This is a genomic window from Bradyrhizobium sp. SRS-191 (genome assembly GCF_024586915.1).
In the GTDB taxonomy this organism is placed as follows: Bacteria; Pseudomonadota; Alphaproteobacteria; order Rhizobiales; family Xanthobacteraceae; genus Bradyrhizobium.
Genome location: NZ_JANBVS010000026.1, coordinates 1 through 56,382, shown reverse-complemented (window position 1 = coordinate 56,382; position 56,382 = coordinate 1). Strand labels below are relative to the sequence as shown.

Sequence of the window (56,382 nt, the reverse complement as noted above, 5' to 3'; positions counted from 1 at the left end):
CGCTCGTCATGAACGCAGCCGGCTTGACACCAGCTTCGGGGCGCCAGGACCACACGACTTCGCCGTCCGCAAACCGCCGGTCGTCCACCGGCGCCTCACGGCCATCGCTCCCCGCACTCCACGTATCGTGACGACGCGTACGCCCCTCTTCGATGAGGCGGGATGGCGCATACAATCATGACTTCTGAAAAAAGGAAAGAAAAATTTCGCCGAATACGAAGATCGAGGGTGTGATAACATGAACTCATGACCAACCGCATCTTCCTCCACGGCGTGCCCGATACACCGGCGATTTGGGGCCCGCTAATCGCGGCGCTTGGAGAGACCGTCGCAGTGCCTGCCCTGCCCGGCTTCGACGGCGATGCGCCTTCCGGCTTCGCCTGCACCAAGGACGCCTACGCCGACTGGCTGGTCGCCTTGATGGAAGCACAGCATGCGGCGTTCGGGCCGCTCGATCTGGTCGGGCATGATTGGGGCGCGCTGCTGGTGTTGCGCGCGGCATCGCTGCGGCCGGAGTTGGTGCGCTCCTGGGCGGTTGCCGGCGGTGCGCTCGATCCGGATTATCGCGGCCATCCCATCGCGCGGATCTGGAAGACGCCTATGCTCGGCGAGATCGTCATGGCGGTGTCGTCGCAGCGGGCCATGGCGCGCATGTTCCGGCAGAGCGGGCTGCCGCCGGAGCTGGCGGCGCACGAAGCCGCGGCGTGGCAGGCGCCGATGCGGCGCGCAATCCTCGCGCTGTATCGCTCTGCGGACGGGCTTCGCTTCGGCGGCGACTGGATCGCACGTCTCACGCAATTGCCGAAACGTGGCCTCGTGATCTCGGGCACGCAGGATCCGTTCGTGCCGCTCGACACGCTCAGCCGCTTCGCGCAAGCGCACGCCGCGCGGCTGCATGTCGAGCAGAACGCGGGTCATTGGAGCATCGTCGAGCGGCCCCAGAGCATCGTGGCGGCACTGCGGGCCCATTGGGCAGATTGATCACCAGGTCCTCGTGAGAACGGAGAGAGGATTGACGCTCCTCTTCCGTTCACCCACAATCCGCGTGAATCTCAGAGCAGCCCCATGACCACCTTCACCGTCCACGTTTCGGAAGCAACGGCCGCGAAGCTCGATGAGCTGGCGGAGAGGCTCGACCGCCCCCGCGCCGACGTCGCCGCGCGAGCGATCGAGGATTTCGTCGAGCGGGAAGCCTGGCAACTTGCCGAGATCGAGGCAGGGCTAGCGGAAGCTGAACGCGGTGACTTCGCCAGCAGCGCAGAAGTGGCGCATGTGATCGCCAAGTACGTGAAGCCTGCTATTCAAGGATGAGCCGACTCGCCATTCGTTGGACCATACGGGCGCTAAGTCGCCTCGACCAGATCGGCGCATACATCGCCGAGAACAACCCCACCGCAGCCGCGCGTGTCGTGGCGCGCATCGTTGTTGGCGTCGACACCCTTGCCGAGCATCCTGCTAAGGGACGGCCAGGGCGCATTAGCGGCACGCGCGAACTCGTGCTCACAGACTTTCCATACATCGTTGCCTATCGCGAGATGCCCGGAAGCATCGAGGTTCTGGCCGTCATGCACGCCGCACAGAGATGGCCAGACAGACTATAAAGCATCCGGCGAATGAGCGCTGTTTCGAAGGAAGCAACACTCCGCTTTTGCGGCGTGCGCATCGGCCATCACACAATCTTTGATGGATCGCGGTCTTGCGATACCCTATCCTGAATGTCGCTCATCGGAGACATTCGACATGGCGCGTCTCAAGACTGGCCTCTGGTTGTTCTCGGCGCTGCTGGTGGCGCGGCTGCTCACCGGCGCTGCCTCGGCCGAAGACGCCAACCTCGCCCGCTTCCCCCAGCCCGACTGGGCAACCGCCACGCCCGAGGACGAAGGCATGGACTCGGCGGCGCTGGCAAAGCTCGTCGCCTCCGGCAAGGCGATGCGGTTCGACAGCCTGCTGATCGCGCGCCATGGCAAGATCGTGCTCGATGCGTCCTACGCGCCTTACAATGCCGACGAGCCGCACATCATCAATTCGTCGACCAAGGCTGTGGTGTCGACCCTGATCGCGATCCTGCTCAAGGACGGCGTGCTCGACAGCCTCGATCATCCGGTGCTCGACTTCTTCAAAGATCGCAAGATCGACAATGTCGACGCACGCAAGCAGGCGCTCACCGTGCAGCATCTGCTCAACATGACCTCCGGGTTCGACTGGGACGAAGGTTATGATGGCGGCGCCGAGACATCCCTCTACGATATGGGCCGGAGCCCCGACTGGGTTCAGTACATTCTGGACCGGCCGATGGCGCATGCGCCCGGCGAGACGTTCTATTACAACAGCGGCAACTCGCATCTGCTCTCGGCAATCGTCACCAAGCTGACCGGCAAGAGCGCTGAGGACTTCGCGAAGGAGAGGCTTTTCGGACCGCTCGGGATCACCGAGCATGCGTGGTTCAAGGATTCCAAGGGAATTTCCGCCGGCGCTTTCGGGCTGGCGCTGAAGCCGCGCGACATGGCGAAGATCGGCTACCTCTATCTGCGTCGCGGCCGCTGGGGCGAGCAGCAATTGCTGCCGTCCGACTGGATCGAGGCCGTCAACCACGCCACGGTGAGCATGAATGCGAAGTTCGATCCGGGGCTCTCCTACGCCGATCAGTTCTGGGCCCTGCCGGACAAACACGTGTTCATGACGGTGGGCTATCACTGCCAGGTCATCATGATCATGCCCGACCGCGACATCGTGGCGGTGATGACCGCGCGCGAGTTCTGTCCGTTCCGCAAGCTCGCCAATGCCATCGCGGCGACCGCGACGTCCGACAGCGCCCTGCCGGCAGCGCCCGAGGCGGCGGCCGCGCTGGCCACCGATATCCGCGAGGCCGCAACGGAAACACGAGGCCCGGTCGGGGCGGTGCCGGAGATCGCGGCGTCCATCTCGGGCAAGACCTATAGCTTCCCACGGGGGCCGCTCGGCATCAACACGATCAAGCTCGATATCACGGGAGCGGAACCGCAGGTCACCTGGGATATTCCCTCGCGGGACAGCGCCGGGGGCGCGGTGCATCTGCAGAGCCCGATCGGCCTCGACGGCCTCTATCGCAAGACCGCGCCGCCGCATCCCTGGGAGCCTTTCACCTACCGGGCCATGAAGGGCAACTGGGTCGATGCCACGACATTCGCGATCGACGTGCAGTTCATCGGCCAGGGCGAGGAGCGCAATTGGCGGCTCAGCTTCGACGGCGACGGCGACAAGGTGACGTTCCGAACGAAGGGCCGCTACGGCAAGGACGTCGCGGTCGAGGGCCACGCGCAGCCTTGAAGCTCTCGATCGGTTTCGCTCGCGGAATTGCTGAAGACCTCACTCTGCTGATGTCGCGACGGGAACCCCCGTCGTGCTCACGAACCAGCGATCACGTGACCTGATTAGAACCTCGCTTCGGCCAGCACGTTGGTCCAGCTCCTGTCACAACAAGGAGCAGGCCATGACGAAGTCGCCCCCCGTTCTTCCTGAGAACCAGAGCCCGATGGGCACCGGCGATGCGAAAAGCGGCAACGCTCACGAGGCGTCGAAGCCGCGCAGCGCCGTGACTGGCAATGCCGATCAGCAGGGCCGCACCGGCAACATCAAGCAGAACACCACCAACCAGGGTTATCAGCAGGATCGCTGAGCGGAGGATTGGATGTCCACCTCGACCAAGACCAAAGCGAGCATTCGCCAGGGCGGCCCCGGCGCGTCGCATGAGAATGCCAAGGAACCCCTGCATATCGACAAACCGCGGGCGGATGATCCGCAACGGCACCACAGCCGCGTCTCGGGCGGCGGCGGCGAGCAGGACTCGCATCATGCGCACGAGTCCGAGGCCAAGGGCGGGAACACCCATCCGGCGCATGGAAAGGCCAGCCGATGAGCAACAAGCATCCGAAGATGCCGCGCCCGACCAATGTCGACCTCGTGCGCAATCCACTGATCGGCGGATCCAAGGGCGTGACGATGGCGCAGGCGAGCCTGGAGGATCTCGAGGAGCTCGCAGGTGCCAACACGATCCAAGGCGACGTCGAGAACGACACCAATGCGCAGGGCGGCATCGACAAGGCCGAGGTGATGGACCGCCGCCGCGGGCCGCCGCAACATGACCGCGACCAGCCGCCGCGGCACAAGGAGTTGCAGGGCCGCAGGACGCATGAGCAGCAGCTGCGCATGCTCGAGCGCAAGCCTGATCATCCCGACTCCGGCCAGCTCGCGCGCGAGATCGAGCGGGATCAGAACCGCACCCGCGTGGTCGAGGCCAAGCCGAGCAATGCCGACGGCGCGCCCGCGCCCCGCATCAAGGCCAAGGGAGACGGCTCCGGCGCGATGACCGATCTGCAGGAGGATCTGGTCGGCGACAACATGGTGCTGTCGAACCGCGACAAGACAGAGAGCTCGCGCGAGCGCGGCCAGGACGGCCGCTGGGTCGAGACCGAGCAGTTCCAGGATCACAACGACAACAGAGGCCGCGGCTGAGCAGGCCGCTGCGACCAACTGAGACGGCGCTACGCGCGAGCGGATGGGAACGGCGGCAACGCGGTCTTGTTAGCTCCGCTCCGAAGCAGAGAAAGGACCGACCATGAAGACCACGACCACCGTCGCGCTCGCCGCCGCATTTGCACTCACGAGCTCGCTCGCCCTCGCCCAGAGCAGCAGCGGCGCGGGCGCCAACACCGGCACCGGCGGCTCGGGCACCGCGACCAGCCCCGGCATGGGGCATTCGACCGACACCGGCACCACCGGGGCCAATATGGGCCGCACGCCTGCGGGTACCGACACCAGTGCGACCGGCGGCCGCACCGGTGGCGGCACTGGTATGAGTGACGGCACCGACAACGGCAGCATGGGCACGATGAGCCCGCATTCCGGCACGATCACGCCGAAGCGTTGAGCTCAACGCAATTAGTTCCAAAAAATGAAACGAACAGCGCTTCATCCGCAAGCCGGATGGAGCGTTGTTGTTTGCGCGTCGACCGGGCAGCGTGCTCGATCCTGCAGCGCGCCCTGATCACGCTCCGCGCGATGCCGCAAAGGCGCCGCGAGCGGCACAGGTTCGAACCAATTCCAACAACGAAACACCCGGCGACTTAGAGCTATTCAAGCCTGCGCGCCGTGTTCTTTGCTGCATCGCATTGCTAGACCTCACCTCAAGCGACCCGTTCCCGCGAACGGCGTGACTTGAAAGTGAAGTGAACGATGACGAAGTGTGACGGCCGGCGCGAGGCTCGCTCTCGTACCGGCATGCGCCGCGCGATTGCGATTGCGAGCGCGCTGACCGCAGAGCTGGCCTGCTCCTCCTCTCCTGGACATGCCCAGGCCTCGCTGCCGCCAGTGACGGTGGATGCGCCGGCGCAAAAGCGCAAGCCCGCGAGTGCCGTGAGCGCGCCGCAGCGCCAGGCTCGGGCGACGCCGTCACGGCGTCAGGTGCAGCCGCCCCCGATGCCGACACGTGCGGAGCGCGCGGCCGCGGAAGCGGTGGTGCTCAATGCCGCGAAGCTCAACTATCGGGCGATGCCGAGCGCAACCACGCTGCGCACCGGCGCCTCGCCGCTCAACACGGCGCAATCCGTCAACATCGTGCCCGAGCAGGTGATCAAGGACCAGCTGCCGCGCAACATCGACGATGCGCTGGCCAATATCAGCGGCGTCACCCAGGCGAACACGCTTGCCGGCACGCAGGATGCGGTGATGCGCCGTGGCTTCGGCGACAATCGTGACGGCTCGATCATGCGCAACGGCCTGCCGCTGGTGCAGGGCCGCAGCCTGAATGCCGCGGTGGAGAGCGTCGAGGTGCTGAAGGGCCCGGCCTCGCTGATGTACGGCATCATGGATCCCGGCGGCATCGTCAACACCATCAGCAAGCGGCCCGAACTGTATCAGCACGGCTCGGTGACGCTGCTCGGCTCGGCCTATGCCAACACGAGGACCGGCGCGGACGGCACGCTCGACATCACCGGCCCGATCGGTGACGGCGGCCTCGCCTATCGCTTCATCGGCTACGGCGTCAGCGAGGATTACTGGCGCAATTTCGGCCGGCATCGCGAGATGCTGGTGGCGCCGTCGCTCGCCTGGTACGGCGACACGACGACGGTGCAGCTCAACTACGAGCACCGCGAATTCATCACCCCATTCGATCGCGGCACCGCCTTCGTCAACGGCGCGCCGCTGGCGATCCCCGCGACGCGGCGGCTCGACGAGCCTTTCAACAACATGTGGGGTCAGTCGGACCTGGTGCAGGCCTCGGTCGAGCAGAAGCTCAACGAGGACTGGAAGCTCACCGCGGCCTACAGCTACAACACCGAGAGCTTCAACGCCTACCAGCTGCGCATCACGTCTTTCGATCCGAAGACCGGCCTCGAGGGTCGCAGCAATGACGGCACGTTCGGCTCGCTCAGCCGCGTCAGCTACGGCACCTCCTATATGCAAGGCGGATTCTGGATCGGCGGCCTGCGCAACGAGGTGCTGTTCGGCGGCGACGCGCAATATCGGACGATTTATCGCCAGGATCTCCTGCGCAAGACCGTGCCGGCCTCGACCCCGTTCAACGTCTACAATCCGGTCTACGGCCTGCTGCAGCCGGGCTCGACGATCTCGGCCAGCGACAGCGACCAGACCGACAAGCTCGGCCAATATTCGCTGTTCCTGCAGGACACGCTGCACCTCACCGACAAGCTCGCGCTGGTCGGTGGCGTGCGCTACATGGATTATGAGCAGATCGCCGGCCGCGGCCGGCCGTTCAAGGCGAATACCAACGTCGCGGCCGACACCGTGCTGCCGCTCGGGGGCGCGATTCTCAAGCTCAACGAGCAATTCTCGCTCTACGCCAGCTACACGAAAAGCCTGAAGCCCAATTCGACCATCGCCCCGCTCACCGGCGGCGTCGTGCTCGGCTCGAACATCGCGCCGGAGCAAGGCACGTCCTGGGAGACCGGCTTCAAGTTCGACCTCGACAAGCGGCTGTCCGGCACCGTCGCGGTCTACGACATCGACAAGCAGAACGTGCTGGTATCGCAGCTCAACGGCAACGGCGTGCTGGAATACACCACCGCCGGCAGGGTTCGCTCGCGCGGCGCCGAGGTCGACGTCACCGGCAGCATTGCCGAGCATTGGACCATGATCGGCAGCTACGGCTACACCGACGCCAGGGTCACCGATGACCCGGTCTATCGCGGCAACCGGCTGCAGAACGTCGCGCTCAACACCGCCTCGCTCTATCTCGTCTATGATTTCGGCACGGCGCTACCCGGCCAGCTCAGGCTCGGCGGCGGCGCGCGTTATGTCGGCGACCGCGCCGGCGACGCCGCCAACAGCTTCGTGCTGCCGTCCTACGTCGTAGCCGACATGTTCGCGAGCTACGAGACCAAGCACCAAAGCCTGCCGGTGATCTACCAGCTCAACGTCAAGAACCTGTTCGACAGCGTCTACTACCCCTCGGCCAACAGCGTGCTGAACGTCGCCGTCGGCGATGCGAGGCGGGTGTCGCTGTCGGCGACGGTGAAGTTCTAGGCTAAAGAGAGGACCCCGCGTGACGCCCATCCGCATCAAGCCAGCGCTGCTGCAGATCCACTCCATCCTCGGACTCGTGGCCGCGCTGATCCTCTCCCTGATGGGCCTCACCGGCGCCATCATGGGCTTCGAGGACGAGATCCAGGCTGCTCTCAACAGCTCGCTCGCGCATGTCGCTCCGCGCACCGAAGCGCCGCTGACGCCGGCCGAGCTCGTCGCACGGCTGCAGGCGGATCCGGAGCTCGGCAAGGTCGCCGCGATCACGCTGTCGCGCGATCCCTCGGCCGCCGCGCGCATCCGCTTCGCGCGCAACGGCGACGGCGGCCGCCCCTCCTCGCTGCTGGTCGATCCCTATGACGGCCGCGTGCTCGGCGAGCCCAGCGGCGAGAGCTTCTTCACCACCGTGCGTCATTTGCATCGCTGGCTGCTGCTGCCGGGCGACGGCAACGGCGCGGGCCGGCAGATCACCGGAGCCGCCGTGCTCGGCCTGGTCGTGCTGCTGATCACCGGGATCGTGCTGCGCTGGCCGAAGCGCGCGAGCAGCGCGAACGCCTGGCTGAAGCCTCAGCTCGGCCTCAGCGGCCGCGGCCTGCATCGCTCGCTGCACAGCGTCGTCGGCACCTGGGTGCTGCCGGTCTATCTGGTGATCGCGCTGACCGGACTGACCTATTCCTATGCCTGGTACAAGGACGGGCTGACATGGCTGCTTGCGCCGGCCTCCCAGACACAGATGCCCGGCAAGGCCGCGCGCGGCGGGGCGAGCCCCGCAGCCGAGGCCAAGCCCCTCGCGCTCGACCTCGTCTGGGCGACGCTGCGCGAGCAGGTTGGCGATCGGTTCGCGGTGATGCAGCTGACCCTGCCCGCAGGCGGCGGGACGGGGTTGCGCGTGCGCACCTGGCCGAGCGAGCAGAATGACGGCCGTCGCGACGAATTCCGCATCGACGGCGCGACCGGCCGGCTGATCTCCGCCGAACGCTATGCCGACAAGACGACGGGCGAGCGCGTGCTGGCGCGCATCCTCGACATCCATCGCGGCAGCATCCTGGGCTGGCCGGGGCAGTTGCTGTTCATGCTCGCCGCCGCGCTGATGCCGCTGTTCGCGGTGACCGGCGTGCTGCTCTATGTCTCCCGGCGCAAATTGCGGCGGCCGATGCCGCCGCTGACAACCGTCCACCTCGTGCCGGGCGAATAGACCGCGCGCTTCACGCCACCGCGGCGTGCGAGGCGCGCCGGATGGCATTGGCCGCGATGATGATGTGGAGCAGCAGCGACAGGCCGAAGCCGAGCAAGTGCTGCGCCATCGTGGCGGGTATGACCAGCACGGTCACGAGGCCGAGCGGAATGAACAGGATGATCCCGGTGACGAGGCCGGGATTGTAGCTGCGGAAGCGCAGGGCCGGACCGATATGGCCGAGCGAGTTGACCAGCATCAGGTAGGGCGCGACCAGCGCCCAGGCGGGCCCCGCGATCCACGCCACGTACAGCGCGGCCAGATCGATGCCCCAGACGGCGCCGCAATTGACCCAGAGCACGTCGCCGGTGGTCAGCGCCTCGCGGCCGCCGAACATGACGTTGTTGACGAAGCGGCGGAAGCGGTCGCCGGTGTGCTCCTCGACCTGGTGGATCATATAGCCCGGCGAATGCAGGAAGATCAGCAGCAGCGCCAGCGGCCAGTCGGCCGCGAGCAGCGGCACCAGGGCCAGCAGCGCGGCGGCCATGAACACGGCGCCGGCAACCCAGTGACGGGTGAGAAGGTCGAGCATCCCCTAGTGATGCGCGACTCGGGAGGACTTGCCAAGCCGGGTTCCTCCGGGGGACACGGCGACGCCGGCCACCGGGACTAGCTGGGATCGGGGTCGCCGAGCCGCTGGGCCAGCTTCTTCAAGCTTGCCTCCGAGGGCGGCAGGCTCTGGAATTCGCGGATCGCGCGCGACAGCTCCTGATCGGACATCGGATGCGCGGGCTGCTTCAGCCGCCCGTCGCTCAGCGCGGCGGCGATCGTCTCGAGGTGCGGCTCGTTGCCGCCGAACAATCGGCGAAGCCGGTAGAGGAACGCGATGTGGGGCACGGCTGTTCTCCCGATGCGGCGACCGGCAACTCCATCCGCATCCCCTGATACCATACCGACTTTAATAGGAACTATCGAGTGCGTCGTCTCATTTGATACGTCCAGAGATCAACGGGCGCGACTTCCCATGGCTTCCGACAAGACCGATGCCGACAAGATCGAGGCCGACAAGATCGTCGTGAACAAGCTCAAGGAGCATTCCCGGCTGTCAGCCGACGACATCGCCGAGATCAGGGATTTCAGCTTCGCACCACGCGAGCTGGCCGACCAGGAGGACCTCATCCGCCAGGGCGACGAGCCGGACCGGTCCGTGGTCGTGATCTCGGGATGGGTGGCGCGCTATCATTTGCTCCGGGGCGGCGGCCGCCAGTATCTCTCGTTTCACATGGCCGGCGACTGGCCCGATGCGCAGGCGCTGTTCCTCGACCGCATGGATCATGCGGTTTGCGCGATCGGTCCGGCGGTGATCGCGGGCATCCTGCATAAGGAGCTGACGCGCGCCATCACCCGGCGGCCGGCGCTCGGCTTCGCGATCTGGCGCGAGACCCTGATCGATGCCTCGATCTTCCGCGAGGCTATCACCAACAACAGCGCGCGGTCCAAGCCGGCACGCATGGCGCATCTGTTCTGCGAGCTGTTCTATCGCGCCCGTGCGCTGGGCCATGTGCATGATGATCAGCTGCGCCTGCCGCTCAGCCTCGTCCAACTCGGCGAAGCCCTGGGCATGGCGATCGCAACCGTCAACCGCACCCTCGTCGAACTCCGCGCCAGCCGCGCCGTGGACTTCCGCAGCGGCACGCTGACGATGCACAACTGGCCGCGGCTCTGCGTGGTCGGCGAGTTCGACCCCGGCTACCTGCACCTGAAGAAGCAGCCGCGCTGAGGCCTCGCGCAGGACGAGGATGCGGGCGACGCCGCCCGCATCCCATCCCGCAGCGATCAGCTGAGCTTGGTGATGAGCTTGACGACGTAGGTGTAGGGCCCGTTCGGGCTCTTCTCGGCGATCCAGGCGCAGTGCCAGTCGGAGCCGTAGCGCAGGCCGGTGTCCCAGCCGGAGCCGCCACCGTGCTCGTTGTCCCACGACCAGGCCTTGCGCTCCTTCTGCGGATCGGCGGGGAAGCCGCTGTTATAGACGGCGATCTGCCCCTGCTGGGCGCGGAATGGAGCACCCGTGCTCCACTTCAGCCACAGATTGCCCTGCTCCTCATAGGAAGTGAGCGTCCACGGATAGGACGCCGACGCGGTCTGCGGATTGGTGCTGACGGCGGAATCCTTATCGATGACTGACATGACTATCTCCATTGGAAATGAGTTGAAAAAATTGACGAGAACGGCTGCCACAACGGCAACCTGAAATTGCATACACAACCAATCTCGCGCGATCAACGGCGCGGCTGCGCACAAGAGCGTGATGGTTGCAAACAGGGCGGGCGTTGCGACTCAGGGCCGCGCGCCTCAGATGCAGAGCCCGATCACCTTGATGGCGAGATGGCAGTCCTTGGCGGCCGGCGGCTTGGCGCCCCAGCGCGTCGTCTGCGGCTTCGCTTCGGCTTTCGCCTGCGCCACGGCCGGCTTGCCCTTGGTCTTCGGACTGCCCTTCGGCTTGTCGGTGTCGTAGTCGCCCGCGATCACCATCGCCCAATAAGTGCGCTTGCCGCTCGCGTTCCTGGCGCTGGCGATGCCGACCTTGGTGGCCTTCGGCAGCAGCAGATTCTTGCGATGGCCGGCCGAGTTGATCCACTGCCCGAGCGTCTTGTCGAAATTGTCGTAGCCATAGGCGATGTTCTCGGCGGCGCGGCCGGCCTTCGACGGCGCGACGCGGCGCGTGAACGGGCCGAGCACCTCGTGGCTGAGATCGTCCTTCTCGGCCATCGCCCGCGCCTGCTCCATGGCGATCCGGTCGAGCACGGCGTCGCGCGTGACGCGGCCCTCGCCATGCTGGAGGCGGAACGCCGAGATCTTGTCGGCCGGCGCCGCGTCCTGCGCCATGGCGGCCGGAGAGGAGAGCGCGATGATGGCGGCCGCGAGCCCTGCGCGAACGGATCCAAATGCCCGCATGCTAATCCACCATTTCGATCGGATAGACGTCGATCGCCGGCTCCTCATAAGGATGCGCGGCCCGGATCGCTTTCAGCACGGGTTTCAGCCGGTCCTCCGCGCACACGGTCTCGATGCGATCCTCCGCGACCGTCTCCAATCGGCCGACGGCGCCGATGGCCGGATGGGGGCCGGCGAGCGGCCGGAAGCGGCCGGTGCCCGTCATGGTAAACGAGCAGTAATCGTAGTTGCCGATCCGCCCGGCCCCGGCCTCGCCCATGGCATTGCGCACGGCCTCAGCGTCGGCGGTGGGGACATAGACGACGATCTTGTAGGTCTTCATGCGCGCCGAACCCCGCGAGAGGATCACACGCGCGTTACCATCGCCGCCGGACCGGCGCAATTTTCACCGGCTCACACCCGGTCACAATCGCGCCAGCGCGGCCGCAAAAGGCCGATGACCAGCCATTCCGAAACACGCCTTGTGCGCCGCAGCAAGTCCGGTACAGATGAGCATCACCCCCGCTGCCCCAGATATACGACGGAAGGCCTGCGCCTTGGCTGATACCAGTGCCGACACCATCGAGATCGTCCGCCACCGGCCGATGGCCTTCACCGAGTTCGTGATCGTCATCGCCGCGATCATGGCGCTGAATCCGCTGGCCATGGACATGATGCTGCCGGCGCTGCCGGAGATCGGCTCGGCCTTCCACATCGGCTCCGCCAACCGGGTGCAGATGGTGCTGTCGGCCTTCATCATCGGATTCGGCTTCGGCCAGTTCGCCATCGGTCCGCTGTCCGACAGTTTCGGCCGCCGCCCGGTGCTGCTCGGCGGCATGGTGCTGTACGTCATCGCCAGTCTGCTCGCGATCGCCGCGCCGTCGTTCGAGACGCTGCTGCTGGCGCGCGCCCTGGAAGGCCTCGGCACCGCCGCGACTCGCGTGATCGCGACCTCGATCGTGCGCGACTGCTATGCGGGCCGCCGCATGGCCAGCGTCGTCTCGCTCGCCATGATGGTGTTCATCGCCATTCCCGTGATCGCGCCCGCCTTCGGCCAGGCCGTGATGCTGCTGACGCAATGGCGCGGCATCTTCGTGGTGCTGACCGTCTACGGCATCGTCGCGCTGCTGTGGACCGTCTTCCGCCTGCCCGAGACGCTGCCGGACAATGAGCGCAAGCCGTTCTCCGTCGCCGCCATCAGCGGCGCCTTCCGCGCCACGCTGACCAATCGCCAGACGCTGGGCTACGCGCTGGCCGCGAGCGGCATCTTCGGCGCCGTGCTCGGCTACGTGCTGTCGTCGCAGCAGCTGTTCACCGGCTTCTACGGGCTCGGTCGCTACTTCCCTCTCGCCTTCGCAGCGATCGCGGTGACCATCGCGGTCGCCGGCTTTCTGAATGCCCGCCTCGTCGGCCGGCTCGGCATGCGCATGATCTCGCATGGCGCCTTGGTCGGCGCCGTCCTCATTGCGCTGGTCTGCTTCAGCACCGCGATGCTGGGCATGCTGCCGCTGTGGCTGTTCATGATCCTGTCGGCCGGGATGATGTTCTCGTTCGGCCTGATGTTCGCGAACTTCACTGCGCTGGCGATGGAGCCGCAGCGCGCCAATGCCGGCACTGCCTCCTCGCTGTACGGCTCGATCACCACGCTGCTCGGCATGGCCGCCGGAGCCCTGGTCGGCCAGGCCTTCGACGGCACGCCGCTGCCCTTCGCCACCGGCTTCCTCGCCTGCACCGCGACAGCGCTGGTCATCGTGCTGATCACGGAGAAGGGCCGGCTGTTCCACGGCTCGGGCAAGCCGGTCTAGGTCCGATCCAGAAGACCGACCCGAGCGCCGGGCGCGGTCTCGTTTATCTCAAGCGGCGAAGAGGCCGGTGCGCGGCGCCGTGCGAGGGTCTCGCCGCATCTGCTGTCAACCGCAGGACGACTAGCGAACACGATGCCGGGCACCGTGGATGTCCGCATTCGGGCTTCAACCGGAAGCAGGTCACCGCACTGCCGGAAGGCAGCTTTTGACCCGAAGCCGACATCGGAACTGACTGGCGCGATGTCTAAGCAAAGGGGGCACCTTTTGACCGCTCGTGAAGTGAGCGCGGTCGTGTCTGGCCTGGGCTCAACTGTCCCAGCGGCTTGCCCACAAAACCATTAGTCCCGATATCAGTGCTACGCTTGCGAGAATGGCCAAAAGGATCAAACCAACCTTCCAGTATTCTGCGAAAATGAAAACGCAAAACCACACGGAAGGATCGCAGGCAGCCCAAAGAGCCGCTCCGGACCACGACGTCTTGCTTTCGCGAGGCACCTTCATTACCTGCTGCGCTTGCGGTGGACTTTCACCAGTCAAATATGCCAGTGAACAACGAACTCGACGAGAGTAGGATGCCACACTAAGCTTCAGTCGCGATTTACCGACGCATAGCTCACACGTCTTTGTCTACGTGGGTCACGCAGTCACCGCCAAAGGTTCGCAAATCGAGCGCGCGCTCACTGGGGCTTGATCTGTGTTCGCGCCAGGTTCGATGTTTGCGTTAAAGCGGGCCGTTGAACGGTCACATCGCAATGTGGCTTAGTGGCCCATCTCTGACCTCTCGGCCGGCGTCGGCAACGCTCGCTAGTTGGGTGCAACCGGGCGTTGGCGAGCGCGGAAGGTCGGGACCGCTTTTGACCCATTGCAGACGTCGCAATGAATTGGCACCATTGTGCAATGATGAAGACATCGCTTGCCGACCTGCGAAGATGGGCCGTCCTGTGGGCCGTTTACTCGACTGCTTGCACAGGCGCGGTTGCCGCCACAGCTCCTTGCATGCCAGAGGCTCTGCGGGCCATCACATTCGAACAAGTCCCGACCGATATTGATGCCCCGGTCATCGTCGAAGCGACAATCCAGGACGAGACGGTCCTAAGCAACGACGGAGTCAGCCAGATGGTCGTTATGAGGGCGCGGATCGATCGCGTGATCAAGGGCGATATCGATGTTAGGACCTTGAAGATTGTTGTCGACGCCAAAAGATGCACCCGCACCGGCGTTGGCCACGGCATCGTCCTCGGCCGGCTGCAAGACGATCCTGTGCACGGTACGAAGTTGGAAGCGGTTCAAGACGCAAAGGTGCTCGCATGGTCCAAGGATTTTGCGCAGAAGCAAATGGACCTTCTGAACAGCGCAGTTTGCGTGAAGAATGAGTACGGCTTTAGGGAGTGCCGCCTAACCTGGCCCATTCCGTACCTTGCCGCCCGCGCTGGGTATGTCCGCTCATGGGGCATGACCGGAAGTCAGCAATCAAAGGGCCGATAGGCCGCTTCTGGCCCATACCGGACCTCTGATCGCCCCCCGGCGAGGTCCGCTCCCGAGGCTCAACCGGAAGCAAGCCATCGGCTACCAGAAGGCAGCTATAGACAGCAGACCTTTTCACGCCGCCCGCCGCCCGCCGACCGCCAGCTTTTGTCCCAGCCTGACTCAGATTTTTTTCCGGAGCCGCGAACCGTTTCTCGGCTTTCAAGCCTCTATGTCTCCGGAGCGTCAGAAACGACGCGACTAAGGCAGGAGGTGACGATGCTTTACAGGAAGAATGTGGCTGGATGGGAAAGTTGGGTCCGGCTGTTAGCCGGGGCAATGATGATCGCTTGTGGGCTGCTCGGACTTAAAGGTATGCCCGTCGGATACCTGATCGTCGGTGTCGGAGTCATGACTGCGCTGACGGGCGTTTTCGGATACTGCCCGGCTTGCGCAGTCGCGGGCCGAAAGCTGCGCGCCGAACCATGAGCACTCGTCTCTTATCGCCGAGCACGATGGAAGCGGCAATCGGCGGGGACGCTGACGCCATCCTGACCCTGCTCAAACTGTCGCAGCCCGACATACGCCGGTACGCGCGGAGAACCTGCCGCACGACAAGCGATGTGGAAGACGCGGTTCAGGAAACGTTATGGATCGTGTACCGCCGCATCGGCCGTCTCCAACGAGCCGGAGCCTTTTCGATCTGGCTTTTTCAGATCGTTCATCGAACCTGCTTGAGATTGGCAAAGCAGCATATTGGCATTCCCGATGACGTCTCTTCCCTGGAAAACGACCTGCAGCTTGCGAACAGGCCAGAATCGGAACTTCGCATCGATATAGCTGCCGCGATCCAATCGCTGCCGAGCCACTACCGGCAGGTGCTCATCTTGCGGGATGTGGACGAAATGACGATTGGCGAAATCGCGCAATCGCTGGAGCTGACCCGGGAAACCGTGAAGGCCCGACTGCATCGCGGCCGGGCGCTCGTGCGTGAATATATGACGCGCTGAGGATTAAAAATGTTCGCCAGCAGTTCACTCACCGAGCACCTTGTCCGAGGTCTTGTCGGAATTGCATCTCTCTCAACGGCGGTGTGGGTCGGGACAGGTGCAGGTTGGCCTGCAGTCCTAGGCTCCGTCGCTCTGGGGCTCGTATCCTTGATCGCCTTTCGAGGATGCCCGGTCTGCTGGTCGATGGGCCTGCTTTCGATGGCGCGGAGGTCGCTGACCTCCCTGTAATCGGGTTCACTTCTGATTTTGAGGTCCGCGACTTCCCAAAGAGCGGACGGTCTTCTTCAAGCTGGCCATGATCGCTGAGGCAGCGCCACCCCGGCGATCTGCATGAGGCCAAGCTGGTCGACGCGATCTCTGCGCAAATTCGGCAAACGGCTATCCACGCCTGAAACGCCCCCATCCAATTGGCAGCAATCTTGACACAACTAAAGATTGCGACGATGTTGCATTCTGGTCACAGACTCTACGGCTGGCCACAGATAACGTCGAGCTAATTAGAAACGCATCTATAAACTGATCTTGTTTCCCGGCTTGAGCCACCTCTTTGTTCGATCAATCGCCAATCGGAGTTTTTTCGATGAGGCCTTTGCGTTTGTTCGTCGTGTCGCTCTGCGTCCTGGTGACGGGCTGCGGCACTTTCATCCCCAGTCAGCGGGACTGGCCCAATGACGGGACTGGCGATGTCGCCAATATGAATACGGTTCTCGTTCGCAGCATCGTTTGCGAGCTGAGCTACGCCGTCACGACCGTGATCGAAACAGATGTCGCGCAGTCCAAGCTTCGACCGAATCGCAGACAATACGCTGACTTCTTGTATGGTTGGGGCGTCGAGGTTGCGGCGGACCTGACAGTTACCGCAAACACGGGTCTCGCCTCATCGGGGCTCTGGGCGCCGGTATCTCCGGCATCCGCGGTCTTCACGCTCGGCGGCGGCATCGGCGGCGGCTTTACCGCGACCAACGCGAACAAGTTCAACATTTTTTACACGGTTGCCGATCTGTACAAGCCAGCCGCCTTCAAGCTCGGTTCGACTGAGCGACCATGCCGATACCCGGAAGGCGGAAAAGAGGGCTCGCTTCTCGTCGACATCGACCTCCGGGTTGTGGAATTGCTGTGGTCGCGTAGTCAAATCGTCCAGCTTCGTTTGGCGGACTCGCCAGGAACTGTCCCCGTAGCGGGAGCAAAAAACGTTCTCACGCAGACCGTGTCGATCAAAGAGAGCGTTTCCGGGGACATCACGCCAGCGTGGAAATTCACCACCGGTTCGGTCAATCAATCCAGCAAGCTGTTCAATACGGGTCGCGACCGCACCCATCAGCTCGTCATTACCTTTGGACCGCTAGGACCCGGCCAGAAGTCCTTGAACCCACTCGCCGAGCAGTTTCATCTGAACGAACAGCTGAAAGCTGGTTTGCGTGACAATCTGATAGGCCGATAAGCAAGAGGAGGAAGCCTTGGCACCGTCAAAGAAAGCTCGATCCAAGCCCACTCGTCTTAAGCCCAAGAAGCTCAAAGAACTGCTTGAGAACCTGGACATTGCCTCTCTCCACGATGACGACCTCGCCGACATCATGTTGCGTTGCGCGTCGACGCTGAACTTCAGAAAGACCCTGACTGGCAGTGCCAAAACCGCTGCAGTCTATTGCTACACGCAGGCTCCTGGAGAGAGCTGGGTGACCGTTTGGCAGGACGGCCATCCCGTCGAGTATCGGGTGCCGTTGGCGGTTGCCCAACAGCGCCACATTCCCGTCTGTGGCGGATGAACGTCCTGCGTCGAAGCAAGCGATTTCGAGTGCGCGGCCGAGTCACATGTCTTCCGAGATCATGATGCGTTTCGGCGAAACGCATCATGACCCGACTCCTTGTTTGAGCATGCCCTTTCGGAACGCCGGTTTCCACTTTTCCGGATCATGCTCCAATGGCCCGGCAGCGCACGGAAACGCGGGATCACAAGGACTGACGGCTAGCCGAATAAGCCGCCATAGCGAATCTCGCCGGGAATTTCGCCGTCGGCATCGAAACTGCCGTCCTTGAAACCATAGGGCCCCAGGCCGAGTGTCACAGAGGGAAGGTCGGGCACGCTGACCTTTCCGCCGTAGAGCGGAATGGTATCGGCTTCAACCACCTCTCCGTCCCCGTTGAAGATTTCATAGCTGGCGACAACACCACCCCCGTAGGAGAGCTCGCTCTTTCCTGTCGAAACCTTGGCGTGCGACATGCCGCCAGCCGCAACGGGCTTGACCCACAGGATGTAGGCGCCTTTGTCCAGCCAAGCTCTCAAATTCTCCGCGGAAAGTATCCGTGACAATCTGCTGCTTGCCGATTTGTCGTCGACCTTGGTCAATCCCTCCTTGAAGGCGTCGAATGCCTCCAGGGTTTTCGTGATGCGGGCAATCAATTGAGTGCGGGTAACGGCTGGATCTATTCTGCCGTCATCAGCAGCGCCGGCTTGATCCGAAGCACTCTTGTCGTGTTCAAGACGTCGTTGCGCCCGCGCTAATGTCTGCTGCAGAATTGCCGAGGCCTCGAGTTGGGCTTTCAAGTCATTCGAGTCTGTCGAGGGCGTCGTCTTGGCAGTCCCGCGGGTGAGTGTTTCGAGGGCTTCAGCGACCTCTCTTCGCTTTTCATCCAGACGTAGAAGGCTGTTTAATACGCCCGACCCCGTCGCCAGGCTGGGTACAGTCGCCGAATGAAAAACCTTGAACTTTCCTTCGGACAGCAGCTTGAGTTGGCCCGCGACCGTGACGGCAAAGACCTGATCTTCAATGTCGATTTTGAAGCTCTTGATATCCTGATCCGTTCGAAACAGTGAGAACAATTGAAGTCCGGTATTCAGCAGACCGCTGAAGAGCGCGGTCGCCGCCGCGATTTCTCCGACTAAGGTTTTTAGATGCGGCTCCTCTTGCTTCGGCAGAAGATCTTTCGCTTTGAGGAGTGCATCGAATAGCGCCGCGAAGTCGTCTCTTATGGCTAGAAAGGCGCGCAATTCCCCGAGAGACGCGAATTCTGTCGCGTTATGAAGGAGGACCGCTTCTTGCGGCGCCAATTTGTTTATCCTCACCACGCGCTTGGCGATATGATGAGCAAGATTGCGCGCAGCCCTGTATGTGATGATGATGCTCTCTATGGGAGCATTGTCGTTGACTGTGATCGTACCCTTGTGTCCGGCACTATCCGGAATTTCGACACTGAAGGTTTTCGCGTTTATTTCGGCCTTGTCAGGTTGTTTTTCTGGATCATGCGCGGCGCCAGTGCTTGGTGCCCGATCACTGCCCTTCGCTGGTGCTGCTTCGGTCATTTTCGCCTCTTGAATGCGGCGTCGCAATGAACTGCAGCTTAAGGTAGCAGAACGATTGAGATTTGTCATCGGCACAAATCAGCCCGGAGCCCTCCAGCCGTTTGCCATAACTCACCATGGCGTGACGTTGCGCTTTTTGCATGCGGCGTGGTCGAACGGTACAGGCGGCCCTCGTCGGACCAGATCCCCTTATGATCAATGCCGGCCCCGGCCGGCAGATGTCCGCTTTCGAAATTCACAACCGAACGAAAGCCGGCGGACGCCCGAAGGATTACTGAGGCAGCGCCACCCCGGCGATCTGCATGACACCAAGCTGGTCGAACAGTTCGATCCGATCACCGTTCAGCACTGGAAAGTAGCAGCGACGTCTGGCATCCGAGACCAGGAGACAGAGCTTGTCGTTCGCGACCGTCCATGTCCCGGCTTCGGGTCCAAGGGACGCGTCCCAGTGCGGATAGGTCATCCGGCCGTCGGGCTCGAAGCGCATCGTGAACGGACCATTCCTGAGCTTGGCACCGAAGCTGATCGTCATGCCCTTGAAAGTTGCGGCCAGGGTCTCACCTGCCGGGCGTTCGCCTGTCGCTGCGCGGAGCGAGGCGTCGGGCCCGGGATCGTAGCCGCCAGCCTTGAGGATCAGCCAGAACAGTCTGCCCATGCTCCGCATGGATGGCTCGGTATAGGGCGTGTCGCGGTCGACGCGATGCACCACGATCAGGTCGAGTGCGGGCACGACCAGGGCGAATTGACCGCCTGCACCTTGGGCCAAAAAGCTGCCCTCGGGCAAAGTCACCGTCGGCGCCATGGCGCCGCCCATAAAGCCGATCCACCACAGATAGCCATAGCCAAACCCGAACGTCGCCGTCGAATAGCTGCGCGTGCTCTCTTCCACCCACTCCTGCGGCACGATCTGCCGTCCGGCCCAATCTCCCTTGTGAAGATAGAGAAGCGCAAAGCGCGCCAAATCCCGTGCGCTCATGCGGATCGCATAAGCGGGGTGGATCGATGCTTCGCCGCTGATGTAGCTGCCATCCCGTGGCCGGTAGTCCTGCATGCCGATCGGCTTTGCGAGTTTCTGGTCGAGCGCCTCGAAGATGCCGGTGCCGGTTGCGTGCTCGTAGATCGTGCCGAGCGCGTTGAAGTCCCAATTGTTGTAGTACCAGAAGGTGCCGGGCGGGTGGCTCCCGCGCGGCGGTCTCATCTTGGCCATGTCCGGGGTTTCATACAGCGCCGCGTGGTAGACTCCGGAACGCGCTTCGAGGAGTTCGCGCACCGTCGCGCCCTTCTCGATCTCGCTCAGGCCAGGCGGATGATCATCGATGCCGAGCTCGCCGAGCGTGCTGTCGAGCTTGACCCGGTGATCCGACACCGCGATGCCGATCAGGGCGCTGAGCAGGCTCTTGCGGATGGACGCGAGCTCCATCGGCTTCGTCGTATCGCCCCACTCGGCCACCACCTTTCCGTGCTCAACGATCACGACCGCGCTCGAGCGGAGCTGATCCGAAAACGAGCGCGCCTCGGCCAATCCGGCCTCCGACCAGCCCGACTCCGCCGGGCTGACGCGCTGCCACTCCGCTGCTGGGAAGCCGTCTTCGGCAGTGGCTGGCCCGAGCCGAAGGAGGGCGCCGAGCAGCATGACGGTGAAAATAATCATTCTCATAGCGGCGTCTCTCGTTGTCCCAAGCCGGCATCGAAAGCGACGGCGATTCCGACTGGCCTTCAGCCTTCCCAAGCCAGAACGAGAAAGCCGACCCCAGCGGCGATGCAGCCAGGGCTGTAGAAGCGAGTGTCATTGCGGGCGAAGTTCGTCGTGCGGACCGCCTTGAATAGTCCGATGTAGGGGTGCCAACTCAATCCACGCCCTAAGAATATTACCCCGAACAAAGCCATGACCGATCGAAGCAGGCTACGTGGTAGCTGCACATTGACGCGCATGACATAGACGACCAGCGCAACGAGTACGACAGAAAGGGCGGCTGCCACCGCCAGCGTAGCGGTAGCCGTTGGCTCAAATAGCGGGGTCTCGTCCTCACGCTGCGGCACAGCGACATTCCAACCGTACTGGCCCCCAATCCCCCAGTAAAAATGAAATGCAATTGCGACCGCAAGAAACGCCCCCACGAGCAATGCGATCAGCTGCGTCACGGGTGCTCCGCCGCAAAATGCGCAGGCGTCAACCGAACGATTTGGGTATTTAGTCGTCCTGTGAGCTCAAGCGCAAGCATTCGAAAAAAACTTACGACACTCCAAATTGGTCTTGTCGCATAGGGCTTGTTACTGTTGCCCTCAACGAACTCATGACTGAAATAAGCAATCATGTAGCTCAACGGGCAAACGACAAGCGCCAGCCACCAAGCAATGTAAAATGACAACAAGAGGCCAAGCAGCTGCCCGAAAAACAGCCCGTAATAATGGAAAACTCGAGTGAGTTGACGGGCATGGCCAGCAAGATAGCCGAGCCAATATTCATCAAAAGTGAGCGTGTTCATAACGGCGGCCTCACGTTCTGCGATAGCTTGCCAGATATTGCTTCCGTGTACAAATCAAAGGCCGTCTATGGAAGAAACGGATCCTTGCTGCCGCCGCCGCCCCTCTCTCAGATGCACGGCCCCTGCCCGCGTTGCGGGCACAGCTTGAGCACGCTCGACAGCGACAGCAGGAAGCGCGCGCTGCGCTGCGTGTTGTCGGGGGCGCGGTAGCCGAGCGGGACGGCGACGCCGAGATCCGCTCGCCAGTCGTTCGGGAAGGTGAAACGGACGCCGCCGCCGGCCGAGGTCAGCGCCACGCCGTCCGAGGGGCGGAAGCCATAGTTCCAGGCCAGCCCGGCATCGAAGAAGCCGTAGAGCTGATAGCTCTTCAGGTAGGTCCAGTCCGGCTTCTGCTCGAAGCGGACCTCGAACGTGCCGGCGACGGCATTGTCGCCGCTGAGCTCGGCGCTGCCATAGCCGCGGCCATAGGACAGGCCGCCGAGATAGAATTGCTGCGAATTGTACAGTGGCCCCGATGCGAGCTGGCCGGCGGCGGCGATCTTCAGCGACCAAGCATCCGACAACGTCTGGTAGCGCGTGAACCAGCCGTTGACGACGGAGAAGCTCGGCGATGCGTCGGGGCGCGAGGCCAGGATATCGCCGGCCGGTGTCGCCCCGAAGCCGTTGAGCCCCTGCCGGTAGGCCAGGGTCAGATAGCTGTCGCCGCCGAGCTCATCCTTCCAGCGATAATCGCCGGTGAAGGTCAGCGTCCGGATGCGGTCGCGATACCAGATGCCGAACACGTCGCGCTCGGTGACATCGCTGAAGGCCGCGGCGACCGTCAGGTTCAACGAGGCGGACTGCGACTGGATCGGCGCGAAGCCGCCGCGAAGCTCGACCGTCTCGGTGACGGTGTTGTCGTTGAAGCGCCGCCTGATGTCGCCCGGCCGCACCTCGCTATACAGCGCCGACGCGCCGACATGGACACCATCGGTGCCGACCGGCACGTCGTAGGACAGGCGTCCGAACACCAGCTGGCGCGGATCGCCGGGGGTGGTCGACAGATTGGCGGTGAGCGTGTCGCCCGGCAACAGATAGGAGTTGAACGCCGCCGTGGCGTAGCTTTGCCAGGGACCGACGGTCGACGAGCCCAGATTGTCCAGCCCCGTAAAGCCGTAGACGTGCCAGGTCTTGAGCTCGAGCACGAGGCGGAAGCGGCCGGTGGCTCCGCCGATCTCCTCCAGCGCGGAATCGACCAGGCGCACGCCGCCGCGGCTGTTGATCAGCAGCAGCTGACGCTCGAGCGTCGCAAGCCGCGACGGCTGCTCGGCGAGCACCGGGCCGAGCATCGGCCGGATGCCGAACTCCTCCGCGCCCTCGCCCTTCAGCGTCACCTCGGTGATGCTGCCTTCGATGACCTGGATCCGCACCCGGCCGTTGCTGATGTCCTGCGGCGGAATGATCGCCCGGCTGAGATGGAACCCGGCGGCGCGGTACTGATCGCTGATCGCTGATGCGATCGCGGCGAGGTCGGCCTGCGAGACCGGCTTGCCGATATACGGCTGATAGGTCGCGGCGAGCTGCTCGGCTGGGAGTGCCGAGGTTCCCGTCAGGATGACGCCGCGCATGGTGAACAAAGGCTTATGATCGCCCCCACCCTGCGTGCTGAACTGAGGCGCGCGCGGGCGCGACGGCGCCGGCTGCGGCGAACGCGACTGCTCGTCGAAATACTTCTCGGTCTGACGCGGATCGAAGCCCGGCTGGCTGACCTGCTGCGCATGGACGCCGCTCGTGACCAGGGCCGCCGCCAGGGAGACACCGGCCGCAGCGATGACGCGGTGACGCAGGCGCACGCCATGCGGCGCGATCGCCTCGGCGCGCCGCTCCGCAGACCTCCCAACGCTTCCGACACAACGGCGACCCATGGTTCGTTCTTAATTTGTTAAGGTCAATGAAGCGTAAACGCGTGAAGGAAACACCGCTGCAACTCCTAAGGGTCTCTTGAAACATTTGGATTAGTTTCAAAGGCTGCCAACGACGCGAGTTCGTGCCATGTCATCCAAGCGCCTCCTGAGATCGGGACTGATCGCCGCGTGCCTCTTCGGCGCGACGCCGGTTGCTTTCGCCGCGGACGGTGAGCCGTGGCTGGTGAGCAAATCATCCGGTGAGGTCTGGGTCGCCACGCAGGGGGCGGCGCAGGTTTCGCTCGGCCGCGAGGACGCCCTCAAGCCGGGCGACACCATCCGCACCGGTCCGAACGGACGCGTGCGCCTGACGCGCGGCGCCGAGACGATGATGATCGCGCCGAACTCGGAGGTCGGCCTCCCCGCCGCCGCCAAGGACGGCATGGCGACCACGATCCTGCAGCGCGCCGGCTCGATCCTGCTCGATGTCGAGAAGCGCAACGTGCAGCATTTCGAGGTCGAGACGCCTTATCTCGCCGCCGTCGTGAAGGGCACGCAGTTCAGCGTCACGATCTCGGGCCGCACCGCCAAGGTCGAGGTCAGCCGCGGCCAGGTGCAGGTCTCCGACTTCAAGAGTGGACAGATCGCCCAGGTGCTGCCCGGCCAGGCAGCGACCGCATTCGCCAACGGCCGGTCGGGCCTCAACCTCTCCGGCAGCGGCACCTTCATGCCGATCGAGCAGGGCCGTCCGCGCACCCCGACGCTCGACCGGGTTCCGGTGCCGCGCGATGGCCTGCATGCGCCGCGCGAGGCCAAGGGCAGCGTGATCCACGCGCTCAACGGCAATGCCGGCTCGATGCGGTCCGTCGCCTTGGCACCGCAACGCTCCGCGACGACGTCCGTCGCGGCGCGGCCGAACGTGGTCCGGATCTCCAGTTCGATCGGCGAGGTCAATCTCAACATCAACAAGGCGACGCGCGGCCTCGCGCATGGCGCAAACGCCGCGGCCAACGGCGCAGGACGAAGCACCGCCTGGACCGACGCGAGAGGCAATAGCGGCAACGCGGCAGGCAACTCGCCGACCACGGGCGGCACCGCGGGAGATTCCTCGTTTGCCGCCGCCTTGACCGCGGCGGTCGGCTCGCCAAGCGGCTCCGCCAGCGCCAACGCGACGAACAGTGGGAACGGCAACAGCGCTGGCGACAGTGGCGGCAACGGCGGCGGACGAGGAAACGGAAGCAGCCACGGCAGCAACGATAGCGGGAACGGCAACAGCGGCAATGGCAACGGTCGTGGAAATAGCGACAACAGCAACGGTCGCGGGAACAGTGGGAACGGCAGCAGCGGCCACGGCAACAACGGCAATGGCAATAGCGGTAACGGCAATGCCTACGCTTACGGTCACAACAAGAACTGAAGCGATGCGTCCGCTGCCGGGGATGCCATCGTCGTGATGCAAGCAGAACTCCCAGGACGAATGCACGCCCTGGAGGTGGGGAGACAACAATGAATCCGGGATCGCGGACACGGGACGACAAGCCCGTCCGCGAACAGGCGGGAGGGGGCATGTTCAGGCGGTTCATGCCGCATATTCTGGTCGTCGTTGCGCTGCTCACGGTGGGCCTGTCCGGCTGCAACGAGCTGCTCGGCAACGCGCTCGTCGATCTGCGCTTTCGGCTGAACAAGCATCCTGCGAGCGGCGAGATCGCGGTCGTGACGATCGACCCCGGCTCGATCGAGGCCCTCGGCATCTGGCCGTGGCCACGCACCACCCATGCCCGCCTCCTCGACCAGCTGCAGCGCGCCGGCGTTCGCGATGTCGCCTTCGATGTCGACTTCAGCTCGCCCTCGGACGCGGCGGGCGACCGGGCCTTCCAGGACGCGCTACAGAATGCCAAGGGCGCGGTCGTCCTGCCCGCCTTCAGGCAGCTCAACGGGACGCAGCAGGGAACGGCCATTCACGTCAACCGGCCGCTGCCGCAATTCGAGCAGCTGGCGTGGTCCGCACTCGTAAACGTGGAGGTCGCCCGTGACGGCCGCGTCAGGAGCTACGCCTTCGGCGAATATTGCGAATACGGCCATGACAGGACGTTCGTGCAGTCCTTCGGAGCCTTCCTCGCCGGCAGCAGCGCGGTCAAGGACAGCTCATTCCTGATCGACTACGGCATCGATCCGTCGTCGCTGCCGAAAGTCTCGTATGTCGACGTCCTCCGCGGCAACCCGGACGCGCTGGCCGCGATCAAGAACAAGCGCGTGATCGTCGGCGCGACCGCGATCGAGCTCGGCGACTACTACAGCGTGCCGAACGGGCGCGTCCTGCCCGGCGTCGTGCTGCAGGCGCTGGCGGCGGAATCGATCCTGCAGCATCGCACCTTGCTCAAGACCACGACGGTTGCGACCGTCGCCGCCCTGCTGCTGATCGTGGTGGTCATGCTGGCCAGCTGGCGGCGGCTTTCCGCGGCGAGGCGCGGCCTGCTGATCGTGCTGATCGGCGTCGGCATCGAGACGATCGCGCTGGTGCTGCACGACCGCTACGCGCTGGTGCTCGACACGTCGTTGCTGCAGATCGCGCTGGTCGCCTATCTCACCGCCACCGCGCTCGACGAGATCGACTTCCGCGGCCTGCTGCGGCATGTCGCCGAAAGCCGCTTCGAGCGGATCGCGATGTCGATCGGCGACGGCCTGGTGTGCACCGACCAGCACCAGCGGATCACGGTGTGGAATCCCGGTGCGGTCGCAATCTTCGGCTACGGCGCCGACGAGATCATCGGCCAGCCCTTCGCGCGCCTGCGCGCGGATTGCGCGGCCGACGACCTCTTCCCGCGGGAAGAGGCGGCGCTGCCGGCCACCCTGCTGCCCGGCGGAGCCAGCGTCGAGTTCGACGGCCGCCGCAAGGACGGCGAGGTGTTTCCGGTCGAGGCGAGCTTCTCGGCCTGGCACGGCGCCGACGGCCTGCAATATGGCGTGATCCTGCGCGATATCTCGCTGCGCAAGCGCGAGGCCGAACGTATTCGTTATCTCGCCGAGCATGACACGCTGACCGCGCTGATCAACCGCAACACGCTGCAGACCGAGCTCGCGGCCATGATCGAGACGGCGGATGGCGCCGCCGATCGGGTCGTACTGCTGGTGATCGGCCTCGATGCCTTCCAGCACATCAACGACATGCTCGGCCACAGCTTCGGCGACAGCGTGTTGCGCGCGGCGGCCGAGCGGCTCCGCGCCGAGATCGGCAGGATGGGCCGCGTCGCCCGTCTCAGCGGCGACGAATTCGCCGTCGCCATTCCCTGCTCCGCGATCGGCGGCACCGTGGCCGAGCTCGCCGAACATCTCGGGCGGCTGTTCGATGCGCCGCTGGAAGCCGCGGGCCGCCAGCAACGCGTCAAGGTCAGCCTCGGCGTTGCGGTTCATCCCGAGGGCGGGCACACGGCGGACGAGCTGCTCAGCAACGCCCATCTCGCTTTGTGCCGCGCCAAGACCGACGGACGCAGCAGCCACGTGATTTTCGAGAGCGCGATCCGCCAGCAGCTCGAGCAGCGGCTGACGCTCGAGGCCGAGCTTGCGCTTGCGGTGGAGCGGCACGAATTCGAGCTGTTCTACCAGCCCCAGGTCGATCTGCTGAGCGGGCGCGTGATCGGCGCCGAGGCCTTGATCCGCTGGCGGCATCCGACGCGCGGACTCGTGCCGCCAGGCGATTTCATTCCGGTCGTCAACACCTCGCCGCTGTCGGAGGCTGTTGCGACCTGGGTGATGGCGACGGCGTGCCGGCAGGCGCGGGAGTGGCAGCTGGCCGGCCAGGAGGTCCGCGTCGGCGTCAATCTCTCGCCGTCACAATTCCAGTCGGGCGACCTCGCGGCCTTCGTCAGCAAGCTGCTCACCGTGACCGGGCTGTCGCCCGGCCTGCTCGAGCTCGAAGTCACCGAGGACATCCTGCTGCATGACGAGCCCGGCGTGCTGCAGACCTTCAACCGCCTGCAGGCGCTCGGCGTGAGCCTGGTGTTCGATGATTTCGGCACCGGCTATGCGAGCCTCAGCTATCTCAAGAAGTTTCCGCTCGACGGCCTCAAGATCGATCGTTCCTTCGTCCGCGACGTGCTGACGCAGACCGACGACGCCGCGATCGTCGGCTCGACGGTGAGCCTCAGCAAGCAGCTCGGCCTCTCCGTGATCGCCGAGGGCATCGAGAACCAGGCCACCGCCGAGTTCCTGCTCCGGCTCGGCTGCGAGCAGGGCCAGGGCTATCATTTCGGCAAGCCAATGCCGGCAGCGGAATTCGAGCAGCGCTTCCTGCAGATGGAAGAGACACGGCAAGCCGGCGCGGCGTGAGGTGAGACGGCCAGTCGGCGCGTCCGGACTGGCCGTCAATTCTCCCTCTTGTTCGATGATGAGAGCAAGCGAGCACCCAGCTCAATGCTCCGTCATGGCCGGGCTTGACCCGGCCATCCAGCTTCTTGAATGGCTTCATGAGCGGATGGATGCCCGGGTCAAGCCCGGGCATGACGAGTTAAGCAGCGCTGCCGAATGGTGAGAGATGCGGCTGGTGCTGAGCGCCCTCAGTCCTTCTTCCCGCTTTTGCCCTCGTTCTCCAGCGCCTTGCGCACCGCCTTGAACTCGGCCAGCGAGGCCGGGTCGACGCGTGGGAAATGCAGGTCGAGGCTTTCGAGCGCGGCGACGATGGTCGAGCCGATGACGACGCGGGCGAACCATTTGTGGTCGGCCGGCACCACGTGCCATGGCGCATAGGGCGTCGAGGTGTGGCGCACGATGTCCTGATAGACGGCCTGGTAGCGCTGCCACTTGGCGCGCTCGGTGACGTCGCCCATCGAGAACTTCCAGTTCTTCGCCGGCTGCTCGAGCCGGTCGAGGAAGCGCTCGCGCTGCTCCTCCTTGGAGATGTTGAGGAAGAACTTCAGGATCACCGTGCCGTTGCGCGTAAGGTAGCGCTCGAAGGCGGAGATGTCCTCGAAGCGCTCGCGCCAGATGTTCTTGGTGACGAGCTTTGGCGGCAGCTTCTCGGCTTTCAGGACTTCCGGATGCACGCGCGTGACCAGGCATTCCTCATAGTAGGAACGGTCGAAGATGCCGATGCGGCCGCGCTCGGGCAGCGCAAGCACCGTGCGCCACATGAAGTCGTGATCGAGCTCCTTGGAGGTCGGCTGCTTGAACGAGGTCACCTCGCAGCCCTGCGGATTGACGCCCTCGAAGATGCTCTTGATCGCGCTATCCTTGCCCGAGGCGTCCATGCCCTGCAGCAGCACCAGCACCGACCAGCGGTCCTGCGCGTACAACTTCTCCTGGAAGTCGGAGAGCCGCTTGCGGTTCTCCTCGATGATCGCCTCGCCCTGCTCCTTGTCGAGCCCGCCCTTCACCTTGGTCTTGTGCGACTTGAGATGAAACTTGTGCCCGCCGTCGATCCGGAACGGCGAGATGTAGGCGTCGAGCTCGGTGGCAAGCGTGCGGGCTTTCTTGCTCATGCGGAAGGCTCTCCGGCGCTGAACTGGGTTTCGAGAAAGGCGGTGACGAAACGCGGCATCGCCGCCGTCAGATCGTCCCTGCTTCGAACCAGCCGGACGCCTGCAAGTTCCGGCTCGTCCTGCGCGGCGAGATTCGCTTCGATGCGACGCTGCAGGACCTCCCCGGTCTCGGCCGCGTCGAGCACGCGCATCAGGGCAATCGTGGCGCCGGTGACGACGCAGTCCCAATGCGCCGAGGCGCGATAGTCCGCCGGCGTCAGCCCGGTCTCCTCCTCGACCTCGCGCGCGACATTGGACGCAAGATCGAGCGTGCCGCCATCGACGTCGTCGAGATCGGGCGTGCCGGCCGGGAAATACAGCCGCCCGGCATTGGCGGTGTGCGCGCCCATCTCGCCGAGCACGAACGCACCGTCGGCGGAGCGCAGCGCGCCCATGCCGAAGCCGTTGAAGGCGGTGCGGTCCGGAAAGCCCCAGTCGCGCCACGCCAGCAGGCTTGCGAAGTCGGTCTCGAAGTAGCTCGCCGAGAACTGCCCGTCAGCGAAGCGCGCGTCGCGTCCGAGCAGGATGCGTCCATTCCAGAGGCCGGGCTTCTCGCGCTGCCGCTCGGCGAAATGCGCCGCGATGTCATCGCGGCGCTCATGCGCGAACGGCCAGTCCCACGGCTCGACCTTGAGGTCGAGCGCGGTGACGCGATGGATGACGACCTCGGTCATCCCTTATTTCGCGCCCTTCGCCTGCTCGACGAACTTGTTGGTGAAGGTCTTGCTGACGTCGATATTGGCCTTGGCGACATCAGGCGAGCCGGTCGAGAACACCGCCAGCACGGCCTCGGCGCCCTTCGGGTCCATCTTGCCGGTCTGCGAATACATCGGAATGGTGTTCTTCAGCGCGGCCAGATACAGCGCCTTGTCCTTGCCGACCAGCTCCTCCGGCATCTTGGCCATGATCTCCTCCGGCGTATGCGCGTGGATCCAGGCGATGGTCGCAAGGATGGCGTTCGTCAGGGCCTGCGTCTCCTTCTCATGGCCGGCGATCCAGGCGACCGTCGAATACAGCGCGCCGCCGGGATACTCGCCGCCGAACACCTCCAGCGTGTCGTGCTGGGTGCGGGTGTCGGAGAGAATCTTGAGGTCCGGATAGGCGCCCTGCAGCACCGTCACCGACGGATCGAGCATGACTGCCGCGTCGATCTGGCCCTGCTGCATGGCCGCGACCGCGGTGGCGCCGAGGCCGACGCCGATCACCGCAGTGCCTGCGGGATCGAGACCGTTCTTCTTAAGCATGTACTTCAGGAAGAAGTCGGTCGAGGAGCCCGGCGCGCTGACGCCGACCTTCTTGCCGGCGAGATCCTTGATCGAGTTGATCTCCTTGTTGTGCGACGGCGCCACGACGAGCACCAGGCCGGGATAGCGGTCGTACACCACGAACGACTGCATCTCCTGCTTCTTGGCGGCGAGATTGACGCAATGGTCGAAATAGCCGGAGACCACATCGGCGCTGCCGCCGAGCACGGCCTTCAGCGCATCCGAGCCGCCCTTGAGATCGACCAGCTCGACGTCGAGCCCGGCCTTCTCATACTCGCCGAGCTGCTTGGCCAGCACCGTCGGCAGATAGCACAGGCAGGCGCCGCCGCCGACTGCGATGGTGACCTTGTTTGCCGCGCTGGCGAGCCCAGTGCTGAGCGTGAGCGCCAGCAGCGCGCCGGTGACCCGGCCGATGATCTTGTTCATGTTGTTTCCTCCGTTCGTGTTGTCGATCAGACTAGGCCTGTGCGGTGGAGTTGAGAAGGCGGCCAGATCCTCCGCTGTCGTCCCTGCGAACGCAGGGACCCATACCGCGTGATGCCGCGGTGGAATAACACTGGTCGTCCCGCTGCCTCAAACCACTCCCTGGGGTTATGGGTCCCCGCGTTCGCGGGGACGACAGCGGAGGGTGTCGAAGCACCGAGTCCGATGGCGTCATTCGCGCATCGGCCGGCCACAACCTCCGCCGTCGTCCCGGCGAACGGAGGGACCCATACCGCGTGATCTCGCGGTGAGAAAAGACTGGTCCTCCCGCCTGCCCCAAACCGCTCCCTGGGGTTATGGGTCCCCGCGTTCGCGGGGACGACAGCGGAGGGTGGCGTGAGAGCACTGCCCTCATCGCCCATCCGCCGCATCCGGCCGCCACACCAAGAGCCGCCGTTCCACCAGCGTGACGCAGATGTCGATCAGGATGACGAAGGCCGACAGCACGAACATGCCGGCGAACACGCCGGCGACGTCGAACACGCCTTCGGCCTGCTGGATGAGGTAGCCGAGGCCGGCAGCCGAGCCGAGATATTCGCCGACGACGGCGCCGACCACGGCGAAGCCGACGGAGGTGTGCAGCGAGGAGAACATCCAGGACAGCGCCGACGGCCAATAGACATGGCGCATCAGCTGGCGCTCGCTCATGCCCAGCATGCGCGCGTTGTCGCGCACCACGGTCGAGACCTCCTTCACGCCCTGATAGACGTTGAAGAAGACGATGAAGAACACGAGCGTGACGCCGAGCGCGACCTTGGACCAGATCCCGAGGCCCAGCCACAGCGTGAAGATCGGCGCCAGCACCACGCGCGGCAGCGCGTTGGCCATCTTGACGTAGGGATCGAACACTGCGGCGACCAGCGGCTTGCGCGCGAACCAGAAGCCGACCAGCACGCCGCCGAGCGAGCCGATCGCGAAGGCCAGGATGGACTCCCACAAGGTGATCGCGAGATGCTTCCAGATCGCGCCGGTCGAGAACCATTTGACGACCTGGCTGAAGACGTCGACCGGGTTGGAGAAGAAGAACGGCGGCAGCAGAATGCGGCCGAACACCGGCACGGTGGCGAAGAACTGCCACAAGGCAATGGCGACGATCGCGACCAGCAATTGCAGCGCGAGCAGACCGAGGCGCGACATCACACCGCCTCCGCCTGCTTGTAGGTCTTCTCGACCTCGGCCTTCAGCGTCTGCCAGATCTCGCGATGCAGCTCGTGGAACTCGTGCTTCATGCGCACCTCGAAGATGTCGCGCGGGCGCGGCAGGGTCACGCGCCAATCGCCGATGATGCGCGAGGCCGGTCCCGCCGACATGATGACGACGCGGTCGGCGAGCGCGATCGCCTCTTCCAGGTCATGGGTCACGAACAGCACCGCTTTGCGGTCGGCGTTCCAGAGATCGAGCAGAAGATTGCCCATGATCTGCCGGGTCTGCGCGTCCAGCGGACCGAACGGCTCGTCCATCAGGATGATCCGGGGATTGCGGATCAAGACCTGGGCGAGGCCGACGCGCTTGCGCTGGCCGCCGGAGAGCATGTGCGGATAGCGATTGCCGAAGGCGCCGAGGCCGACCGAGGTGAGCCATTGCTGCGCCTTGACGGCGGCCTCGGCGGCCGGCGTGCCCGCGACCACGAGCCCGATCGCGACATTCTCCAGTGCGGTCTTCCAAGGAAACAGCGCATCGGCCTGGAACAGGTAGCCGGCCTCGCGATTGAGGCCTGCCAGCGGCTGGCCGAAGATGCGGACACTGCCGGCCGCCGGCTTGAGCAGGCCGGCCGCGACGTTGAGCAAAGTGGACTTGCCGCAGCCGGTCGGCCCGACGATGGCGACGAACTCGCCGTCGGCGACGGCGAGATCGGCCGTCTCCACGGCGGTGTAGGTGCGGCCGCCGGCGAGACGGAATGCCACCGTCGTTCGCTCCAGCGACACCGCGGCGGCCGTTGACTGCGTCACGTCCAAGTTCCTCCCCGAAAATGGCCCGGACGGCTTAGCCGCTTGCGCCGTGAAGTTCAACGCAGCCCTCGGACGTGCTAGGTCTGGAGCCGAGGCCCCTCGCCCCGAAAGGCCGCATGCCGCGTACGCCCCTCATCACCTATGATCGTGTCCGCAAGACTTTCCCCGGTCCGGTGGTCGCGGTGGACGACGTCTCGCTCGATATCGCCGAGGGCGAGTTCCTGGCGATCGTCGGCGGCTCCGGCTCGGGCAAGACGACGCTGCTGCGGCTGACCAACCGACTGATCGCGCTGGACGGTGGCACGATCCGCATCGGCGGCGAGGACATCGGCGGCCTCGAGCCGGTCGCCCTGCGACGGCGCATCGGCAATGTGTTCCAGAACGGCGCGCTGTTTCCACACATGACGGTTGCGGCCAATGTCGGCATCACGCCGAGGCTGCTGGGCACGCCGGCCAACGAGATTGCCCCCCGCGTCGACGAGTTGCTCGACCTCGTGCAGCTCGATCGCAAGGCCTATCGCGACCGCTTACCCGACGAGCTCTCGGGCGGCCAGCGCCAGCGCGTCGGCGTCGCCCGCGCGCTTGCCGCCAAGCCCCGGATCGTGCTGATGGACGAGCCGTTCGGCGCCCTCGATCCGCTGACGCGCGATGCGCTCGGTCACGACTATCGCGCGCTGCATGACAAGCTCGGACTGACCACGCTGATGATCACCCACGACATCACCGAGGCCCTGCTGCTGGCCGACCGCATTGCGGTGATGCGGACGGGCCGCCTGGTCGAGGTCGGCACGGCCGCGGAGCTTGCGGCCAGCCGCGAGCCCTACGTGACGGAGCTGATGTCGACACCGCGGCGCCAGGCCGCGCGGCTCGCTGCGCTGCTGCCCGAAAGCGGCGCCGCATGAGCCTGTTGTCAGATCCGCGCTTTGCCGAGGCGCTGTCGCATCTCGCCGACTATCTCGGCAGTCATCTGCGCGTCAGCATCGCCGCGCTGGCGCTCGGCCTTGTGATAAGCTTTCCATTGGCGCTGCTCGCGCGCAACAGACCGTCGTTGCGCAATCTGCTGCTCGGCCTCGCCAGCGTGGTGCAGACCGTGCCCGGTCTGGCGCTGCTCGCACTGTTCTACCCGCTGCTGCTGGCGCTGGCCGCGCTGAGCCTGCGCTGGTTCGGGCTGTCGTTCTCCGCATTCGGGTTCCTGCCGGCGGTGCTGGCGCTGGCGCTGTATTCGATGCTGCCGGTGCTGCGCAACACCATCACCGGACTGAATGGCGTCGACGCCGGCCTGATCGAGGCCGCCAAGGGCGTCGGCATGACCGAGCGCCAGGCACTGACGATGGTCGAGCTGCCGCTCGCTCTGCCGGTGATCATGGCCGGCATCCGCACCGCCGCGGTGTGGGTCATCGGCACCGCGACCTTGTCGACGCCGATCGGCCAGACCTCGCTCGGCAACTACATCTTTGCGGGACTGCAGACCCAGAACTGGGTGCTGGTCGTATTCGGCTGCGTCGCCGCGGCCTTGCTGGCGCTCGCGGTCGATCAGTTGCTGGCGCTGATCGAGCATGGGCTGCGCACGCGCAGCCGTGCCCGCGTCGGGCTTGGGACGGCAACGATCGCGTTGATGGTCGGCGCCAGCCTGCTGCCCTCGCTCGCCGGCACATCCGCGCGCTACGTCATCGGCGCAAAGACCTTCACCGAGCAGTATGTGCTGTCGGCGCTGATCAGCGAGCGGCTGCAGGCGGCAGGGCTCTCGGCCACGTCGCGCGCCGGGCTCGGCTCGAGCGTGATCTATGAGGCGCTGAGGAACGGCGACATCGATGCCTATGTCGATTATTCCGGCACGTTGTGGGCCAATCAGTTTCATCACCAGGAACAGCTGCCGCGCGAAGCCCTGCTCGCAGCACTCAAGCAGGATCTCGCCAAGGACAAGGTCATCCTGCTCGGCGAGCTCGGCTTCGAGAACGCCTATGCGCTGGTGATGCCGCGCAAGAAGGCCGAAGCGCTCGGCATCCGTTCGATCGAAGACCTCGCACGCCATACCGCGCAGATGTCGATCGCCGGCGACTACGAGTTCTTCTCGCGTCCCGAATGGGCCGCCTTACGCGACGCCTACGGCCTCACCTTCCGCGCCCAGCGCCAGATGCAGCCGGACTTCATGTACGCCGCGGTCGCCTCCGGCGAGGTCGAAATCATCGCCGGCTACACCAGCGACGGGCTGATCGCGAAATACGATCTCGTCGTGCTCGACGATCCCAAGCATGCGATCCCGCCTTACGATGCCATCCTGCTGCTGTCGCCGAAGCGCAGCGACGATCGCGCGCTGCAGGACGCCTTGCGCCCCCTGCTCGGCCGCATCGACATCGCGACGATGCAGCAGGCCAATCTGCGCGCCTCCGGCAGCGACGCGGAGTCCTCGCCGCAGGCGGTGGCGCGCTGGCTGTGGAGCAAGATTGCGAAGTAAGCCCCGCTGCCTCAGCGTGTCATTGCGAGCGTAGCGAAGCAATCCAGGGGCTAAAATGCACATCGTCTGTGCTGCCCCTGGATCGCTTCGCTACGCTCGCGATGACGGCGGTGGTTGGAGCAGGCTTTCGCCTCACCATTCACACAAGCTACATCCCCGGCTCGATCGGCTTCTCGACCGCGCCGCCGCTCTCGGCCCAATCCTTGAACGCGCCGACATTGAAGACCTTGTCGTAGCCGAGATCCTTCAGCGTCTTTCCCGACAGCGCCGAGCGGCCGCCGGACGCGCAATACAGGATGATGCTCTTGTCCTTCGTAAAGGCCTTGTCGTGATACGGCGAGTCCGGGTCGGCGCGGAATTCGAGCATGCCGCGCGAGACGTGGTGAGCGCCTTCGATCTTGCCGCTCTTCTCGACCTCCGGCGCATCGCGCACGTCGAGCACCAGCGTGTTGCCCTTGGCGATCATCGCCTGCGCCTCGGCCGGCGTGATCTTCGGCACCGCGGCGTTGGCGGCTTCCATCATCTGCTTGACTGAGGTCGGCATCGATTTCCTCCCGGACGTTAAGGTGGACAGCGGTAGCGGGCCGGCCGCTCTCCCACAACCCTCGATCAGGGGACAGATGGAATGTCGACACTGGGCTGATGTCCACATAGTGGACGAAATATGATATATTCGACAAACATATGGACTCATCCACCGTCATCGGCCATGCTTGATCCATGACCGCCGTCTCACGATCCTCTCTCCCCAGCCGCGATCGCGCCGTCGAAACGATGCTGGCCGACAGCGCCAGCGATGCCGCGTTTGCCACCACGCTGGCCAAAGGCCTGTTCGTGCTGGAGGCGTTCGGGATGGGATCGGCGGTGCTCGGCAACATGGACATCTCGATCCGCACCGGGATTCCGCGGCCGACGGTCGCCCGGCTGACGCACACGCTCGCCGAGCTCGGCTATCTCTCGTTCGATCAGGCGCTCGCGAAATATCGCCTCGGGATTCGCGCGCTGCGGATGGCGCATCCGCTGCTTGCCGACATGCCGTTCCGGCAGGTCGCGCGGCCGCTGATGCAGGATCTCGCCGCGAGCGTGCGCGGCACGGTGTCGATCGGCCTGCTCGATGGCAGCTCCGTCGTGTATGTGGAGACGGCGCGCTCCGGCGACGTCGGTCCGCATGTTCCCGACATCGGCATGCCGATCACCGTGCTCGCGACAGCGATGGGGCGCGCCGCCTCGTCGATCCTGCCGCCGCATGAGGCCGCTCGTTTCGACGCGCAGCTCGCCGCCGGCGATGCCGAGCAATGGAGCGATTTTTCCGCACTCTATTTCGGCGGCATCGCGCAATGCGCGGAGCGCGGCTTCTGCACTTGCGTCGGCGAGTACATGCCTGCGATCCACGCGGTCGCCGCGCCGCTGCACTATGCGGCGAGCTCCGGCCGCGCCTTCGCGATCAATTGCGGCATTCCCGCCTTCCGCCTGCAGCCCGGCCAGCTCGAGGCCGAGATCGGTCCGCGCATCACCGCGCTCGCGGCCAGCATTCGCGCGCTCATCAACGAGGCCGAGCCCAAGGTCAGCAGGCGCACGCCGATGCCGGCGCACGCGGGCTGAGAGGCACAGAACGCCATGGCCGGGCCGCTCGCAGGTTTGCAGGTTCTCGACATCGCGACGATCATCGCCGCGCCGTTCGCCGCCACGCTGCTCGCCGATTACGGGGCCGATGTTCTCAAGATCGAGATGCCGGGCCAGGGCGACGGCGTCCGCACCTTCCCGCCGTTCAAGGACGGCAAGCCGCTATGGTGGAAGACCGCCAATCGCAACAAGAGCTTTGCCACGCTCGATTTACGCACGCCTGACGGGCTTGCGCTGTTCAAGCGGCTGCTGCCACGCTTCGACGTGCTGATCGAGAACTTCCGTCCCGGCACGCTCGACCGCTGGGGATTGTCGAAGGAGGTGCTGTGGTCGATCCAGCCGCGCCTCGTCATCCTGCGCGCCACAGCCTTCGGCCAGGACGGACCGTACCGGGACCGCCCGGGCTTTGCCCGCATCTTCGAGGCGATGGGCGGGCTCACCTACATCACCGGCGAAGCGGATGGCGAGCCGACCCATCCCGGCTATCCGATCGGCGATGCCATCGGCGGCGCATTCGGTGCTCTCGGCGTGCTGGCCGCATTGTGGAAACGCGCTGGTGATCCCAACGCGCCGGGCGAGGAGATCGACCTCTCGCTGACGGAGGCGGTGTTCCGCCTGCTCGACGTGCTGCCGGTCGAGCACGACCAGCTCGGCTTCAGCCGCAGCCGGATCGGCAATGCCAACGGCTATTCGGCGCCCGCCGCCGTCTATCGCACCCGCGATGATCGCTGGGTGACCCTGGCCGGTTCGACCAACGCGCTCTACGCCGCCAACTGCCGCGCCATCGATCGCCCCGATCTGATCGACGATCCGCGCTTCGCCGACAACACCTCCCGCGTGAGGCACGCCGACGAGCTCAACGCGATCTTCGCGGCCTGGTGCGCCGCGCGCGATCTGGATGACGTCCTCGCCCGCTTCACCGCGGCGAAGGGAACGATCGCGCCGATCTACGCCATCGACCAGATCGCCGCCGATCCGCAGGCCGTGGCGCGCGAGATGATCACGCGCGTGCCCGATCGCGATTTCGGCTCGGTCGCGATGTCGAACGTCGTGCCGCGCTTCGGCAACGATGCCACGGCGCTGCGCCATACCGCCGGCGATGTCGGCCAGGACAACCGCGCGGTCTACCAGGGCTGGCTCGGACTATCAGACCAGGAGATGGACGATCTCGCCCGCAGGAAGGTGATCTGACGCGGCGCGGGCAATGACGACAAGGCGCGGCAAACAACGCGCCGGAGCAGCCCAGATGGGATGCGGCAGACAGGGAGATGCGTGATGAGCTCATCGAGGATGACGCGCCGCGGCCTGCTCGGCGCAGGCGCCGCGTTGGCGCTGGGATATGGCCATCGCGCCCGCGCCCAGGGCGACTGGCCGACCCGCATGGTCCGGCTGATCTGTCCCTATGGCGCAGGCGGCGCCAGCGATATCTCGCTGCGCATCCTCGCCGCCGAGTTCGAGCACCATCTCGGCCAGCAGTTCATCATCGAGAACAAGCCGGGCGCCGGCAGCCGCATTGCTAACGACGTCGTCGCCCGCGCCGCGCCCGACGGCTACACCCTACTCTACGCCGCCGCGCCCTATGTCACCGCCGAAGCGCTGTTCGGCAAGCTGACCTACGATCCCGTCAAGGACCTGCGGCCCGTCGCCGGCACCATCGTCGCGCCGATCTTCCTGATGATCAGCGCGACGGCGCCGTTCAAGACGCTGGCCGAGCTGATCGCCTACGGCAAGTCCAAGCCGGAAGGTCTCACCTTCGCCTCGCCGGGCGCCGGCTCGCAGCCGCACCTTGCGGCCGAGCTGCTGTTCCGCGATGCCAAGGTGACCGGGCTCAATATTCCCTTCCGCGGCGACTCCATGGCCTACACCGAGCTGCTCGCCGGTCGCGTCGATGCGACGCTGACCGCGATCAGCACGGCGCTGCCCTACATCCAGGCCGGCCAGTTCCGCGTGCTCGGCGTCGCCTCGGCCGAGCCGAGCCCGATCTATCCGCAGGCGCCGACGCTGCGCGAGCAGGGCTTGCCGAACGTGGTCGCGTCGGGCTGGTACGGCTTCATGGCGCCGGGCGCGACGCCGCAGCCGATCGTCGACCGGCTGTCGCGCGAGATCCTCGCCGATCTCGCCGCCCCCGAGGTGAAGCAGAAGCTGATCGCACAAGGCCTCGACGTGCAGCCGCGCGATCCCGCGGCGTTCGGCCAGTTCATCGCCGATGAGACCAAGAAATGGAGCGCCGTGATCCGCGACGCCGCCATCAAGGCCGAATGAGTTTTACAACAAAGTCGTTAGGGAGTTGACCGTCATGAGGACTGGATTTGCGGCGCTGGCCGCCTTCGCGCTGCTGCTTGCATCGACCGCGCCGGGATTGGGCGCGGAGAAGAAGTACGACACCGGCGCCAGCGACGGCGAGATCAAGGTCGGCCAGACCGTGCCGCTGAGCGGCCCGGCCTCGGCCTATGCCACCATCGGCAAGGCGCAAGCCGCCTATATGAAGATGGTCAACGACCAGGGCGGCGTGAACGGCCGCAAGATCAACCTGATCCAGTATGACGACGCCTACTCGCCGCCGAAGACGGTCGAGCAGGTGCGCAAGCTGGTCGAGAGCGACGAGGTGCTGTTGACGTTCCAGATCATCGGCACTGCGCCGAACGTCGCCGTGCAGAAATATCTCAACACGAAGAAGGTGCCGCAGCTGTTCGCGGCCACCGGCGCCTCGCGCTTCACCGATCCCAAGAACTTCCCCTGGACGATGGGATTCAATCCCAGCTACGTCGTCGAGGGCCGCATCTACGGCCAATACATTCTCAAGACCCATCCCGACGCCAAGATCGGCGTGCTCTACCAGAACGACGATCTCGGCCGCGACTATCTCGCCGGCCTCAAGGCCGGGCTCGGCGACAAGGCGAGCAAGATGATCGTGGCTGAATCCTCGTACGAGATCACCGAGCCGACGATCGATTCGCATATCCTCAAGCTGAAGGACGCCGGCGCCGACCTGCTGTTCAGCGCCTCCACGCCGAAGCAGGCGGCGCAGGCGATCAAGAAGGTCGCCGAGCTCGGCTGGAAGCCGGTCCACATCGTCGACATCAATGCCAATTCGCTGGGCGCGACGCTGAAGCCGGCGGGGCTGGAGAACGCCAAGGGCCTGATCAGCGTCGGCTACGTCAAGGATCCGCTCGAGGAGGCGTTCAAGAGCGACCCGGGCGTGCAGCGCTATCTCGCCTTCATGGAGAAATATTACCCAGACGGCGACAAGGGCTCGAACTTCAACGTCTATGGCTACATCACCGCCGAGCTGCTGGTCCAGGTGCTGAAGCAATGCGGCGACGAGCTGACGCGCGACAATGTGCTGAAGCAGGCCACGCATCTCGACCATGTCGAGCTCGGCATGCTGCTGCCGGGCATCAGCATCACGACGTCGCCGACCGACTATCGCGTCAACAAGCAGCTGCAGATGATCCAGTTCGACGGCGCGCACTGGCAGAACATCGGCGGCATCGTCACCGATGCGGCTGCGGAGTAGCCGGAGCGCAGGCATCCGCCCTGCCCGGCCGACATCTGCGTCAGCCGGTCAGAGGCCGCGGATCAGCTCGGCGTCGATCAGCATGCGGTTGAAGCGGCGGGCCTCGGCGCCGTCGCCGCAGGCGTAGAACACGCCCTTGCAGCGGAGCATGATGTCCTTCTGCTCGGCGAAAGACGGATCGAGCGGAATGCCGGCGGCTTCCAAGGTGACCAGTGGCAGATAGGCGGCGTCGATCTTGTCCATCACGACGCTGCTCTGGCGCGGCTCGAAATTGACGGCGTCGATGGCGTAGTAAGTGGAATAATAGCGCGGGTCGTAGCTCTCGAGCTTCTCGCCGATGCCGGCCTCGTCCAGCTTGGGATCGAGAATGTGCGGCGAGAACTCCGGCTGGTGGTCGCCATAGCGCACGATCAGGAACGGCTGGTCGCCGAAGCGCTTCTTCAGGCTGGCCAGGAAGCGCTGATAGTCCGACGCACTCATCGCCTGGCGGCGCAGATATTCGTCGATCGCAGGCTTGTTGCCGGGCGCGCGCCAGGACGGCGTCAGATCGGGCCGGAACGTCGTCTCCCAGGGGAAATGGTTCGCGGCCAGGTAGACGAACATGAACAGCGGCTTGCTCGGCTTGCGCTGCTGCATCAGGTCGAGCGCGGCGTCGTAGAAGAAGCCGTCGGGCTCGACGCCCTTGGCGCCGAGGTCGCGCGCATCGAGGAAACGGTCGACGCCGACCGTGGTCTGGAAGCTGCGCGCGCTCATGAAGGCGCCGTGCGCGGGATACAGCGACACGGTGTCGTAGCCGCAATTGCGCAGCGCCAGCGGCAGTCCGCGCTCGACGCGGCCGGAGGCGATCCGCGTCACGAAATAGGCGAAGCGGCCGAACGAGCGCGACGACAGGCCGGCGAGCACGTTGTATTCGGTGAACCAGCTCGGGCCGCCATTGCTCTCCGCCATGAACTGGCGCGCCTTGCCGTCGAACGACTGGAAGTGGCTGCCATAGCCCTGGGGCACCTTGATGCCATCAGCCGAGCGGATGTCGAAGCTCGACTCGTCGTGGATCAGGACGATGTTGGGGCGCCGTCCGGCCGGATGGCAGGAATCCGGGACGATGGCCGCCAGCCTGCGGTCGGCGGTCGCATCGGACTCCATGAAGCCGTTGGCGAGGAAGTCCGACACCGCGGTGACGCCGGAGCGGGCGAATTTCGAGAGATAGCCGTCGTCGTAATAGCCGCGCCAGGCCTCGTCGCGCCAGTTCAGCGAATACAGCGTCAGCGCGGCGAGGCAGGCGAGCTTGCCGGCCAGCGCCGGCAGCCGCGCCACGCGGAACGGATCGGCCCACCACAACAGGCCCATCAGCGGCAGCACGACGGCCGCCGCCACCAGCACCGACAGCTTCAGGTTCGGGAAGATCGTGAACAGAAACGCCGCGCTGTCATGGTCGATCAGCATCACGTCGACGAAGTTCGCGGTCATCTGGACCACGGCGTGCTTGAGCTGCGACAGCAGCACCAGCACCACGACCATGGTCAGCGCCAGCGCGCCCGACACCGCCGGCCGCCGCAGCAGCACCAGCCAGAACCCGTTCAGGATGCCCCAGGCCAGCACGAAGCCGAGCCGCGAGCCGAAATCGGTCTCGGTGTGCAGCATCAGGGCCAGCGCGGCCACATGCGGCGCCGCCACCGCGGAGAGCCGCACCGCGGCTGAACGGGTGGCGCTGGCTGCGGTGAGCGTCGTGATCGGTTCGTTCGGCGTCAGTGACATCAGGCGGTCGACAGCAGGCGCCCTTCGCCGGCGCCTGCCGGCAGATCAAGGACATCAGATCCTGTCATGCGACCGTAATGAAATCGTCACAAATAACAACCGTCCGGATATGCCCGGAGTGCGGAAGCTTGTCTCGCGTCGCAGCGACAGCCGCGGCCGCGCGCCGTTGTCAGACGTTCATCATTCGCCGCCGCGACCGCATCGCACCCGGCATGGCCAGGGAGGACGTGCGGCCAGACGCCATCGCCAGCAGACGCAGCCGGATGCGGCGGACGAAGGGCCAGCCGAACCACAGCGCTCCGCAGAGCGGCAGCAAAGGAAGCAGCAGATTCGAGCTGCGATCCCGATCGACGATCGCAAACAACGATGCCTCGTCACCGCGATACAGCACCGCGACGGGGTCGCCGACGCGATAGCGCGGCGAGCCGCCGCCGAAATCCTCGAAGCGCAGCAGCGCCCCGGACGCCGCGGCGAACTCGATCACCGGATAATAGGTCGGCTCCCGATCGAGGCCTGCGGCGTCGACCCTGATCGCGATCACCTGGCCGGCGGCCCGCAGCCCGGTCAATTCCATATGGGCGATGTAGCAAGCCATGACGATGGTCGCGATGGCGAGAATGGCCGCGCTGATGCCGGCAACCCGTGTCGACATGCGCACGGCGGACCGGCGCGGCGCCTTCGCCGCGGCGGCCATGAACAGCAGCGCAATCTGGTCGTGAGCCAGCCCACCCAGGAAATGATGATCGAACATTCCAATGCCCCCGCCGAAAGCTGCATCGAAAAAACCAATCATGGGTAAAATACGACACGCAAATCCTGCACAACCGGGCGATCACGCCTGCAGCCAATCCGATAGGCGAGTCAATTCCGCAGCTTACACCTCGTCCGGCGCCGCATTCGAAGCTGCGCGCCGCTCACGACTTGCCGGCCGGTGTCGCCGGTTTCCCACACCCGACCCTGCGCGTGCATACGCTTGATTCGCCCGATCGCGACGGGCACCGATGCGGCAGCTCGTGCTGAACCGCGGCAAGCCGTCAGGATTCATCCGCGGCCGGGCATGGCGCGTCAGCCACGTCCGACATCGTCTCCGCCGCGTGATCGTCCGTCAGATGAAATTCCCGCCCCAGCCGGCGTTGCACACTCATCACGGCGCGGTCGACGTCGCTGATCAGGCTGTCGCCGAGGATGACGTGCGGGATCTCCCAGTTGCGGCCGCTGCGGACCTCGAGCGCGTGGACGGCGGGCACCCGCGCGGTCTCGCATCCCGGCTGCTGACGGATCGCGTCCTCGACCAGACGCGTGAGCTCGGCCTGGGTCTTGCCCGTCGTAGTCACCTCCGGCATCAGGGCTTGGTCGCCGGCAAAAGGCCGAGTCGCTTGGCGATGATGCGATCGACCATCCGTTTGGGAAGCGCGCGCCCGATCCACTGCCGCAACGGATCCGGCGCGATCTCGTCACGCACCTTCGGCGCCGGCGCCGTCAGCGCCGCGACGACCCGCTCGGCGATGGTCTCGGCCGGCAGTCCGGTCTTGGCCAGATGCAGCATGAAGCTGCGGATCTTCTGCAGGGCCGGGAAGAACGGCGAGGCCTGGTAGGGCGCGAGGTCGATCTCCTCCGCCTTGGCCCAGATCGGCGTCTTCACCGCGCCGGGCGCAACGATGATGACGTCGATGCCGAACAGCATCAGCTCGCGGCGCAGGCTTTCCGACAGCCCCTCGACCGCATGCTTGGAGGTGGAATATGGCGCCAGCAGCGGATTGCCGTTGCGGCCTGCCACCGAGCTGATCATCACGATCCGCCCCCGTTCTCCGCGCATCGCCGGGTCGGCCCCGAGCAGCGGCGCGAACGCCTGGGTCGCAATGACAGGGCCGACGACGTTGACCTCTATCTGATGGCGAAACTGCGCGATCGGCAGCTCCGTCAGCGGACCGGCGACGGCGATGCCCGCATTGTTGACGAGGCCCGCGAGCGCCTCGCCATCGAGCGCCGCCCTCACCTCCTGCGCCGCCGACTTGACGGCCGCCTCGTCGGTCACATCGAACAGCAGCGGCGTGAAGCTCGTGCCGAGCTCGCCGCGCAGCCGCTCGGCATCTTCAGACTTCCGAACGCTGCCGAAGACGCGGAAGCCGCGTGTGAGCAGGAGCTTGGAGCAGGCGTAGCCGATGCCCGTGGAGGCTCCGGTGATGACGACGGATTTCATGGCGACCTCAAAGATTTGCGCGGCGATTATCGCACGGGATGCGGCGACATGCTGGCGCTGTTTTCAACGACGGGCGCGGGCCCGCCTTCGCCGTCATTCGGGACCCCGGCGGGCATGCCGGCGCGCGCGAGCACGATCAAAACGGACCGCGCTAAGAATGTGATTTAAAATTCGATGCTTGGGGAGATGACAGCTGACGTGACATCGCCGGAGGCGGGCAAACCGGATGAAGGAAGGCGGATGACCTTATGAGATCATTAACCTTTCGATCTCTCACCAGAGCCGAGCGGCGTGATCGACTGAGCTGCCCGGCGGCACCAGCATGGGGCGCGGGTCGCACTCCGTATCGAGCGATACAGGCTTGGTGTTAATTTTCCGTATCCGTGTTTCTCCGGAGTACTACGTCCTCCCTCCCTAACACATTGTTATGGCCCGTCTCCAAAAATGGTGCCGCCGAGAGCTCTTGCGGACCAGACCCGTGTGGCCGCCGCTCCCGGACATCCGGACCAGACGAGCGCCAACGTGCATCAGCCAGAACAGCTTCCAGCATCAGAAAACTCGATCATCACCGAGCTCGAGGACGCGGTCCGCAGCGGCTCGTCCGAGAAGCGCGTCCACACCCTGCGCCAGGTCACCAACCTGTTCCTGCATGACGGCGAACGCCTGAGCGAGGAGCAGATCAAGGTGTTCGACAACGTGCTCTGCATGCTGGTCTCGCGGGTCGAGACCCGGGCCCGGGCCGAGCTGAGCAAACATCTCGCGCCGGTCGACTACGCCCCGGTGGACGTCATCCAGCAGCTCGCCCGCGACGACGAAATCTCGGTCGCCGAGAACGTGCTGATGCATTCGACCCGGCTGACCGAGCACACGCTGGTCGAGGTCGCCGCGACCAAGGGCCAGGATCACCTGATGGCGATCTCGAGCCGCCCGCATTTGACCGAGGCCGTCACCGACATCATCGTCGACCGCGGCGAACGCCGGGTCATCCGCAAGCTCGCCAACAACCAGACCGCGCGGTTCTCCGAGACCGGCTACTCCGGGATGATGGCGCATGCCGAGGACGACGACGAACTGACCGAGATCATCGGCCTGCGCGTCGACCTGCCCAACAAGCATTTGCGCGACCTCCTGCGCCGCGCCACCGAGTCCGTGCGCACCAAGCTGATGGCCTCGGCGCCGCCGGCGCTGCAGCAGGAGATCAAGAAGGTCATCAAGGCGATCGCGGACGTCGCGCGCAGCGACGGCGGCCTGATCGGCCGCGACTTCTCGCTGGCCGAAGAGGCCGTCAAGCGGATGAAGGGGCTGAACGAGCTGAACGACTCCGCCATCGGCTTCTTCGCCGAGACCCGCCGCTTCGGCGAGGTCGCCGCGGCCCTTGGCCTGCTCAACAACGTGCCGACCGAGATGATGGCCAAGGTTCTGGAGGGCCCGCGCACCGACATCGTGCTGATCCCCTGCCGCGCGGCGGGGCTGACCTGGTCCGTGGTGGCGAAGATCCTGACCCACCGCCCGATCAAGCACGCCATCGACAGCGACACCCTCAAGCTCGCCGAGCGCGACTACGGCCGGCTCTCGCTCGACACCGCCCAGCGCACGCTGCGGTTCTGGATGGTGCATAACAAGGTCGAGAAGTGAACAGGCCGGCGTCCTCCGAACAAGTGAGGACGTTGCGCACCACATCCAGCATGATCGTCGGGACATTGCGCGCGCCCGATTGACTCGGTCGCGACCGCAATCCTACAGTTCCCCGCGACGGTATCCTTTTATTGGGTCAAAGGCCTTGCGGTGTCAGACGTGTCTCGCAGGAGACATGATCAAGGACCGCAGATGTCCCCGCAAGTGTCGCAGTTGCGCATCATAGGCTTCTCGGACCCCCGCTCCCGGTCCGGCCTGATGGGCGATGACGCGCGAGCCCGAGCACCCGCCGTCAGCCGTGGTCACGCGCGAGGATATCGGTCCGGATGGTATTGGCATCGTTGTCCGGCTGGCCCGCAAGGACCTGCGTGAGACCCGTTTCGCGTTGACGTGCCGCTGACGTCATGCCGAGTTCATCGTCTCCCGTTGTCCGTCCCCGGCGCCGGCGCGCCGGCCTGTCGTCGTCCTCGGTGCTCACATTCGTTGTGCTGTTCGGCGTCTCGCCTGCGGCCGCGCAGCAATCCGCCTCCGCCAGTCTGCTGCCGCCGGTAGAGGTCGATCCGCCGCGCAAACCGACCGCCCGGAAGCCGACCGTCGCCGGCGGATCTCACGCTCGCAGCGCAGCCCCGTCGCAGGCGGCGGCGGTCCCGGCCGCCCTAAGCCCGCCGGGCATCGTCACTCCGACCGCCGAGGCCGGCACGTCGATCACGGTCGTGACTGAGAAGGATCTCGCCGCTCAGCAGGCCCGCAGCCTGCCGGACATCCTGAGCACCATTCCCGGATTGACCATCGTGCAGGCCGGCGGTCCCGGCGGACAGAGCACCGTCTCCACCCGCGGCACCGGCCCCAACCATACCAAGCTCGTCGTCGACGGCATCGATCTCGGCAACGTGACCAACAGCAATGGTGCGCCCGATATCGAGCATCTGCTCGCGGCCGACGTCCAGAGGATCGAGGTTCTGCGCGGGCCGCAAAGCGGCTTTGACGGCTCGGACGCGATCGGCGGCGTGATCGCGATCACCACCCGCAAGGGTGACGGGCGGCCGCGGGCCACCAGCTCGATCGAGACCGGCGCGTATCAGACCTTCAACCAGACCGCGGGACTGAGCGGCTCGGAGGATCGATTCAACTACGCGTTCAACATCGCGCATCTCCACGCCGGCAATGTGCCGGTGACGCCATGGCAATTGCTGCCGCCGGGACGGAAAGCGATCGGCAACGCCTATGACAACGTCACGGCGTCGACCAAGCTCGGCGTCGACATCAACGACGCCTGGACGCTGAATTCGGTAGTTCGCTACACGGAGGCGAGCCTGCTGTTCACCGGTGACAGCGGGACTCCGAGCTTTCCGAATGCGGCGCAGAGCCATCACACCGACCGGCAATTGGCGACCCGCGAGGAGGCCGTCTGGTCCCTTCTCGGCGGCCGTCTCCGGAACTATTTCGGCGTGAACTACGTCAACAACTGGTCTTACGATCTGGCGGCTGACAATCCGGCTGCAACGATTGCCACCGGCGAGCGCATCAAATACGATTGGCGCGCGGTGACCGAGCTCGCGACGCGCAATCATCTCGTCGTCGGCCTCGAACACCAAGCCGAGCGGCTGAAGACGACCGGCCTCCTGGCCGAAAACGGCAACAAGACCGGTGTCGTCGCGTTGGAGACGGAATTCGCCGAGCGCTGGTTCATGGTCGCAAGCCTGCGCGACGACCTCGACGACCGGTTCGGCAGCCACGGCACCTACCGGATCGCGCCGGCGGTGATCCTGCCGGTGACCGAGACCCGGCTGAAGGCGAGCTATGGCAGCGCCTTCAAGGTGCCGACCTTGAGCCAGCTGTATCAGGACTTTCCGGCGTTCAACTTCTTCGCCAATCCGAATCTGAAGCCGGAGACGAGCATAGGCTACGATGCCGGCTTCGAGCAGCCGCTGTTCGCGAACCGGGTGCGCTTCGGCGCGACCTACTTCCACAACAACATCACCAACCTGATCAGCTTCAACGCCAACGCCACCTCCTACGCCAATGTCGGCTTCGCCACCACCGAAGGCGCCGAGAGCTTCGTCGCGGCCGATCTGACCGACCGCATCAAGCTGAGCGCAAACTACACGTTCACCCGCGCGGTCGATGCAGCCACCGGCCAGCAGCTGCTGCGCCAGCCGAAGGAGAAGTGGAGCGCCACCGCGCTTTGGACGCCGCTCGATGCGCTGACATTGTCGGCGACGCTGCTGCGCATCGGCAGCTGGCTCGACGTCAGCCGGGACGGCTTGACCACCGGCCTCACCGCGCCAGGCTATACGCTGGTGAACCTGCGCGGCGACTATGCATTGTCCGATCAGGTCAAGCTGTTCGGTCGGATCGACAATCTGTTCAACCGCCACTACCAGAACCCGACCGGCTTCCTGGCGCCCGGTTTGGGCGTGTTCGGCGGCATCCGGGTGGCCACTTCCGGGGTGCAGTGACGATGCCATCAGGCTGGCCTGGAGATCGCGATCATGCGGGGGGCGCTCCCCCGCCGCACTTTGCTATTCGGAGCGGACGGTATGACCGGAGCCCTCCGCGCGATCATCGTCGCCATTGACTCGGGCAGATCCGCACACCTACTGTGATGGCGACGGTGCCCCCTAACCGGGGCTCAAAAGGGAATGCGGTGCCGGACACGTCGTGCAAGTGACGTGATCGAAGGCCGCAGCTGCCCCCGCAACTGTAAGCGGTGAATCTCGCGTCACAGGCCACTGGGAATCTCGGTCCCGGGAAGGCGACGTGGAGGTGATGACCCGCGAGCCAGGAGACCTGCCGTCAGCCGTGGTCACACGCGAGGATGCCGGTCGGGGAGTTATTGGCATCGTTTCACGCCGCACGATGTGCCGGCGCGGGACCTCGTTCGCGGTGACGTGCCACTGACGTCATTGCCGAGGGTTCCTCGTGTCTGCATCGTTGTTCCGTGCCCGGCGCCGCCGCGCCGTCGTGTCGTTCTGCGTCCTCACATCATTTGCGCTTCCTGGAGCTCTCCCGGCCGCCGCACAGCAATCCGCCTCGCCCAACCTGCTGCCGCCGGTCGAGGTCGACCCGCCGCGCAAGCCCGCGACTGCCAAGCCGGCGGTCCCGCGCGGATCTCAGACGCGCAGCGCTGCACATCCATCCTCGGCTGCCAACCCGACCCCAACAGATAGCAGCCTCGTCGCCGTCAGTCCGACCGGCGTCGCCACACCAGTCGGGAACGTCGCCAATGCGATCACAGTCGTGACCGAGAAGGACATCGCCACGCAGCAGGCCCGCACCGTGCCGGACATCCTGAGCACGGTCCCTGGCTTGAACGTCGTGCAGGCCGGCGGCCCGGGCGGCGTGACCAACGTCTTCATGCGCGGCACCAATGCCAACCACACCAAGCTGATCATCGACGGCATCGATGTCGGCGACGTCACCAACGGCAATGGCGCGTTCGATTTCGCCCATCTGCTGGCCGCCGACGTCCAGCAGCTCGAGGTGCTGCGCGGGCCGCAGAGCGGCCTCTATGGCTCGGACGCGATCGGCGGCGTGATTTCCGTGATCACCCGCAAAGGCGACGGTCCGGCGCGGGCGACCGCCGCGCTCGAGAGCGGCGCGTTCAAGACGTTCAACCAGAGCGCCGGCCTCAGCGGCTCCCAGGACAATCTCAACTACGCGGTCAATGTCGCGCATCTGCATGCCGGCGACGTGCCGGTGACGCCGTGGCAGCTGCTGCCGCCAGGGCAGAAGGCGATCGGCAACGCCTATGACAACGTGACCGCCTCGACCAAGCTCGGCGTCGACCTGAACGAGGCGTGGACGCTGAACTCCGTGGTCCGCTACACCGACGCGACGCTGCTGTTCACCGGCGACAGCGGCTTTCCCAGCTTCCCGGATGCCGCCCAGAGCCGTCACACCGTCCATCAGCTCGCGACGCGGGAGGAAGCGGTCTGGTCACTGCTCGGCGGCCGTATCAGGAACTATTTCGGCGTCAACTATGTGAACAACTGGTCGTCGGACCTGACGGCCGGCAATCCCGTCGCTTCGGTCGCCACCGGCGAGCGCATCAAATATGACTGGCATGCGGTGACCGAGCTCGCGCCGCATAACAACCTCGTCCTCGGCCTGGAGCAGCAGACGGAGCGGCTGAAGACGGCCGAGCTCTCGGCGGAGAATAGCAACAAGGCCGGCTTCATCGAGCTGCAGACCGAGTTTGCCAGGCGCTGGTTTGTGGTCGCCAGCCTGCGCAACGACGTCAACGATCAGTTCGGCGGCCATGGCACGTACCGCGTCGCGCCGGCGGTGATCCTGCCGGTGACCGAGACCAAGCTGAAGGCGAGCTATGGCACCGGCTTCAAGGCGCCGACCTTGAGTCAGCTGCACCAGGATTTTCCGGCGTTCAACTTCTTCGCCAATCCGAACCTGAAGCCGGAGGAGAGCACCGGCTGGGATGCCGGGTTCGAGCAGCCGCTGTTCGAGGGTCGCGTGCGCTTCGGCGCGACCTACTTCCACAACAGCATCACCAACCTGATCAACTTCAACACGACGTTCACCTCCTACGCCAATGTCGGCCTCGCCACCACCGAAGGTACCGAGAGCTTCGTGGCGGCCGATCTGACCGATCGGATCTCGCTGCGCGCGGACTACACCTTCACCCGCGCGATCGATGCGGCCACCGGCCAGCAGCTGCTGCGCCGTCCCAAGGAGAAGTGGAGCGCGACCGCAGTATGGAGGCCGCTCGATGCGCTGACGCTGTCGGCGACGCTGCTGCGGATCGGCAACTGGCTCGACGTCAGCCGCGACGGCATGACCACCGGCCTCGTCGCGCCGGGATACACCATCGTGAACCTGCGCGGCGACTACGCGCTGTCCGATCAGGTCAAGCTGTTCGGACGGATCGATAATCTGTTCAACCGGCATTACCAGAATCCGACCGGGTTCCTGGCGCCCGGCCTCGGCGTCTTTGCCGGCATCCGGGTGGCAACATCAGGCGTGCAATGACCCCACACCGGGCCGGCTGACGCCGCCCCAAAATCGGACTACAATTCCATCAACAGGAGATATTCCATGGCTCTCGACATTCCCGCCCACTCTCCTTCCGGGGTCCGCCTCGCGCCGGTTTCGCAAGGGCATGCCGCGGCGTTCTGCTTCGCGCTGCTGACCACGGCCTGCGCACTGGCGAGCTTCGTGTTCGCCTGCGCCACGCCGTTCGCGGCCTTCGCGGTGATCGCGGCTGCGATGCTGCCGCTGCGTGCGGCGCTGCCGGCCGTGCTCGGCGCTTGGCTGGTCAACCAGGGCATCGGCTTCGGCGCCCTGCACTACCCGGTCGATGCCACCACGCTGGCCTGGGGCGCGGTGATCGGCGCAGCCGCGCTGGTCGCCACCGTCGCGGCCCGCGGCGTTCTCCGGGCGCTGCGTACAAGCCCCGCATCGCTCGCCTTCGCCGCCGCCCTGCTCGCCGCCTACGCGGCCTATGAGCTGGTGCTGCTCGCCGCCACGCCGGCGCTCGGCGGCGCCGCGAGCTTCACGCTGCCGATCGTCGCCCGCCTCGGCCTGACCAGCGCCGCCTGGCTGGTCGGCCTCGTCGCCGCCTGTGAGATCGTCCGCATGGTCACGCCACGCGTATCACGCCGCGCGGTGTCCTGACGGAGTTAGCATCCGCGGTTTGAGCACACGCCGCCTCCCCACCCTCCGCTGTCGTCCCTGCGAACGCAGGGACCCATACCGCGTGACGTGAGTTGGCGGAAACGGTCTGGATCGTCGTCCTTCGCAAAACAAAAGCCGGGGGTTATGGGTCCCTGCGTTCGCAGGGACGACAGCTGTGAGCGTTGCGAGCAGCCGGGCCAACAACGCCTCTTCGCACCGCCTATGACGAAAAAGCCTCCGCCCAAGAAGGACGGAGGCTTTGATCGAGCTGATTGAGCGAGACCGCAAATCATGCAGTCTCGACCATCAATCACACCACTCAGTTCTTGCTCTTATCGACCAGCGCGCCCTTCTTGATCCAGGGCATCATGTCGCGCAGGCGGGCGCCGACTTCCTCGATCGGGTGCTGCGACAGGCGGGCGCGGGTGGCCTTGAACGAGGACTGGTTGACCTTGTTCTCCAGCATCCAGTCGCGGGCGAAGCGGCCGGACTGGATGTCGTCGAGCACGCGCTTCATCTCCGCCTTGGTCTCCGGCGTGATGATGCGCGGGCCGGTGACGTACTCGCCGTATTCGGCAGTGTTGGAGATCGAGTAGTTCATGTTGGCGATGCCGCCTTCATAGATCAGGTCGACGATCAGCTTCACCTCGTGGAGGCACTCGAAATAGGCCATCTCCGGGGCGTAGCCGGCCTCGGTCAGGGTCTCGTAGCCGGCCTTGATCAGCTCGACCAGGCCGCCGCACAGCACCGCCTGCTCGCCGAACAGGTCGGTCTCGCACTCTTCCTTGAAGGTGGTCTCGATGATGCCGGCGCGGCCGCCGCCGATCGCCGAGGCGTAGGACAGGCCGAGGTCATGAGCGTTCCCCGAGGAATCCTTGGCGATCGCGATCAGGCAGGGCACGCCGCCGCCGCGCTGGTACTCCGAGCGGACGGTGTGGCCGGGGCCCTTCGGCGCGATCATCAGCACGTCGAGGTCGGCGCGCGGGTCGAGCAGGTTGAAGTGCACGTTGAGGCCGTGCGCGAACACCAGCGCGGCGCCCTGCTTCATGTTGTCGTGCAGGTGCTCGCGGTAGATGTCGCCCTGCAGCTCGTCCGGGGTCAGCATCATCACGAGGTCGGCCCACTTGGCGGCCTCGGCGACTTCCATCACCTTGAAGCCGGCGCCTTCAGCCTTCTTGGCCGAGGCCGAGCCCTTGCGCAGCGCGATCGCGACGTCCTTGACGCCGGAATCCTTCAGGTTGAGCGCATGGGCATGGCCCTGGCTGCCGTAGCCGACGATGACGACCTTCTTGCCCTTGATCAGGTTCAGATCGGCGTCGCGATCGTAGTAGACACGCATTGTCGTTTCCTCTGTGAGATGCCGGAATTGGCTGAAAAGTCAGACGCTTGGGTGAGGCACGGGCGGCTGCGCCCGGACGAAATCCGGCCCGTGTCTAGAGCATTTTGGGCCCTGTTGGAAACCCCGATCTCGCATGGCGGCGCCCTCCCTCATGCGTCCATGAAGACGGGATAGAGCGAGGCCAGCAGCAGCACCGCCATCACGATGTTGAAGCCACGCACCGCGCGCTCGGAGCTGAGCAGCGGCCGCAGCGCGGTCCCGAACAGGGTCCAGGTGATGGTCGAGCCGATCGCCATGACGAAGCTGATCGCGACCTGCAGTGCAACATTGGCGGGAAAGCGCGCGATCGCGGCATAGGCGGTGATGGTGCTGATCACCATCACCCAGCCCTTGGCGTTCACCCACTGGAACAGCGCCGCGCCCCAGAACGACATCGGCCCGCGCAGCGTGGCCTCCTCCGGCCTGGTCGATCCTGAGAATGCAATCGCGACCGCCAGATAGATCAGATAGGCGGCGCCGAGATATTTCAGCACCTCCTGCAACACCGGATAGGTGATGAACACGGTGGCGAGGCCGACGCCGACGGCACCGACCATGAAGGCGAAGCCGAAGCTCACGCCCATCATGTGCGGCACGGTGCGGCGGAAGCCGTAGGTGACGCCGGACGACAGCAGCATGATGTTGTTCGGCCCGGGGGTGAACGACATCACGAAGGCAAAGGTGACGAAGGCGATGAGGAGCTGCTGGGACATCAGGACGCTCTCGTCACACGGGGAGCCTGCACCATCCCGTGGAAGTCTGCGAGGTGTGCGCGCCTATCGCGGCGCGGGCAGTGCAACCTCGCCCCGCTTGCGGGGAGAGGTCGGATTGCATCGCAAGATGCAATCCGGGTGAGGGGGTACAGGTCTATCCACGTACAATCCCCGTGCGGCTGCCCCTCACCCCAACCCTCTCCCCGTAAGAACGGGGAGAGGGAGCGCACCGTTACCGGCGCAATAGCGAAATCGTTCATTGCTAGCCCTGCCCCGCCGGCTTCTGCAGCACATACGTCGCGTGCATCGGGGCGTGGTAGTCGGCAGACATCGTCACGAAGCCGACTTCGCTCAGCATGCGCTCCATCACCCAGGCGAAGGTCGAGTTCTCGTCGCGCATGTGGGTGATGACGCTGTCGCGGGCGAGGTCGTGGTTCTTGATGTTGAAATCGGCCCACTGCTCGACCGAGCGCTCGGCCCCGTCGGGCATCGCGACATAGACGATGTCGCGCAGGAAGAACTGGGCGCCCGGCTTCAGCGCCGCGAAGATCCGGGCCAACGCCACCGCCTTCCAGAAATCCGGCAGGTGATGCAGCGTGAACTCGCTGGCGATCAGATCGTAGGTCGCAGGCGCATAGGCAAACGACAGCAGGCCGGCGGAATGCATCCGCACCGCGGTGCGGCGGTCGCGGGTGTAGATCTTGGTCAGCGCCAGCATCGCCGGCGAGATGTCGATGGCGTCGACGACCGCGCCCATCAGCGCCGCTTCCGTCGCCAGCACACCGTTGCCGCAGCCGATGTCGGCCACCCGCCAGCCCGGCTTGACGCCGAGCATCTTCAACGCGGCGCGCGCGCGCTCGTCGGCATCATCGCCCGAGCCGTAGATCGAGGCCACGGCATGATCGAGCCCGATCCGGTTGCGTTCGTTGTAGTACCAGTCGCGCGCCAGCATGGCTCACATCCCTTCCGGTCCCCGCCCGATCGCCGCAATGCCGGTCCTGGCGACTTCGACCAGGCCGAGCGGACGCATCAGATCGATAAACTGACTGATCTTGTCGGTGTTACCTGTGATCTCGAACACAAAACTCTCGGTGGTCGCGTCGATCACGCGGGCGCGGAACGCATCCGCCAGCCTGAGCGCCTCGACCCTGGGCTCGCCGATGCCGCGCACCTTGATCATCGCCAGCTCGCGCTCGATCGCGCGTTTCGTCAACGTCATGTCGACCACGCGGTAGACGGGGACCATGCGGTCGAGCTGGTGCTTGATCTGCTGGATCACCATCGGCGTGCCCGTGGTCACGATGGTGATGCGCGACAGATGCTTCTGGCTCTCGGTCTCGGAGACGGTGAGGCTCTCGATGTTGTAGCCGCGCCCCGAGAACAGGCCGATCACACGCGCGAGCACGCCGGGCTCGTTCTGCACGAGGACGGAGAGCGTGTGGGTCTCGTTCGGGTCGTGGCGGTCTTCGATGAAATAGGCTGACGCTGGCTGGTTCATTGGTATCCCCGTGTTAGCCAAGTCGTCATGGCCGGGCTTGTCCCGGCCATCCACGTCGAGCATCGCGGGCGCGGCTCGTGGATGCCCGGGTCAAGCCCGGGCATGACGGCGGTATGTGGAGTGAGCGGAGTGCCCATTACGACAACTCCGCCATTTCTTCGGTGGCCGCCGGCATCACCCAGCGCCTGAACAGGTCGAGATCGATGTTGCCGCCGGTCAGCACCAGGCCGACACGCTTGCCGGCCAGCCTGTGCTTCTCCTGCAAGGCGGCCGCGAGCGAGGCCGCGCCGGCACCTTCGGCGAGATTGTGGGTGTCGGTCCAGAGGATACGCACGGCGTCGGCGATCTCCGCGTCGCTGACCTGCACGATGCGTGACGCGCCTTTCAGGATGATCGCGAGCGCATCGGCGTCCGGGCTGCGGGTCGCGAGGCCGTCAGCGTTGGTATCGGCGCTGTTGGTCGTCACGACGGTGCGCGCCGCGAACGACAGCGCATAGGACGGCGCTCCCGTCGACTGCACGCCGACGATTTCCGTCTTCAGCCCGAGCAGGTCGCGCGCCAGGATGCAGCCGCAGATGCCGGAGCCCTGCCCGATCGAGACATAGAGCACGTCGAGATCACCGGCAGAGCGCAGCAGCTCCAGCGCGTAGGTGGCAACGCCGCGCACGAGATCGCGATGGAACGACGGCACCATGTGCAGGCCCTCGCGCGCGGCGTGGCGGCCGGCCTCCTCGCGCGATTCCTGGAAGTCGCTGCCATGCTCGATCAGCTCGGCGCCGAATGCCGCCATCGCGCGGTTCTTCTCGACCGAGTTGCCCCTGGGCACGTAGATCGTCACCGGCAGGCCATTGCGACGGCCGGCGAAGGCGACGCTCTGGCCATGATTGCCGCGCGTCGCGGTGATCAGGCCGCGGACATCCGGATGGGCGCGCTTCAGCGCGTCGACATAGACCAGCCCGCCGCGCACCTTGAAAGCGCCGGCCGGCGTGTGGTTCTCGTGCTTGACGACGACGTGGGTGCCCAGCCGCTGCGCCAGCAACGGCCACGCATGCGCCGGCGTCGCCGGCACGGCGGCACCGACGATGGCGTGGGCAGCTTCGAGCTCAGCGAGTGTGAACATGGAATTGCTCATTTGTCGGAAGCGGACAGCTCCGGGCGCCGCTGCGCTCCCTCTCCCCGTTCTTACGGGGAG

The 56,382-nt window shown here is 65.2% G+C and carries 54 protein-coding genes and 1 riboswitch; of the genes, 29 read left to right on the top strand and 25 right to left on the bottom strand.

The annotated features are described in order from the left end of the window. Positions 1–246: 246 nt before the first annotated feature. The 10 genes from NLR35_RS31220 (at position 247) to NLR35_RS31175 (ending at position 8,713) form a co-directional block, all read left to right on the top strand. The gene (locus NLR35_RS31220) at positions 247–981 is read left to right on the top strand and encodes an alpha/beta fold hydrolase (RefSeq protein ID WP_257170385.1); all 735 of its coding nucleotides are present in this window, start codon (positions 247–249) and stop codon (positions 979–981) included. Positions 982–1,065: 84 nt separating this feature from the next. Then, a complete protein-coding gene (locus NLR35_RS31215) occupies positions 1,066–1,311 on the top strand; it encodes a CopG family ribbon-helix-helix protein (RefSeq protein WP_257170384.1) in 246 nt (81 codons plus the stop codon). Then, complete coding sequence (locus NLR35_RS31210) at positions 1,308–1,601, top strand: type II toxin-antitoxin system RelE/ParE family toxin (protein ID WP_257170383.1); 294 nt, start codon at positions 1,308–1,310, stop codon at positions 1,599–1,601. Before NLR35_RS31215 ends, NLR35_RS31210 begins: the two co-directional genes overlap by 4 nt. Positions 1,602–1,740: 139 nt before the next feature. Continuing rightward, the gene (locus NLR35_RS31205; protein ID WP_257170382.1) at positions 1,741–3,306 is read left to right on the top strand and encodes a serine hydrolase; all 1,566 of its coding nucleotides are present in this window, start codon (positions 1,741–1,743) and stop codon (positions 3,304–3,306) included. Positions 3,307–3,469: 163 nt separating this feature from the next. Further along, positions 3,470–3,655, top strand: a complete 186-nt coding sequence (locus NLR35_RS31200) for a hypothetical protein (RefSeq protein ID WP_257170381.1) — start codon at positions 3,470–3,472, stop codon at positions 3,653–3,655. 12 nt (positions 3,656–3,667) lie between these two features. After that, on the top strand, positions 3,668–3,895 hold the full coding sequence (locus NLR35_RS31195; RefSeq protein WP_257170380.1) for a hypothetical protein: 228 nt from the start codon (positions 3,668–3,670) through the stop codon (positions 3,893–3,895). After that, positions 3,892–4,491 (top strand): hypothetical protein, encoded by a 600-nt coding sequence (locus NLR35_RS31190; RefSeq protein WP_257170379.1) that lies wholly within the window; start codon positions 3,892–3,894, stop codon positions 4,489–4,491. The genes NLR35_RS31195 and NLR35_RS31190 overlap by 4 nt, the downstream gene beginning before the upstream one ends. Before the next feature lie 103 nt (positions 4,492–4,594). After that, entirely contained in the window at positions 4,595–4,906 is a 312-nt protein-coding gene (locus NLR35_RS31185) for a hypothetical protein (RefSeq protein WP_257170378.1), read from the top strand. 305 nt (positions 4,907–5,211) lie between these two features. Beyond that, positions 5,212–7,521, top strand: a complete 2,310-nt coding sequence (locus NLR35_RS31180) for a TonB-dependent siderophore receptor (protein WP_257170377.1) — start codon at positions 5,212–5,214, stop codon at positions 7,519–7,521. 19 nt (positions 7,522–7,540) lie between these two features. Further along, positions 7,541–8,713: a PepSY-associated TM helix domain-containing protein gene (locus NLR35_RS31175; protein WP_257170376.1), complete on the top strand. Its 1,173-nt coding sequence runs from the start codon at positions 7,541–7,543 to the stop codon at positions 8,711–8,713. 10 nt (positions 8,714–8,723) lie between these two features. Here NLR35_RS31175 and NLR35_RS31170 read toward each other — a convergent pair whose 3' ends face one another. Both NLR35_RS31170 and NLR35_RS31165 read right to left on the bottom strand, forming a co-directional pair. Further along, positions 8,724–9,284, bottom strand: a complete 561-nt coding sequence (locus NLR35_RS31170; RefSeq protein ID WP_257170375.1) for an HXXEE domain-containing protein — start codon at positions 9,282–9,284, stop codon at positions 8,724–8,726. A gap of 77 nt (positions 9,285–9,361) precedes the next feature. Next, complete coding sequence (locus NLR35_RS31165; protein ID WP_257170374.1) at positions 9,362–9,589, bottom strand: hypothetical protein; 228 nt, start codon at positions 9,587–9,589, stop codon at positions 9,362–9,364. Positions 9,590–9,746: 157 nt separating this feature from the next. Here NLR35_RS31165 and NLR35_RS31160 point away from each other — a divergent pair, with 157 nt between their 5' ends. Then, complete coding sequence (locus tag NLR35_RS31160; RefSeq protein ID WP_257170417.1) at positions 9,747–10,472, top strand: Crp/Fnr family transcriptional regulator; 726 nt, start codon at positions 9,747–9,749, stop codon at positions 10,470–10,472. Positions 10,473–10,528: 56 nt separating this feature from the next. Here the strand turns inward: NLR35_RS31160 and NLR35_RS31155 are convergent, their stop codons facing one another. The 3 genes from NLR35_RS31155 to NLR35_RS31145 form a co-directional block, all read right to left on the bottom strand. After that, positions 10,529–10,879, bottom strand: coding sequence for a hypothetical protein (locus NLR35_RS31155; protein WP_257170373.1), 351 nt, complete (start codon positions 10,877–10,879; stop codon positions 10,529–10,531). Between the two features lie 165 nt (positions 10,880–11,044). Further along, a complete protein-coding gene (locus NLR35_RS31150) occupies positions 11,045–11,647 on the bottom strand; it encodes a CAP domain-containing protein (RefSeq protein WP_257170372.1) in 603 nt (200 codons plus the stop codon). 1 nt (position 11,648) lies between these two features. Continuing rightward, the gene (locus tag NLR35_RS31145; protein ID WP_257170371.1) at positions 11,649–11,969 is read right to left on the bottom strand and encodes a YqfO family protein; all 321 of its coding nucleotides are present in this window, start codon (positions 11,967–11,969) and stop codon (positions 11,649–11,651) included. A gap of 166 nt (positions 11,970–12,135) precedes the next feature. Between NLR35_RS31145 and NLR35_RS31140 the strand changes: the two genes are divergently transcribed. From NLR35_RS31140 to NLR35_RS31115, 6 genes are all read left to right on the top strand, one after another. Further along, positions 12,136–13,431, top strand: coding sequence for a multidrug effflux MFS transporter (locus NLR35_RS31140; protein ID WP_257170370.1), 1,296 nt, complete (start codon positions 12,136–12,138; stop codon positions 13,429–13,431). 996 nt (positions 13,432–14,427) lie between these two features. Beyond that, a complete protein-coding gene (locus NLR35_RS31135; RefSeq protein ID WP_257170369.1) occupies positions 14,428–14,916 on the top strand; it encodes a hypothetical protein in 489 nt (162 codons plus the stop codon). A gap of 258 nt (positions 14,917–15,174) precedes the next feature. Further along, entirely contained in the window at positions 15,175–15,384 is a 210-nt protein-coding gene (locus NLR35_RS31130) for a DUF2892 domain-containing protein (protein WP_257170368.1), read from the top strand. Next, positions 15,381–15,905, top strand: a complete 525-nt coding sequence (locus NLR35_RS31125) for an RNA polymerase sigma factor (RefSeq protein WP_257170367.1) — start codon at positions 15,381–15,383, stop codon at positions 15,903–15,905. The genes NLR35_RS31130 and NLR35_RS31125 overlap by 4 nt, the downstream gene beginning before the upstream one ends. A gap of 580 nt (positions 15,906–16,485) precedes the next feature. After that, complete coding sequence (locus NLR35_RS31120; protein WP_257170366.1) at positions 16,486–17,346, top strand: hypothetical protein; 861 nt, start codon at positions 16,486–16,488, stop codon at positions 17,344–17,346. A gap of 16 nt (positions 17,347–17,362) precedes the next feature. Continuing rightward, the gene (locus NLR35_RS31115) at positions 17,363–17,671 is read left to right on the top strand and encodes a hypothetical protein (protein WP_257170365.1); all 309 of its coding nucleotides are present in this window, start codon (positions 17,363–17,365) and stop codon (positions 17,669–17,671) included. A 200-nt stretch (positions 17,672–17,871) separates the two neighbouring features. On the opposite strand, the gene NLR35_RS31110 is transcribed toward NLR35_RS31115, so the two are convergent. The 5 genes from NLR35_RS31110 to NLR35_RS31090 all read right to left on the bottom strand — a co-directional run bounded on the left by NLR35_RS31110 (position 17,872) and on the right by NLR35_RS31090 (position 23,596). Continuing rightward, complete coding sequence (locus NLR35_RS31110; RefSeq protein ID WP_257170364.1) at positions 17,872–19,206, bottom strand: hypothetical protein; 1,335 nt, start codon at positions 19,204–19,206, stop codon at positions 17,872–17,874. 271 nt (positions 19,207–19,477) lie between these two features. Beyond that, positions 19,478–20,728, bottom strand: coding sequence for a serine hydrolase (locus NLR35_RS31105; RefSeq protein WP_257170363.1), 1,251 nt, complete (start codon positions 20,726–20,728; stop codon positions 19,478–19,480). Between the two features lie 194 nt (positions 20,729–20,922). Further along, positions 20,923–21,348: a DUF3995 domain-containing protein gene (locus NLR35_RS31100; protein WP_257170362.1), complete on the bottom strand. Its 426-nt coding sequence runs from the start codon at positions 21,346–21,348 to the stop codon at positions 20,923–20,925. Continuing rightward, positions 21,345–21,692, bottom strand: coding sequence for a DUF962 domain-containing protein (locus NLR35_RS31095; protein WP_257170361.1), 348 nt, complete (start codon positions 21,690–21,692; stop codon positions 21,345–21,347). Before NLR35_RS31095 ends, NLR35_RS31100 begins: the two co-directional genes overlap by 4 nt. A gap of 107 nt (positions 21,693–21,799) precedes the next feature. Beyond that, the gene (locus NLR35_RS31090) at positions 21,800–23,596 is read right to left on the bottom strand and encodes a ShlB/FhaC/HecB family hemolysin secretion/activation protein (protein WP_257170360.1); all 1,797 of its coding nucleotides are present in this window, start codon (positions 23,594–23,596) and stop codon (positions 21,800–21,802) included. Positions 23,597–23,723: 127 nt separating this feature from the next. Here NLR35_RS31090 and NLR35_RS31085 point away from each other — a divergent pair, with 127 nt between their 5' ends. Both NLR35_RS31085 and NLR35_RS31080 read left to right on the top strand, forming a co-directional pair. After that, entirely contained in the window at positions 23,724–24,992 is a 1,269-nt protein-coding gene (locus NLR35_RS31085; RefSeq protein WP_257170359.1) for a FecR family protein, read from the top strand. A 149-nt stretch (positions 24,993–25,141) separates the two neighbouring features. Further along, complete coding sequence (locus NLR35_RS31080) at positions 25,142–27,901, top strand: EAL domain-containing protein (protein WP_257170358.1); 2,760 nt, start codon at positions 25,142–25,144, stop codon at positions 27,899–27,901. Positions 27,902–28,128: 227 nt separating this feature from the next. Here NLR35_RS31080 and NLR35_RS31075 read toward each other — a convergent pair whose 3' ends face one another. The 5 genes from NLR35_RS31075 to NLR35_RS31055 all read right to left on the bottom strand — a co-directional run bounded on the left by NLR35_RS31075 (position 28,129) and on the right by NLR35_RS31055 (position 32,785). Then, entirely contained in the window at positions 28,129–29,049 is a 921-nt protein-coding gene (locus tag NLR35_RS31075; RefSeq protein WP_257170357.1) for a polyphosphate kinase 2 family protein, read from the bottom strand. Beyond that, positions 29,046–29,762: an NUDIX hydrolase gene (locus NLR35_RS31070; protein ID WP_257170356.1), complete on the bottom strand. Its 717-nt coding sequence runs from the start codon at positions 29,760–29,762 to the stop codon at positions 29,046–29,048. The genes NLR35_RS31075 and NLR35_RS31070 overlap by 4 nt, the downstream gene beginning before the upstream one ends. A 3-nt stretch (positions 29,763–29,765) precedes the next feature. Continuing rightward, on the bottom strand, positions 29,766–30,779 hold the full coding sequence (locus tag NLR35_RS31065; RefSeq protein WP_257170355.1) for an ABC transporter substrate-binding protein: 1,014 nt from the start codon (positions 30,777–30,779) through the stop codon (positions 29,766–29,768). Between the two features lie 408 nt (positions 30,780–31,187). Continuing rightward, positions 31,188–31,973 (bottom strand): ABC transporter permease, encoded by a 786-nt coding sequence (locus tag NLR35_RS31060; RefSeq protein ID WP_257170354.1) that lies wholly within the window; start codon positions 31,971–31,973, stop codon positions 31,188–31,190. Beyond that, positions 31,973–32,785, bottom strand: coding sequence for an ABC transporter ATP-binding protein (locus tag NLR35_RS31055; protein ID WP_257170353.1), 813 nt, complete (start codon positions 32,783–32,785; stop codon positions 31,973–31,975). The genes NLR35_RS31060 and NLR35_RS31055 overlap by 1 nt, the downstream gene beginning before the upstream one ends. 116 nt (positions 32,786–32,901) lie before the next feature. Here NLR35_RS31055 and NLR35_RS31050 point away from each other — a divergent pair, with 116 nt between their 5' ends. Next, the gene (locus tag NLR35_RS31050) at positions 32,902–33,687 is read left to right on the top strand and encodes an ATP-binding cassette domain-containing protein (protein WP_257170352.1); all 786 of its coding nucleotides are present in this window, start codon (positions 32,902–32,904) and stop codon (positions 33,685–33,687) included. Continuing rightward, positions 33,684–35,240 (top strand): ABC transporter permease/substrate-binding protein, encoded by a 1,557-nt coding sequence (locus NLR35_RS31045; RefSeq protein ID WP_257170351.1) that lies wholly within the window; start codon positions 33,684–33,686, stop codon positions 35,238–35,240. Before NLR35_RS31050 ends, NLR35_RS31045 begins: the two co-directional genes overlap by 4 nt. A gap of 148 nt (positions 35,241–35,388) precedes the next feature. Here NLR35_RS31045 and NLR35_RS31040 read toward each other — a convergent pair whose 3' ends face one another. Further along, positions 35,389–35,784, bottom strand: coding sequence for a rhodanese-like domain-containing protein (locus NLR35_RS31040; protein WP_257170350.1), 396 nt, complete (start codon positions 35,782–35,784; stop codon positions 35,389–35,391). A 176-nt stretch (positions 35,785–35,960) separates the two neighbouring features. On the opposite strand from NLR35_RS31040, the gene NLR35_RS31035 reads away from it, so the two are divergent. From NLR35_RS31035 to NLR35_RS31020, 4 genes are all read left to right on the top strand, one after another. Then, the gene (locus NLR35_RS31035) at positions 35,961–36,842 is read left to right on the top strand and encodes an IclR family transcriptional regulator (RefSeq protein ID WP_257170349.1); all 882 of its coding nucleotides are present in this window, start codon (positions 35,961–35,963) and stop codon (positions 36,840–36,842) included. Between the two features lie 15 nt (positions 36,843–36,857). Further along, complete coding sequence (locus tag NLR35_RS31030; RefSeq protein WP_257170348.1) at positions 36,858–38,054, top strand: CaiB/BaiF CoA-transferase family protein; 1,197 nt, start codon at positions 36,858–36,860, stop codon at positions 38,052–38,054. 84 nt (positions 38,055–38,138) lie between these two features. Then, positions 38,139–39,125 (top strand): tripartite tricarboxylate transporter substrate binding protein, encoded by a 987-nt coding sequence (locus tag NLR35_RS31025; RefSeq protein WP_257170347.1) that lies wholly within the window; start codon positions 38,139–38,141, stop codon positions 39,123–39,125. A gap of 34 nt (positions 39,126–39,159) precedes the next feature. Continuing rightward, positions 39,160–40,380 (top strand): ABC transporter substrate-binding protein, encoded by a 1,221-nt coding sequence (locus NLR35_RS31020; protein ID WP_257170346.1) that lies wholly within the window; start codon positions 39,160–39,162, stop codon positions 40,378–40,380. Positions 40,381–40,428: 48 nt separating this feature from the next. Here the strand turns inward: NLR35_RS31020 and NLR35_RS31015 are convergent, their stop codons facing one another. The 4 genes from NLR35_RS31015 to NLR35_RS31000 all read right to left on the bottom strand — a co-directional run bounded on the left by NLR35_RS31015 (position 40,429) and on the right by NLR35_RS31000 (position 44,335). Next, entirely contained in the window at positions 40,429–42,135 is a 1,707-nt protein-coding gene (locus NLR35_RS31015; protein ID WP_257170345.1) for a sulfatase-like hydrolase/transferase, read from the bottom strand. 169 nt (positions 42,136–42,304) lie between these two features. Beyond that, a complete protein-coding gene (locus NLR35_RS31010; RefSeq protein ID WP_257170344.1) occupies positions 42,305–42,886 on the bottom strand; it encodes a DUF3592 domain-containing protein in 582 nt (193 codons plus the stop codon). 283 nt (positions 42,887–43,169) lie between these two features. After that, entirely contained in the window at positions 43,170–43,478 is a 309-nt protein-coding gene (locus NLR35_RS31005; RefSeq protein WP_257170343.1) for a hypothetical protein, read from the bottom strand. Further along, complete coding sequence (locus tag NLR35_RS31000) at positions 43,478–44,335, bottom strand: SDR family oxidoreductase (RefSeq protein ID WP_257170342.1); 858 nt, start codon at positions 44,333–44,335, stop codon at positions 43,478–43,480. The genes NLR35_RS31005 and NLR35_RS31000 overlap by 1 nt, the downstream gene beginning before the upstream one ends. A gap of 522 nt (positions 44,336–44,857) precedes the next feature. Between NLR35_RS31000 and NLR35_RS30995 the strand changes: the two genes are divergently transcribed. From NLR35_RS30995 to NLR35_RS30980, 4 genes are all read left to right on the top strand, one after another. Continuing rightward, positions 44,858–45,970, top strand: a complete 1,113-nt coding sequence (locus NLR35_RS30995) for a DUF2336 domain-containing protein (protein ID WP_257170341.1) — start codon at positions 44,858–44,860, stop codon at positions 45,968–45,970. Between the two features lie 470 nt (positions 45,971–46,440). Continuing rightward, positions 46,441–48,429, top strand: a complete 1,989-nt coding sequence (locus NLR35_RS30990) for a TonB-dependent receptor domain-containing protein (protein ID WP_257170340.1) — start codon at positions 46,441–46,443, stop codon at positions 48,427–48,429. A 136-nt stretch (positions 48,430–48,565) separates the two neighbouring features. Continuing rightward, positions 48,566–48,783, top strand: a riboswitch (cobalamin riboswitch). Between the two features lie 109 nt (positions 48,784–48,892). Then, positions 48,893–50,956, top strand: coding sequence for a TonB-dependent receptor domain-containing protein (locus tag NLR35_RS30985; protein WP_257170339.1), 2,064 nt, complete (start codon positions 48,893–48,895; stop codon positions 50,954–50,956). 66 nt (positions 50,957–51,022) lie between these two features. Beyond that, a complete protein-coding gene (locus tag NLR35_RS30980; protein WP_257170338.1) occupies positions 51,023–51,601 on the top strand; it encodes a hypothetical protein in 579 nt (192 codons plus the stop codon). A gap of 319 nt (positions 51,602–51,920) precedes the next feature. Here the strand turns inward: NLR35_RS30980 and ilvC are convergent, their stop codons facing one another. The 5 genes from ilvC to NLR35_RS30955 all read right to left on the bottom strand — a co-directional run bounded on the left by ilvC (position 51,921) and on the right by NLR35_RS30955 (position 56,310). Further along, positions 51,921–52,940 (bottom strand): ketol-acid reductoisomerase, encoded by a 1,020-nt coding sequence (gene ilvC, locus NLR35_RS30975; protein WP_012029143.1) that lies wholly within the window; start codon positions 52,938–52,940, stop codon positions 51,921–51,923. A gap of 149 nt (positions 52,941–53,089) precedes the next feature. Continuing rightward, on the bottom strand, positions 53,090–53,692 hold the full coding sequence (locus NLR35_RS30970) for a LysE family translocator (protein ID WP_257170337.1): 603 nt from the start codon (positions 53,690–53,692) through the stop codon (positions 53,090–53,092). A gap of 262 nt (positions 53,693–53,954) precedes the next feature. Then, complete coding sequence (locus NLR35_RS30965; RefSeq protein ID WP_257170336.1) at positions 53,955–54,644, bottom strand: class I SAM-dependent methyltransferase; 690 nt, start codon at positions 54,642–54,644, stop codon at positions 53,955–53,957. Positions 54,645–54,647: 3 nt separating this feature from the next. After that, positions 54,648–55,190, bottom strand: a complete 543-nt coding sequence (gene ilvN, locus NLR35_RS30960) for an acetolactate synthase small subunit (RefSeq protein ID WP_257170335.1) — start codon at positions 55,188–55,190, stop codon at positions 54,648–54,650. A 136-nt stretch (positions 55,191–55,326) separates the two neighbouring features. Continuing rightward, positions 55,327–56,310, bottom strand: a complete 984-nt coding sequence (locus tag NLR35_RS30955) for a threonine dehydratase (protein ID WP_257170334.1) — start codon at positions 56,308–56,310, stop codon at positions 55,327–55,329. Positions 56,311–56,382 lie beyond the last annotated feature (72 nt).

What these genes read in the sequence shown, in the direction of transcription:
- ilvC (WP_012029143.1), bottom strand. Translation starts at nt 52,940, where the DNA reads ATGCGTGTCTACTACGATCGCGACGCCGATCTGAACCTGATCAAGGGC.
- NLR35_RS31070 (WP_257170356.1), bottom strand. Translation starts at nt 29,762, where the DNA reads ATGACCGAGGTCGTCATCCATCGCGTCACCGCGCTCGACCTCAAGGTC.
- NLR35_RS31210 (WP_257170383.1), top strand. Translation starts at nt 1,308, where the DNA reads ATGAGCCGACTCGCCATTCGTTGGACCATACGGGCGCTAAGTCGCCTC.
- NLR35_RS31005 (WP_257170343.1), bottom strand. Translation starts at nt 43,478, where the DNA reads ATGCCGGAGGTGACTACGACGGGCAAGACCCAGGCCGAGCTCACGCGT.
- NLR35_RS31010 (WP_257170344.1), bottom strand. Translation starts at nt 42,886, where the DNA reads ATGTTCGATCATCATTTCCTGGGTGGGCTGGCTCACGACCAGATTGCG.
- NLR35_RS30955 (WP_257170334.1), bottom strand. Translation starts at nt 56,310, where the DNA reads ATGTTCACACTCGCTGAGCTCGAAGCTGCCCACGCCATCGTCGGTGCC.
- NLR35_RS31205 (WP_257170382.1), top strand. Translation starts at nt 1,741, where the DNA reads ATGGCGCGTCTCAAGACTGGCCTCTGGTTGTTCTCGGCGCTGCTGGTG.
- NLR35_RS30970 (WP_257170337.1), bottom strand. Translation starts at nt 53,692, where the DNA reads ATGTCCCAGCAGCTCCTCATCGCCTTCGTCACCTTTGCCTTCGTGATG.
- NLR35_RS31220 (WP_257170385.1), top strand. Translation starts at nt 247, where the DNA reads ATGACCAACCGCATCTTCCTCCACGGCGTGCCCGATACACCGGCGATT.
- NLR35_RS31125 (WP_257170367.1), top strand. Translation starts at nt 15,381, where the DNA reads ATGAGCACTCGTCTCTTATCGCCGAGCACGATGGAAGCGGCAATCGGC.
- NLR35_RS31130 (WP_257170368.1), top strand. Translation starts at nt 15,175, where the DNA reads ATGCTTTACAGGAAGAATGTGGCTGGATGGGAAAGTTGGGTCCGGCTG.
- NLR35_RS31095 (WP_257170361.1), bottom strand. Translation starts at nt 21,692, where the DNA reads ATGAACACGCTCACTTTTGATGAATATTGGCTCGGCTATCTTGCTGGC.
- NLR35_RS30965 (WP_257170336.1), bottom strand. Translation starts at nt 54,644, where the DNA reads ATGCTGGCGCGCGACTGGTACTACAACGAACGCAACCGGATCGGGCTC.
- ilvN (WP_257170335.1), bottom strand. Translation starts at nt 55,190, where the DNA reads ATGAACCAGCCAGCGTCAGCCTATTTCATCGAAGACCGCCACGACCCG.
- NLR35_RS31020 (WP_257170346.1), top strand. Translation starts at nt 39,160, where the DNA reads ATGAGGACTGGATTTGCGGCGCTGGCCGCCTTCGCGCTGCTGCTTGCA.
- NLR35_RS31150 (WP_257170372.1), bottom strand. Translation starts at nt 11,647, where the DNA reads ATGCGGGCATTTGGATCCGTTCGCGCAGGGCTCGCGGCCGCCATCATC.
- NLR35_RS31215 (WP_257170384.1), top strand. Translation starts at nt 1,066, where the DNA reads ATGACCACCTTCACCGTCCACGTTTCGGAAGCAACGGCCGCGAAGCTC.
- NLR35_RS31090 (WP_257170360.1), bottom strand. Translation starts at nt 23,596, where the DNA reads ATGGGTCGCCGTTGTGTCGGAAGCGTTGGGAGGTCTGCGGAGCGGCGC.
- NLR35_RS31195 (WP_257170380.1), top strand. Translation starts at nt 3,668, where the DNA reads ATGTCCACCTCGACCAAGACCAAAGCGAGCATTCGCCAGGGCGGCCCC.
- NLR35_RS31085 (WP_257170359.1), top strand. Translation starts at nt 23,724, where the DNA reads ATGTCATCCAAGCGCCTCCTGAGATCGGGACTGATCGCCGCGTGCCTC.
- NLR35_RS31120 (WP_257170366.1), top strand. Translation starts at nt 16,486, where the DNA reads ATGAGGCCTTTGCGTTTGTTCGTCGTGTCGCTCTGCGTCCTGGTGACG.
- NLR35_RS31170 (WP_257170375.1), bottom strand. Translation starts at nt 9,284, where the DNA reads ATGCTCGACCTTCTCACCCGTCACTGGGTTGCCGGCGCCGTGTTCATG.
- NLR35_RS31000 (WP_257170342.1), bottom strand. Translation starts at nt 44,335, where the DNA reads ATGAAATCCGTCGTCATCACCGGAGCCTCCACGGGCATCGGCTACGCC.
- NLR35_RS31135 (WP_257170369.1), top strand. Translation starts at nt 14,428, where the DNA reads ATGCCAGAGGCTCTGCGGGCCATCACATTCGAACAAGTCCCGACCGAT.
- NLR35_RS31060 (WP_257170354.1), bottom strand. Translation starts at nt 31,973, where the DNA reads ATGTCGCGCCTCGGTCTGCTCGCGCTGCAATTGCTGGTCGCGATCGTC.
- NLR35_RS31080 (WP_257170358.1), top strand. Translation starts at nt 25,142, where the DNA reads ATGTTCAGGCGGTTCATGCCGCATATTCTGGTCGTCGTTGCGCTGCTC.
- NLR35_RS31075 (WP_257170357.1), bottom strand. Translation starts at nt 29,049, where the DNA reads ATGAGCAAGAAAGCCCGCACGCTTGCCACCGAGCTCGACGCCTACATC.
- NLR35_RS31015 (WP_257170345.1), bottom strand. Translation starts at nt 42,135, where the DNA reads ATGTCACTGACGCCGAACGAACCGATCACGACGCTCACCGCAGCCAGC.
- NLR35_RS31040 (WP_257170350.1), bottom strand. Translation starts at nt 35,784, where the DNA reads ATGCCGACCTCAGTCAAGCAGATGATGGAAGCCGCCAACGCCGCGGTG.
- NLR35_RS31030 (WP_257170348.1), top strand. Translation starts at nt 36,858, where the DNA reads ATGGCCGGGCCGCTCGCAGGTTTGCAGGTTCTCGACATCGCGACGATC.
- NLR35_RS31035 (WP_257170349.1), top strand. Translation starts at nt 35,961, where the DNA reads ATGACCGCCGTCTCACGATCCTCTCTCCCCAGCCGCGATCGCGCCGTC.
- NLR35_RS31145 (WP_257170371.1), bottom strand. Translation starts at nt 11,969, where the DNA reads ATGAAGACCTACAAGATCGTCGTCTATGTCCCCACCGCCGACGCTGAG.
- NLR35_RS31190 (WP_257170379.1), top strand. Translation starts at nt 3,892, where the DNA reads ATGAGCAACAAGCATCCGAAGATGCCGCGCCCGACCAATGTCGACCTC.
- NLR35_RS31140 (WP_257170370.1), top strand. Translation starts at nt 12,136, where the DNA reads ATGAGCATCACCCCCGCTGCCCCAGATATACGACGGAAGGCCTGCGCC.
- NLR35_RS31065 (WP_257170355.1), bottom strand. Translation starts at nt 30,779, where the DNA reads ATGAACAAGATCATCGGCCGGGTCACCGGCGCGCTGCTGGCGCTCACG.
- NLR35_RS31045 (WP_257170351.1), top strand. Translation starts at nt 33,684, where the DNA reads ATGAGCCTGTTGTCAGATCCGCGCTTTGCCGAGGCGCTGTCGCATCTC.
- NLR35_RS31110 (WP_257170364.1), bottom strand. Translation starts at nt 19,206, where the DNA reads ATGACCGAAGCAGCACCAGCGAAGGGCAGTGATCGGGCACCAAGCACT.
- NLR35_RS31025 (WP_257170347.1), top strand. Translation starts at nt 38,139, where the DNA reads ATGAGCTCATCGAGGATGACGCGCCGCGGCCTGCTCGGCGCAGGCGCC.
- NLR35_RS31180 (WP_257170377.1), top strand. Translation starts at nt 5,212, where the DNA reads ATGACGAAGTGTGACGGCCGGCGCGAGGCTCGCTCTCGTACCGGCATG.
- NLR35_RS31050 (WP_257170352.1), top strand. Translation starts at nt 32,902, where the DNA reads ATGCCGCGTACGCCCCTCATCACCTATGATCGTGTCCGCAAGACTTTC.
- NLR35_RS31155 (WP_257170373.1), bottom strand. Translation starts at nt 10,879, where the DNA reads ATGTCAGTCATCGATAAGGATTCCGCCGTCAGCACCAATCCGCAGACC.
- NLR35_RS31200 (WP_257170381.1), top strand. Translation starts at nt 3,470, where the DNA reads ATGACGAAGTCGCCCCCCGTTCTTCCTGAGAACCAGAGCCCGATGGGC.
- NLR35_RS30980 (WP_257170338.1), top strand. Translation starts at nt 51,023, where the DNA reads ATGGCTCTCGACATTCCCGCCCACTCTCCTTCCGGGGTCCGCCTCGCG.
- NLR35_RS31185 (WP_257170378.1), top strand. Translation starts at nt 4,595, where the DNA reads ATGAAGACCACGACCACCGTCGCGCTCGCCGCCGCATTTGCACTCACG.